This window comes from Brachybacterium sp. AG952, assembly GCF_004362645.1.
Lineage (GTDB): Bacteria > Actinomycetota > Actinomycetes > Actinomycetales > Dermabacteraceae > Brachybacterium > Brachybacterium conglomeratum.
On the sequence record NZ_SNXV01000007.1, the window covers coordinates 112,919 to 161,617 of the forward strand.

At 73.0% G+C, this 48,699-nt stretch carries 46 protein-coding genes and 3 tRNA genes (1 of these 49 running past the window's edge); 18 read left to right on the forward strand and 31 right to left on the reverse strand.

What is annotated here, in order from left to right:
* Positions 1-506, forward strand: partial view of an ABC transporter ATP-binding protein gene (locus DEU31_RS15730; protein WP_133677817.1) — the 3' portion only. It extends 358 nt beyond the left edge of the window; the window shows 506 of its 864 coding nt (coding positions 359-864); its start codon lies beyond the left edge, outside the window; its stop codon occupies positions 504-506.
* A gap of 109 nt (positions 507-615) precedes the next feature.
* Here the strand turns inward: DEU31_RS15730 and purE are convergent, their stop codons facing one another.
* From purE to DEU31_RS15760, 6 genes are all read right to left on the reverse strand, one after another.
* The gene (purE, locus tag DEU31_RS15735; protein ID WP_133677818.1) at positions 616-1,137 is read right to left on the reverse strand and encodes a 5-(carboxyamino)imidazole ribonucleotide mutase; all 522 of its coding nucleotides are present in this window, start codon (positions 1,135-1,137) and stop codon (positions 616-618) included.
* Positions 1,134-2,267: a 5-(carboxyamino)imidazole ribonucleotide synthase gene (locus tag DEU31_RS15740; RefSeq protein ID WP_243733866.1), complete on the reverse strand. Its 1,134-nt coding sequence runs from the start codon at positions 2,265-2,267 to the stop codon at positions 1,134-1,136. Before DEU31_RS15740 ends, purE begins: the two co-directional genes overlap by 4 nt.
* 115 nt (positions 2,268-2,382) lie before the next feature.
* Entirely contained in the window at positions 2,383-3,831 is a 1,449-nt protein-coding gene (locus DEU31_RS15745) for an ATP-binding protein (protein ID WP_133677820.1), read from the reverse strand.
* A 3-nt stretch (positions 3,832-3,834) separates the two neighbouring features.
* Positions 3,835-4,530 carry a response regulator transcription factor gene (locus DEU31_RS15750; RefSeq protein ID WP_029360261.1) on the reverse strand — a complete coding sequence of 232 codons (696 nt, stop codon included), beginning with the start codon at positions 4,528-4,530 and terminating at the stop codon, positions 3,835-3,837.
* 22 nt (positions 4,531-4,552) lie between these two features.
* Positions 4,553-5,764: an adenylate/guanylate cyclase domain-containing protein gene (locus DEU31_RS15755; RefSeq protein WP_243733862.1), complete on the reverse strand. Its 1,212-nt coding sequence runs from the start codon at positions 5,762-5,764 to the stop codon at positions 4,553-4,555.
* A gap of 97 nt (positions 5,765-5,861) precedes the next feature.
* Positions 5,862-6,737, reverse strand: coding sequence for a biotin--[acetyl-CoA-carboxylase] ligase (locus DEU31_RS15760; RefSeq protein ID WP_243733863.1), 876 nt, complete (start codon positions 6,735-6,737; stop codon positions 5,862-5,864).
* Between the two features lie 210 nt (positions 6,738-6,947).
* On the opposite strand from DEU31_RS15760, the gene DEU31_RS15765 reads away from it, so the two are divergent.
* The 5 genes from DEU31_RS15765 (at position 6,948) to DEU31_RS15785 (ending at position 13,272) form a co-directional block, all read left to right on the forward strand.
* A complete protein-coding gene (locus tag DEU31_RS15765) occupies positions 6,948-8,537 on the forward strand; it encodes an acyl-CoA carboxylase subunit beta (protein ID WP_010549839.1) in 1,590 nt (529 codons plus the stop codon).
* Positions 8,534-8,845, forward strand: a complete 312-nt coding sequence (locus tag DEU31_RS15770; RefSeq protein ID WP_133677822.1) for a hypothetical protein — start codon at positions 8,534-8,536, stop codon at positions 8,843-8,845. The genes DEU31_RS15765 and DEU31_RS15770 overlap by 4 nt, the downstream gene beginning before the upstream one ends.
* 84 nt (positions 8,846-8,929) lie before the next feature.
* Positions 8,930-10,615, forward strand: a complete 1,686-nt coding sequence (locus DEU31_RS15775) for a DUF885 domain-containing protein (RefSeq protein ID WP_133677823.1) — start codon at positions 8,930-8,932, stop codon at positions 10,613-10,615.
* 56 nt (positions 10,616-10,671) lie between these two features.
* Positions 10,672-11,436 carry a Maf family protein gene (locus DEU31_RS15780; RefSeq protein ID WP_133677856.1) on the forward strand — a complete coding sequence of 255 codons (765 nt, stop codon included), beginning with the start codon at positions 10,672-10,674 and terminating at the stop codon, positions 11,434-11,436.
* 57 nt (positions 11,437-11,493) lie between these two features.
* On the forward strand, positions 11,494-13,272 hold the full coding sequence (locus DEU31_RS15785; protein ID WP_133677824.1) for a biotin carboxylase N-terminal domain-containing protein: 1,779 nt from the start codon (positions 11,494-11,496) through the stop codon (positions 13,270-13,272).
* Positions 13,273-13,399: 127 nt separating this feature from the next.
* Here the strand turns inward: DEU31_RS15785 and DEU31_RS15790 are convergent, their stop codons facing one another.
* Entirely contained in the window at positions 13,400-14,866 is a 1,467-nt protein-coding gene (locus DEU31_RS15790; protein WP_166649545.1) for an NAD(P)H-quinone dehydrogenase, read from the reverse strand.
* A gap of 98 nt (positions 14,867-14,964) precedes the next feature.
* Here DEU31_RS15790 and DEU31_RS15795 point away from each other — a divergent pair, with 98 nt between their 5' ends.
* Positions 14,965-15,834, forward strand: coding sequence for a purine-nucleoside phosphorylase (locus tag DEU31_RS15795; RefSeq protein ID WP_133677825.1), 870 nt, complete (start codon positions 14,965-14,967; stop codon positions 15,832-15,834).
* Entirely contained in the window at positions 15,831-17,633 is a 1,803-nt protein-coding gene (locus DEU31_RS15800) for a phospho-sugar mutase (protein WP_243733864.1), read from the forward strand. Before DEU31_RS15795 ends, DEU31_RS15800 begins: the two co-directional genes overlap by 4 nt.
* A 108-nt stretch (positions 17,634-17,741) precedes the next feature.
* On the opposite strand, the gene deoC is transcribed toward DEU31_RS15800, so the two are convergent.
* Positions 17,742-18,407: a deoxyribose-phosphate aldolase gene (deoC, locus tag DEU31_RS15805; RefSeq protein WP_126988264.1), complete on the reverse strand. Its 666-nt coding sequence runs from the start codon at positions 18,405-18,407 to the stop codon at positions 17,742-17,744.
* Between the two features lie 139 nt (positions 18,408-18,546).
* Between deoC and DEU31_RS15810 the strand changes: the two genes are divergently transcribed.
* From DEU31_RS15810 to DEU31_RS15825, 4 genes are all read left to right on the forward strand, one after another.
* Positions 18,547-20,001, forward strand: coding sequence for an Nramp family divalent metal transporter (locus tag DEU31_RS15810; RefSeq protein ID WP_133677826.1), 1,455 nt, complete (start codon positions 18,547-18,549; stop codon positions 19,999-20,001).
* A gap of 7 nt (positions 20,002-20,008) precedes the next feature.
* Entirely contained in the window at positions 20,009-20,845 is an 837-nt protein-coding gene (locus tag DEU31_RS15815; RefSeq protein ID WP_166649546.1) for an FCD domain-containing protein, read from the forward strand.
* Between the two features lie 100 nt (positions 20,846-20,945).
* Complete coding sequence (locus DEU31_RS15820) at positions 20,946-21,953, forward strand: alcohol dehydrogenase catalytic domain-containing protein (protein ID WP_133677828.1); 1,008 nt, start codon at positions 20,946-20,948, stop codon at positions 21,951-21,953.
* Between the two features lie 82 nt (positions 21,954-22,035).
* On the forward strand, positions 22,036-23,112 hold the full coding sequence (locus tag DEU31_RS15825; RefSeq protein ID WP_133677829.1) for an NUDIX domain-containing protein: 1,077 nt from the start codon (positions 22,036-22,038) through the stop codon (positions 23,110-23,112).
* A gap of 273 nt (positions 23,113-23,385) precedes the next feature.
* On the opposite strand, the gene DEU31_RS15830 is transcribed toward DEU31_RS15825, so the two are convergent.
* The 8 genes from DEU31_RS15830 to DEU31_RS15865 all read right to left on the reverse strand — a co-directional run bounded on the left by DEU31_RS15830 (position 23,386) and on the right by DEU31_RS15865 (position 33,810).
* Positions 23,386-24,699, reverse strand: coding sequence for a thymidine phosphorylase (locus DEU31_RS15830; RefSeq protein WP_133677830.1), 1,314 nt, complete (start codon positions 24,697-24,699; stop codon positions 23,386-23,388).
* 88 nt (positions 24,700-24,787) lie between these two features.
* Positions 24,788-25,234 (reverse strand): cytidine deaminase, encoded by a 447-nt coding sequence (locus tag DEU31_RS15835; protein WP_126988270.1) that lies wholly within the window; start codon positions 25,232-25,234, stop codon positions 24,788-24,790.
* A gap of 173 nt (positions 25,235-25,407) precedes the next feature.
* On the reverse strand, positions 25,408-26,745 hold the full coding sequence (locus DEU31_RS15840; RefSeq protein ID WP_133677831.1) for an ABC transporter permease: 1,338 nt from the start codon (positions 26,743-26,745) through the stop codon (positions 25,408-25,410).
* Entirely contained in the window at positions 26,742-28,370 is a 1,629-nt protein-coding gene (locus DEU31_RS17340) for an ABC transporter permease (RefSeq protein WP_133677832.1), read from the reverse strand. Before DEU31_RS17340 ends, DEU31_RS15840 begins: the two co-directional genes overlap by 4 nt.
* Positions 28,370-29,941, reverse strand: a complete 1,572-nt coding sequence (locus DEU31_RS15850) for an ABC transporter ATP-binding protein (protein WP_133677833.1) — start codon at positions 29,939-29,941, stop codon at positions 28,370-28,372. Before DEU31_RS15850 ends, DEU31_RS17340 begins: the two co-directional genes overlap by 1 nt.
* A gap of 103 nt (positions 29,942-30,044) precedes the next feature.
* Complete coding sequence (locus tag DEU31_RS15855; protein WP_010549857.1) at positions 30,045-31,160, reverse strand: BMP family ABC transporter substrate-binding protein; 1,116 nt, start codon at positions 31,158-31,160, stop codon at positions 30,045-30,047.
* 189 nt (positions 31,161-31,349) lie between these two features.
* A complete protein-coding gene (locus DEU31_RS15860; RefSeq protein WP_133677834.1) occupies positions 31,350-32,591 on the reverse strand; it encodes a M20 family metallopeptidase in 1,242 nt (413 codons plus the stop codon).
* An 82-nt stretch (positions 32,592-32,673) separates the two neighbouring features.
* A complete protein-coding gene (locus DEU31_RS15865) occupies positions 32,674-33,810 on the reverse strand; it encodes a mannose-1-phosphate guanylyltransferase (RefSeq protein WP_133677835.1) in 1,137 nt (378 codons plus the stop codon).
* Positions 33,811-34,074: 264 nt separating this feature from the next.
* Between DEU31_RS15865 and sdhC the strand changes: the two genes are divergently transcribed.
* The 4 genes from sdhC (at position 34,075) to DEU31_RS15885 (ending at position 37,529) form a co-directional block, all read left to right on the forward strand.
* Entirely contained in the window at positions 34,075-34,452 is a 378-nt protein-coding gene (gene sdhC, locus DEU31_RS15870) for a succinate dehydrogenase, cytochrome b556 subunit (RefSeq protein WP_010549860.1), read from the forward strand.
* Positions 34,453-34,457: 5 nt separating this feature from the next.
* Positions 34,458-34,913 carry a succinate dehydrogenase hydrophobic membrane anchor subunit gene (locus DEU31_RS15875; RefSeq protein WP_010549861.1) on the forward strand — a complete coding sequence of 152 codons (456 nt, stop codon included), beginning with the start codon at positions 34,458-34,460 and terminating at the stop codon, positions 34,911-34,913.
* An 85-nt stretch (positions 34,914-34,998) separates the two neighbouring features.
* Complete coding sequence (gene sdhA / locus DEU31_RS15880) at positions 34,999-36,774, forward strand: succinate dehydrogenase flavoprotein subunit (protein ID WP_010549862.1); 1,776 nt, start codon at positions 34,999-35,001, stop codon at positions 36,772-36,774.
* Positions 36,774-37,529: a succinate dehydrogenase iron-sulfur subunit gene (locus DEU31_RS15885; protein WP_010549863.1), complete on the forward strand. Its 756-nt coding sequence runs from the start codon at positions 36,774-36,776 to the stop codon at positions 37,527-37,529. The genes sdhA and DEU31_RS15885 overlap by 1 nt, the downstream gene beginning before the upstream one ends.
* Positions 37,530-37,598: 69 nt before the next feature.
* On the opposite strand, the gene DEU31_RS15890 is transcribed toward DEU31_RS15885, so the two are convergent.
* The 11 genes from DEU31_RS15890 to DEU31_RS15940 all read right to left on the reverse strand — a co-directional run bounded on the left by DEU31_RS15890 (position 37,599) and on the right by DEU31_RS15940 (position 44,887).
* The gene (locus tag DEU31_RS15890) at positions 37,599-38,465 is read right to left on the reverse strand and encodes an alpha/beta hydrolase (RefSeq protein WP_133677836.1); all 867 of its coding nucleotides are present in this window, start codon (positions 38,463-38,465) and stop codon (positions 37,599-37,601) included.
* A 93-nt stretch (positions 38,466-38,558) separates the two neighbouring features.
* Positions 38,559-39,380 (reverse strand): exodeoxyribonuclease III, encoded by an 822-nt coding sequence (locus DEU31_RS15895; RefSeq protein ID WP_133677837.1) that lies wholly within the window; start codon positions 39,378-39,380, stop codon positions 38,559-38,561.
* 79 nt (positions 39,381-39,459) lie between these two features.
* The gene (locus DEU31_RS15900) at positions 39,460-40,353 is read right to left on the reverse strand and encodes a bifunctional methylenetetrahydrofolate dehydrogenase/methenyltetrahydrofolate cyclohydrolase (RefSeq protein WP_010549866.1); all 894 of its coding nucleotides are present in this window, start codon (positions 40,351-40,353) and stop codon (positions 39,460-39,462) included.
* 172 nt (positions 40,354-40,525) lie between these two features.
* The gene (gene glyA, locus DEU31_RS15905; protein ID WP_010549867.1) at positions 40,526-41,794 is read right to left on the reverse strand and encodes a serine hydroxymethyltransferase; all 1,269 of its coding nucleotides are present in this window, start codon (positions 41,792-41,794) and stop codon (positions 40,526-40,528) included.
* A gap of 136 nt (positions 41,795-41,930) precedes the next feature.
* On the reverse strand, positions 41,931-43,058 hold the full coding sequence (locus DEU31_RS15910; RefSeq protein WP_133677838.1) for a UDP-N-acetylmuramate dehydrogenase: 1,128 nt from the start codon (positions 43,056-43,058) through the stop codon (positions 41,931-41,933).
* Entirely contained in the window at positions 43,055-43,546 is a 492-nt protein-coding gene (locus DEU31_RS15915) for a MaoC/PaaZ C-terminal domain-containing protein (RefSeq protein ID WP_010549869.1), read from the reverse strand. The genes DEU31_RS15910 and DEU31_RS15915 overlap by 4 nt, the downstream gene beginning before the upstream one ends.
* Positions 43,547-43,630: 84 nt before the next feature.
* Positions 43,631-44,080, reverse strand: coding sequence for a MaoC family dehydratase N-terminal domain-containing protein (locus DEU31_RS15920; protein ID WP_029360273.1), 450 nt, complete (start codon positions 44,078-44,080; stop codon positions 43,631-43,633).
* Between the two features lie 169 nt (positions 44,081-44,249).
* Positions 44,250-44,420 carry a 50S ribosomal protein L33 gene (gene rpmG, locus DEU31_RS15925; RefSeq protein WP_029360274.1) on the reverse strand — a complete coding sequence of 57 codons (171 nt, stop codon included), beginning with the start codon at positions 44,418-44,420 and terminating at the stop codon, positions 44,250-44,252.
* Positions 44,421-44,517: 97 nt separating this feature from the next.
* Positions 44,518-44,594 (reverse strand) — tRNA-Met (locus tag DEU31_RS15930).
* Positions 44,595-44,648: 54 nt separating this feature from the next.
* Positions 44,649-44,721, reverse strand: a tRNA-Thr gene (locus DEU31_RS15935).
* Positions 44,722-44,805: 84 nt separating this feature from the next.
* Positions 44,806-44,887: transfer RNA gene (locus DEU31_RS15940), tRNA-Tyr, on the reverse strand.
* 273 nt (positions 44,888-45,160) lie between these two features.
* Here DEU31_RS15940 and DEU31_RS15945 point away from each other — a divergent pair.
* Entirely contained in the window at positions 45,161-45,649 is a 489-nt protein-coding gene (locus DEU31_RS15945) for a YajQ family cyclic di-GMP-binding protein (RefSeq protein WP_010549872.1), read from the forward strand.
* A 709-nt stretch (positions 45,650-46,358) separates the two neighbouring features.
* Positions 46,359-46,670, forward strand: coding sequence for a hypothetical protein (locus DEU31_RS16955; RefSeq protein ID WP_208109999.1), 312 nt, complete (start codon positions 46,359-46,361; stop codon positions 46,668-46,670).
* A gap of 199 nt (positions 46,671-46,869) precedes the next feature.
* Here the strand turns inward: DEU31_RS16955 and DEU31_RS15955 are convergent, their stop codons facing one another.
* The 4 genes from DEU31_RS15955 to DEU31_RS15970 form a co-directional block, all read right to left on the reverse strand.
* The gene (locus DEU31_RS15955; RefSeq protein ID WP_126988287.1) at positions 46,870-47,139 is read right to left on the reverse strand and encodes a hypothetical protein; all 270 of its coding nucleotides are present in this window, start codon (positions 47,137-47,139) and stop codon (positions 46,870-46,872) included.
* A gap of 80 nt (positions 47,140-47,219) precedes the next feature.
* Positions 47,220-47,480, reverse strand: coding sequence for a hypothetical protein (locus DEU31_RS15960; RefSeq protein ID WP_157998631.1), 261 nt, complete (start codon positions 47,478-47,480; stop codon positions 47,220-47,222).
* Positions 47,481-47,959: 479 nt separating this feature from the next.
* Entirely contained in the window at positions 47,960-48,229 is a 270-nt protein-coding gene (locus DEU31_RS15965; protein ID WP_100199635.1) for a hypothetical protein, read from the reverse strand.
* 80 nt (positions 48,230-48,309) lie between these two features.
* Positions 48,310-48,570 carry a hypothetical protein gene (locus DEU31_RS15970; protein WP_157998631.1) on the reverse strand — a complete coding sequence of 87 codons (261 nt, stop codon included), beginning with the start codon at positions 48,568-48,570 and terminating at the stop codon, positions 48,310-48,312.
* Positions 48,571-48,699: the final 129 nt, after the last annotated feature.

Here is a 48,699-nt window from a genome sequence, read left to right on the forward strand (position 1 = left end):
CCGCCGAGCCGGAGCTGCTGGGCGTGAACGCGGCGATGCTCCCCCGGCTCACGGGCGAGCGCAACATCATGATCGGCGGTCTCGCCCTCGGGCTGAGCACCAAGGAGGTCAAGGAGAACATCCCGGGCGTGGCGGACTTCGCCGAGCTCGGCGACTTCCTGTACCTGCCGATGACGTCCTACTCCTCCGGCATGGCCTCGCGCCTGCGGTTCGCGATCTCGACGATCCGCACCCCCGAGATCCTCATGATCGACGAGGCCCTCGCCACCGGCGACGCCTCGTTCCGCAAGAAGAGCACCGCCCGGATCGAGGAGATCCGCGGACAGGCCGGCACCGTGTTCTTCGTGTCGCACTCGCTCGCCTCCGTGCGGGCGATGTGCACGCGCGCGCTCTGGATCGACAAGGGCGTGCTGGTGGCCGACGGCGACGTCGACGAGGTCGCGGACCTGTACCACGCCTACGTCGAGGGCCGCACCGACGCCTCCTCCGGCGCGAAGCTGAAGTAGGGCCGACGGGCACAGCCCCCACGGGGCATCACCTGCGAACGGCGGGCCGGGCGATCTCTCGCCCGGCCCGCCGTTCGTCGTGGGGCCGCCGGTCAGCGGCCCGCGGTGCTCACCTCGAGGCGCGCAGCGCCTCGCCCTTGGCCATCGCCAGGCCGCGCAGCTCCTCCTGGAAGGCGACCATCCGCTCGCGCAGCTGCGCCGCGTGCTCGTCCCCGCCCGCGGCGAGGATCCGCGCGGCGAGCAGCCCGGCGTTGCGGGCCCCGCCGATGGACACGGTCGCGACCGGCACCCCGGCCGGCATCTGCACGATGGAGAGCAGGGAGTCCATGCCGTCGAGGTGCTTCAGTGGCACCGGCACGCCGATCACGGGCAGCGGGGTGAGGGAGGCGAGCATGCCGGGGAGGTGGGCGGCGCCGCCGGCGCCGGCGATCAGCACGCGCAGCCCGCGCTCCGCGGCGCCGCGTCCGTAGGCGACCATGTCCTCGGGCATGCGGTGGGCGGAGACCACGTCGACCTCCACCTCGATCCCGAACTCGGCGAGCGCCTCCTCCGCGGCCCGCATCACGGGGTAGTCGGAGTCGGAGCCCATCACGATCCCGACCAGGGGGCGGGGTGCGGCGTCGGCGGTCATCGGGGGTCTCCCTCGGGGGTGGGGGCGGTGGGCTCGGCGGCCGCGTCGGGGCCGTCGATGATGAGTCGCTCGGCGCGGTGGGCGCGGGCGAGGAGGTCCTCGGCGTCGTCCCCGAGCAGGGTGACGTGGCCGATCTTCCGGCCGGGCCGCACCGACTTGCCGTACAGGTGGACCTTCAGTTGCGGCTCCTCGGCGAGGGCCGCGTCGGTGCCGGGGGCGAGGTCCTCGGCGCTGCCGCCGAGGAGGTTGACCATCACGGCCACGGGGGCGAGCGGCGCGGTCGCGCCGAGCGGCAGGTCGGCGACGGCGCGGAGGTGCTGCTCGAACTGGCCGGTGACGGCGCCGTCCATGGACCAGTGGCCGGTGTTGTGGGGGCGCATGGCGAGCTCGTTGACGAGCACCCGGCCGTCCGCCGTCTCGAAGAGCTCCACGGCGAGCATGCCGGTGACGTCGAGGTCCTCGGCGATCGCGAGGGCGAGGGCCTGGATGCGCTCCTGGGCGGCGTCGTCGAGGCCCGGCGCGGGGGCGACGACCTCGTAGCAGACCCCGTCCTTCTGGAGCGACTGCACCACGGGATAGGCACTCGCCTCTCCCCCGGGCCGGCGCGCGACCTGGGCTGAGAGCTCGCGGGTGAAGGGGACGAGCTCCTCGGCGAGCAGCTCGCCGTGGGTCCCGAGCCAGTCCTCGGCCCCCTCGGCGGCCTCGACGATCCGCACCCCGTGGGCGTCGTAGCCGCCGCGCGGCGTCTTCACCACGAGCCGGCCGCCGGCCTCGGCGAGCGCCTGCTCGAGCGCGGCGAGGCTCCCGATCCGCCACCAGCGGGGGCAGGGGTACCCGAGCGCGGTGAGCCGCTCGCGCATGACGAGCTTGTCCTGGGCGTGGACGAGGGCGCCGGGTCCGGGGCGCACGGCGGCGAGCCCCTCCCCCGCGATCCCCTCGAGGATCGCGGTGGGCACGTGCTCGTGGTCGAAGGTGAGCGCGTCGACGCCGTCGGCGAGGCCGCGCACCGCCTGCTCGTCGTCGTGGCGGCCCAGCCGCACGGTCGCGGCGACGGCGGCGGCGCTCTCGTCCGGAGCGGTCGCGAGCACCTCGAGGTCGAGGCCCAGCTCGATCGCGGGGCCGAGCATCATGCGGGCCAGCTGACCTGCTCCGACCACCCCGATCCGACGGGCGGGAGCTTCCTCGAAAGCGGCGGGCTGAGCGGGGCGGGGCGGGGTCGCAGACACGGCCGCCAGTGTACTGAGGTCAGCCACGGGGCCGGGGGCGGCGCCGCACCACGGACCCCTGCGGGAGGGAGTCGAGGTCGTCGCCGCCGGCGGCATGGCGGCCGCCGGAGACGCCGCTGGGGGTCATGTCCGCGCGCTGGCCGCGGGGACGTCGCCCGCCCTTCTCGCGGCGGCCCGACTCTCCGCCGGACTGCGCCCCGTGATCGTCCCCCGGCTCCTCGCCGGGGGCGGAGATGAGGAAGACGCCGAAGGTGGCGGGGTTCTCGGTGAGCAGCTCGAGGCGGCCGCCGTCGTCCTCGACGAGGGTGCGGGCGAGCGCGAGCCCGACCCCGGTGCCGCCCGAGGAGCGGCCGGAGACCGAGCGCTCGAAGATCCGTGCGCCGAGCTCGGGGTCGATGCCGCCGCCCTCGTCGGTGACCTCCACGACGGTGGAGTGGTCGTTGCGCCGCACCTTCAGGGAGGTGCGCCCGCCGCCGTGGGTGAGCGCGTTCTCGATGAGGGTGGCGATGACCTGGGTGAGCGGCCCGGTCGAGCCCCACACGGCAGCGCTGCGCGGCACCTGGATGTGCAGCTCGCGGCCGGCGCGGCGGTAGGCCGGGGACCACTCCTCGCTCTGCTGGGTGAGCACGGTGCCGAGCTCGACCACGCCGGGGGTGCGTCGCTGGGAGGAGCGGGGAGCGTTGATGAGGTCGTGGACCACCTCGGTGAGGCGGTCGATCTGCTCGAGCGAGATCCGGGCCTCGTCGCGCACCCACTCCTCGGTGCTGGTCGCGAGGATCTCGTCCAGCCGCATCGAGAGCGCGGTCAGCGGGGTGCGCAGCTGGTGGGAGGCGTCGGAGGCGAGGCGGGACTCGGCCTCGAGGCGCTCGTTGAGCATCGCGCCGGAGCGGGCGAGCTCGATCGCGACCTCGTCGATCTCCGCGATGCCGGAGGGCTGCCAGGGGCCGCGGGCGCGGCCGGAGCCCATCTCCTCGGCGCGCCGGGCCAGACGGGCCAGCGGCAGGGAGATCCGCTGCGCCTGCCACAGCGCGACCGAGACGCCGATCGAGAGGGCCGACAGGCCCGCGACGGTGATCAGCACCCAGGCGCTCGCGGTGTGGGCGCGCACATCGGACTGCGGGATGAACACTGTGATCAGCTGCCCCGAGGCACCGGTGGTGTTCGACTTCACCGGGTTCTCGCCGGGAGGATCACCGGCCGTGGTGGTCTCCCCCTCGTAGACGACGGTGACGGCGATGTTGAGGTCGGTCTGCTCGTCGACCCGTCGCTGCAGGAGCGCCTCGTCGATGGTGCCGTTCTCCTGGAGGCGCGTCTCGGTGTCGATCCGCACCCGGTCCACGATCAGGCTGGCCTGGTTGGCGAGGTTCTGGTTCGCCAGCTGCAGCCACGAGATGCCCAGCGGGATGCCCAGCATCAGCACGACGAGGACCACGGTGATGATGGTGGCCTGCAGCACGCGCTGCCGCACGGGTCAGCTCTCCGTGCCGGTCTCGAAGCGGAAGCCGACTCCCCTCACCGTGGTGATCCGCCGGGGGTCCGTGGCGTCGTCACCCAGCTTGCGGCGCAGCCACGAGATGTGCATGTCGAGGGTCTTGGTGGAGCCCCACCACTCCGCGCCCCAGACCTCGCGCATGAGGTCGTCGCGGGTGACGACGCTGCCGGACTCGCGCACGAGCACGGTGAGCAGGTCGTACTCCTTCGCGGAGAGGCTGAGCTCCTCCCCGTCGGCATAGGCGCGACGGGCGGAGACGTCGAGGGTGACGCCGTTGACGTCGTAGTTGTCGCCGGACTCCTCGGTCGCCTGCGAGCGCCGCATGAGGGCGCGGATCCGCGCCTGCAGCTCGCCGAGGCGGAAGGGCTTGGTGACGTAGTCGTCGGCTCCCGCGTCCAGGCCCACCACCGCGTCGACCTCGTCGGCCCGTGCGGTGAGGATCAGGATCGGCGACTCGAGCCCGCCCTTGCGCAGGCGCCGCGCGACCTCGAGCCCATCGAGATCGGGCAGACCCAGATCCAGGATGACCAGGTCGATCGGATCCGGTCCGGCGGCGATCCCGAGCGCGTCCATCCCCCGGGAGGCGCGCGTGACGGTGTATCCCTCCCGGTCCAGGGCCCGGGAGAGCGGTTCAGCGATGGCCGAGTCGTCCTCGACGAGAAGCAGTCGTGTCACGTCAGCCATAGTACGTCCCGCCTCAGAGCCCGAGATCCAGGGGGGCGGAGCCGTCGCGGCTCATCTCCTGCACCGTCACCGTGCCGATGCCGTGGAGGTCGACCTCCTCGCCCTCCCCGAGGACGAAGCCGCCGGGCAGCGCCTTCGCGATCGCGGAGGCGGTGTCGGAGTCCACGAGCACCGCCCCCGGCCGGGCGACGGACTCCATCCGGGCGGCGAGGTTGACGGTGGGCCCGAACACGTCCCCGTAGCGGGAGAACATCGAGCCCCAGGAGAGGCCGACCCGCACGGGCGGCAGGTCGGGATCGGCGCCGATGGTCTCGGAGAGGCTGACCGCGATCTGGGCGCCGTCCTCCGGCGTGTCGGCCAGGAACATGATCTCGTCGCCGACGGTCTTGACCACGCGTCCGCCGCCGACAGAGATGATGTCGCGGCTGAGCGACTCGAAGCGACCCACCATGTCGGCGAGCTGCGTGCCGGGCATGTCCTGGGCCAGGCGCGTGAACTGGACCAGGTCCGCGAAGCCGACGGCCCGGTGCAGGGGGAACAGCTCGTCGGTGTCGCGATGCAGCACCTCGCTGCCGGCGCGGGCGGCGTAGGCGGCGAGCTGGCGCCGGAAGGTGAACATGACCTGGGACTCGAAGGTCTCCAGCAGCTCGGGGATCTCGTCGAGCATCTGCTGGCGGGCCCGGGCGTCGTCGAGCCCGTCGGCGTGCTTGGCCTCGTCTACCAGCGCCTCGGTGATCCACATCGCAAGCCTCCCCATGTGGAAGCCCATGCCGCGGGAGATGCTCGCGAAGGCGCGCTCGGAGAGCACCCCGTCCTCGACGATCGCGGCGAGGTCGCCGATCGCCTGGGCGTCCTCGTCGGTGAACACCACGGTGTCCTCGTCCACGGGTGTGAGGCCGAGGGAGCGCCAGTACACGGAGGTGAGGCGCTCGGCGATCCCGTGCTGCTCGGCGAGGTCCCGGCGCGAGTACTTGCGCGGCCCCTGCAGGAGCACCTTCTCGAGCGCGCCGACGCTGCGACGCACGGAGGAGAAGCGGCGATTGAGGTCGAGGATCTCCTGCTCGTCGAGGGCGGTGAGCTCCGCGTCCTCCGCGGAGAGGTCCGGGAGCTCCTGCGTCTGCGTGGACACCACGTCGACGGTCCCGGCGGGGATGCGGGTCTCGCGGGCGCCGTCCGCACCCTCGAGCGCCTCGCGCTCCCCTCGCTCGTCCATCCCGTCGGTCACAGTGCGGTCCCTCGCTTCCGAATGCCCGGCTTCTCCATGCCTGCTCCTGCTCGTGTGCTCGTGGTCGGTGTGGTGGGGTCGTGCCCCGGCCGCGGGGTCAGGGCGCCGCGGGCCGCAGGTGCCGCACGTCGCCGACGTCGACGGCGATCCGCCCCTCCCCGTCCGCGCGGTCGAGCACGAGTCGCCCGTGCTCGTCGACGTCCAGGACGGTGCCGCGCAGGGCGGGGTCGACGTCCGCTCCCGCTGCGGCCTCCCCCAGGGGGTCGACCCTCACCGTCCGCCCCAGTGTGAGGCAGGTCATAGTGTAGCGGTCCCGGGTGCCGGCCGCGTCACCGTCCCCCTGGGCGGACTCGAGCGCAGCGAGCTCCTCGCCGAGCGCGGCGACCAGCGCCTCCTCGAGCGCCTCCCGCAGCCCCCGGTCCTCCGCCGGGCCGGCATCGGGGCGGAGGCCGGCCTCCCCGCGCAGCCAGGCGGCGCCGGGCACCGGCTCGCCGTCCTCGTCCAGGACCGGGCCGCGGAGGTTCAGTCCGATGCCGAGCAGCAGGTCCTCGTCGCCGCGCGCCTCGACGAGGATCCCGCCGAGCTTGCGGCCGTCGGCGGTGTGGAGGTCATTGGGCCATTTCAGGCCGATCCGCTGCTCGGCGGCCGCGGCGGGGACCGCTCGCTCGAGGGCGGCGACGACGGCGAGCCCCGCGGCCAGCGGGAACCAGCCGCGCCGGGCGGGGCCGAGGGAGGTGCGATGGGCGAAGGTGAGGGCGAGACTCGTCCCGTCCGGACTCGCGAAGGCGCGGCCGAGGCGGCCCCGGCCGGAGGTCTGCCGCGTCGCGGTGACGGCGAAGGGCGGCGCGTGCCCGGCGCGCAGGAGCGCGGAGGCCTCGTCCTGGGTCGAGCGGACCGCGCCGAGGCGGTGGATCCGCGGCGAGGCGGCGCCCGTCCCCTCCGAGGAGGTGTCGGGCAGTGCCGGGACGTCCATGCGCTCCTCCTCCTGCGAGACCTGCGTGACAGATCGCTCCATCCTCGCGCCGCCCACTGCATCGTTCCTGGGAGCGGCGTGGACGGATGCTCCGCGCCGGGCGTGCCGCCCCGGCCGGGGTCGGCCGCCGTCGGACCTGCGTAGCGTAGTATCCCGGTGTTCGAATCCCCCACAGCTTCAGGCGGCCGCAGGGCCGTCGCAGGAGGTCCCGTGACCGACGCCCCGCGGCCGCTCACCACCGCACAGCGACTCGAGGACCTGCGCGAGCGCGATGCCGCGGCGGTCTCCGCCGCGGACGATCTCGCCGTCCAGAAGCAGCATGCGCGGGGCAAGAAGACCGCCCGCGAGCGGATCGCGGACCTCCTGGACGACGGCTCGTTCGTGGAGACCGACCGCTTCGTGCGCCATCAGGCCAGCAGCTTCGGCATCGACGCCAAGCGCCCCGACGGCGACGGCATCGTCACCGGCTACGGCACCATCGACGGCCGCCAGGTGTGCGTGTACTCGCAGGACTTCACCGTCTTCGGTGGCTCGCTCGGCGAGGCCCACGGCCGCAAGATCCAGAAGATCCAGGACCTCGCCCTGCGCACGGGCGTGCCGATCATCGGGATCCTCGACGGAGGCGGCGCCCGCATCCAGGAGGGCGTCGCGTCGCTGGCGATGTTCGCCGGGATCTTCAAGCGCAACACCCGCGCCTCGGGCGTCATCCCGCAGATCTCCCTGATCATGGGTCCGGCCGCAGGCGGCGCCGTGTACTCCCCCGCGCTGACCGACATCATCGTGATGGTCGAGAAGACCTCCCACATGTTCATCACCGGCCCCGACGTCATCCGCACGGTCACCGGCGAGGACGTCGGCTTCGAGGAGCTCGGCGGGGCGCGCACACACTCCAGCCGATCCGGCGTGGCCCATTACATGGCGCCCGACGAGGCCGAGGCGATCGAGTACGTCAAGGACCTGCTCAGCTACCTGCCGGCCAACACCCTCACCACCGCCCCGGCCTTCCCGGTGCAGGTCGAGGAGAGCCCGAACGCCGCGGACGCAGCGCTCGACTCCCTCGTGCCGGACTCCCCCAACCAGCCCTACGACATGCTCACGGTACTGCGCACGGTGCTCGACGACGAGGAGTTCCTCGAGGTCCAGCCGCTGTTCGCGCGCAACGTGGTGGTGGGCTTCGGCCGCGTCGAGGGGCACAGCGTCGGCATCATCGCCAACCAGCCCTCGCACCTGGCCGGCACCCTCGACATCGACGCCTCCGAGAAGGCGGCCCGCTTCGTGCGCCTGTGCGACGCGAACAACATCCCGGTGCTGACCTTCGTGGACGTGCCCGGCTTCCTGCCCGGCACCGACCAGGAGTACGGCGGCATCATCCGTCGCGGCGCGAAGCTGCTGTACGCCTACGCCGAGGCGACGGTGCCGCTGATCACCGTGATCACCCGCAAGGCCTACGGCGGCGCCTACATCGTGATGGGCTCCAAGGAGCTCGGCGCGGACATCAACCTCGCCTGGCCCACCGCGCAGATCGCGGTGATGGGCTCCCAGGGCGCGGTGAACATCCTCCACCGCGGCGACCTGAAGCGGGTCGCCGAGGAGGGCGGCGACGTCGCCGCCGAGCGCCGGCGCTACGAGGCCGAGTACGAGGAGCAGTTCGCGACCCCGTACACCGCGGCCGAGCGCGGCTGGATCGACGGGGTCATCCGCCCGGCCGAGACCCGCGTCGAGATCACCCGGGCGCTGCGCGCGCTGCGCACCAAGCGCGACTCGCTGCCCACCAAGAAGCACGGGAACATCCCGCTGTGAGCGCCGGGACGAGGACCGCCTCGGGCACTGCCGAGGCCGTGCAGGGCGCCGGGGCGTCCGGCGGCGCCGCCGTCGCACCGTCCGACGTGCGCCTGGTCGCGGGCCGGCTCGCGCCCGACGAGCTCGCCGCGATCGCCGTGGTCGTCTCCGCGATGAGCGTCACCAGCCGGCTCGAGGCGGAGGAGCGCTCCCTGGCCGACGGCCTCGGCGGTGCGAGCGCCTGGAGCTCCCCGGTGCACACCCACGTCGGCGGCCACACCGAGCGGATGCGCCCCTCCAGCACCTGCTGGACCTTCACCGACCGCTGACCCGGCGACCCCGCCGGTCGGCCCGGAGCGCCGCCCTGCCGGGCCCGGTCCGGGAGGCCCGCCGCACGACCTAGACTGCGGCACATGTCCTCCCCGACCCCGGCCCGCACCCCCTCCGCCCTGGACGCCCTCGCGGACGGCTATGTCGACCGTCTCGCGGCGGCGGACCCCTTCCTCGCCACCGAGCTCGGCATCGCCGGGCACGACGGCGAGGTGACCGACTACTCCCCCGCCGCGGTCGCCGCACGGGAGGACCTCGCCCGCGAGCTGCTCGCCGCGATCGCCGAGGTGCCCGACGCCGATGACGTCGACGCCGTCACCCGCGCCGCCCTCTCCGAGCGGCTCGGCCTCGGCCTCGAGCGCGCAGAGCAGCGCCTGGACATCGCCGCCGTCAACAACCTCGCCTCGGTGCTGCAGTCCCGCGACGTGCTCGACCAGATGCCCACCGACACCGCCGACGACTGGGAGGTGCTCGCCGAGCGGATGGCCGGCTTCCCCCGTGCGCTCGGCAGCTGGGCCGAGTCCCTGCGCGAGGCCGCGGCCGCCGGCACCGTCTCGGCGCGCCGCCAGCTGCTGCTCGGTGCGGAGCAGGCGCGCGGCTACGCGGCCGACGGCGGCTTCTTCGACGCCTTCGCGGGCGAGGCCGTCGGCACCGAGGCGCAGAAGGCGCAGGTGCGCGCGTCGGCCGAACAGGCCCGCACCGCCTATCGCGAGATCGCGGGCGTGCTCGAGTCGCTGGTGCCGCAGGCGCCGGAGGCCGACGCGGTGGGCCGGGACGCCTACCAGCTCCACTCCCGCACCTTCCTCGGCACCGAGATCGACCTCGAGGAGACCTACGCCTGGGGCGTGGAGGAGCTGCGCGCGATCATCGCCGAGCAGGAGCAGGTCGCCGCGCGGCTGAACGAGCGCTACGCCACCGGCGGCGGCAGCTCCGTCGCCGCCGCGAGGCAGGCGCTCAGCGCCGACCCGGCCCGGCTGCTGCACGGCACCGACGCCCTGCAGGAGTGGATGCAGCAGCTCTCCGACTCCGCGATCCGCGACCTCGCCGGCACCCACTTCGACATCCCCGAGCCGCTGCACCGCCTCGAGTGCCGCATCGCCCGCACCGGCTCCGGCGGCATCTACTACACCGGCCCCAGCGAGGACCTCACCAGGCCCGGCCGCATGTGGTGGGACGTCCCGGCCGGGACCGAGGAGTTCCGCACCTGGGAGCAGACCACGACCGTCTACCACGAGGGCGTGCCCGGCCATCACCTGCAGGTGGGCATCCAGACCCTCCAGGCCGACACCCTGAACCGCTGGCGCGCGATGCTCTGCTGGGTCTCCGGGCACGGCGAGGGCTGGGCGCTGTACGCCGAGCGGCTGATGGAGCAGCTGGGCTACCTCGAGGACGACGGCGACCGGATGGGCATGCTGGACGCCCAGCGCCTGCGCGCCGGGCGCGTGGTGCTCGACATCGGCCTGCACCTGGGCCTTGCGATGCCGACCGGCCTGCCGGGCGCCGACGGCGGCGCCTGGGACGAGCGCACCGCCTGGGAGTTCATGACCGAAAACTGGGGCGTGGAGGAGGCCGAGCGCCGCTTCGAGCTGAACCGCTATCTGGGCTGGCCCGGCCAGGCCCCCTCCTACAAGCTCGGCCAGCGCACCTGGGAGCAGCTGCGCGAGCGCGCCACCGCGGCGGACTCCTCCCCCGCCGCGGTGCGGGACTTCCACCGCCGCGCGCTCGAGCTGGGCAGCCTGCCCCTGTCGGTGCTGGAGGGTGCGCTGTGAGCGCCGCCGCGCACGACCCGTCGGCCGGAGCGGCGAACGCTCCGAGCGCTGACCCGATGCTCGACCCGTCGGCCGGCGTGGAGGAGCACGAGCCGCTGCTCCTGCTCGCCTCCGCCTCCGCCGGACGCCGCGCGACCCTCGCCGCGGCCGGCATCGAGCACCGGACCCTGCCTGTCGACCTCGACGAGGACGGGATCCTCGCCGCGGCCCGCGAGGCCGCCGGCGACGCCCCGCTCGCCCCTGCCGAGGAGGTGCTGCTGCTGGCCCGTGAGAAGGCGCTCGCGGCGACCGCGCGCAGCGAGGGCGGCTACGTGGTGCTCGGCGGCGACTCCATGCTGGAGATCGACGGCGAGGTCGTCGGCAAGCCCCACGAGCCGGCACGGGCCGCGGAGCGCTGGCGCGCGATGCGGGGACGGACCGGGGTGCTGCACTCGGGCCACTGGATCGTCGACGACCGCGATCCGGAGGACGGCGGCACCGGGGCGACCTTCGGCGCGACCGCGTCCTGCGCCCTGACCTTCGCGGACCTCTCCGACGAGGAGATCGACGCCTATGTCGCCACCGGCGAGCCGCTCGGCGTCGCCGGCGGCTTCACGATCGACGGCCGCGGCGGCCCCTTCGTCGAGTCCGTCGAGGGGGACCCGCACGCGGTGGTGGGGCTCTCGTTGCCGCTGCTGCGCCGTCTGCTCGCCGACATCGGCCTGGGGATCCACGAGCTGTGGGCACCGGTCGACGACGGCTCCGCGGAGGGGTCCGCGCCGGAGGACGATCCCGCGCCCGTCCCCGACGTGCCCGACCGGTCACGGCCTGCCGCTCCCTGAGGGTCCGCGGTACTACACTCGACCTCTGCTGCACTCCCCGGAAGGAACCTCCGCCTCATGGCCCCTCGACCCGCCAAGCCCCGCCCCCTGTCCACGGTGCTCATCGCCAACCGTGGGGAGATCGCGGTGCGCGTCGCCCGGGCCTGCAAGGACGCCGGCCTCCGGTCGATCGCCGTGTACGCGGACCCGGACCGCGATGCGCTGCACACCGTGATCGCCGACGAGGCGTACGCGCTCGGCGGCAGCACTGCGGCGAGCTCGTACCTCGTCGTCGACAAGATCCTGGACATCGCCAAGCGCTCCGGCGCCGATGCGATCCACCCCGGCTACGGCTTCCTCTCCGAGCGCGCCGACTTCGCCCAGGCCGTGATCGACGCGGGCCTGACCTGGATCGGCCCGCCGCCCGAGGCGATCGAGAAGCTGGGCGACAAGGTCTCCGCCCGCCACATCGCCCAGAAGGCCGGGGCCCCGCTGGTCGCCGGCACCAAGGACCCGGTCAAGAACTCCGACGAGGTCGTCGACTTCGCCCGTGAGCACGGTCTGCCGATCGCGATCAAGGCGGCCTTCGGCGGCGGCGGGCGCGGCCTGAAGGTCGCCCGCGAGGAGTCCGAGGTGCGCGAGCTGTTCGACTCCGCGGTGCGCGAGGCCGTCGCCGCCTTCGGCCGCGGCGAGTGCTTCGTGGAGCAGTTCCTCGACTCGCCCCGCCACGTCGAGACCCAGTGCCTGGCCGACATGCACGGCAACGTGCAGGTCGTCTCCACCCGTGACTGCTCCCTGCAGCGCCGCCACCAGAAGCTCGTCGAGGAGGCGCCCGCGCCCTTCCTCACCTCCCAGCAGCGCGCCCAGCTGGTCTCCTCCTCCAAGGCGATCCTGCGCGAGGCCGGCTACGTCGGCGCCGGCACCTGCGAGTTCCTCGTCGGCAAGGACGGCACCATCTCCTTCCTTGAGGTCAACACCCGCCTCCAGGTCGAGCACCCCGTGACCGAGGAGGTCGCGGGCGTGGACCTGGTGCGCGAGCAGCTGCGCATCGCCGCCGGGGAGCGGGTCAGCGAGGAGGACCCCGTCACGCGCGGCCACTCCTTCGAGTTCCGCATCAACGGCGAGGACCCCGGCCGCGGCTTCATGCCCGCCCCGGGCCGCATCCAGCGCTACGACGTGCCCTCGGGCCCGGGCGTGCGGATCGAGTCGGGCGTGCGCGCCGGCGACGAGGTCTCCGGCGCCTTCGACTCGATGCTCGCCAAGCTCATCGTCACCGGTGCGACCCGGCAGGAGGCGATCGAGCGCTCCCGCCGCGCCCTGGCCGAGTTCCGCATCGACGGCATCCCCACCGTGCTGCCCTTCCACCGCGCGGTGATGGAGGACCCGGCCTTCACCCCGGAGGACGCCGAGGAGCCCTTCTCGGTGCACACCACCTGGATCGAGACCGAGTTCACCGGCGACCTGCCGGCCGCGCCGCTGCCGGCGCAGCCGGAGGAGCCCGAGGACCGCGAAGCCGTGGTCGTCGAGGTCGACGGGCGCCGCGTCGAGATCAGCCTGCCCGCCTCCCTGCGCGCCCCGCAGGCCGCGGTGCGCCAGCGCCGCAAGCGCCAGCACCGCGGTGCCGGCGAGGGCGCCGCGGGCGGCAACGGCGTGACCGCGCCGATGCAGGGCACGATCGTCAAGGTCGCCGTCGAGGAGGGCCAGACCGTCGCCGACGGCGATGTGCTGGTGGTGCTCGAGGCGATGAAGATGGAGCAGCCCATCACCGCCTCCCGCTCCGGCGTGGTCAAGGGCCTGAACGCCGAGATCGGCGCGACCGTCTCCGCCGGCGCGGTGCTCTGCTCGATCGAGGACTGACCCGGCTCGGGCGCCCCCAGCCCGCCCCCTGCACAATTCTGCGCTCTGTGCGTGACCTCAGCACCGTACAGGCGTCGAGGTCACGCACAGAGCGCTTTCGTGTGCGCGGCGCCCTGCCCTGGTGGGCTCAGGCGCTGCCGCCGGCGAGCACCTTCTGCCGCGCCACCTCGGCGAGTGAGCCGGTCAGCGAGGGATAGACGGTGGAGGTGCCCGCGAGCTGCTCCGCCGTCAGGCGGTGCGCGACGGCGAGCGTGTAGGGGAGGATCAGCTCGCTCGCCCGCGGCGCGACCACCACGGCGCCGAGCACCGTGTGGGAGTCGGGGCGCACCAGCAGCTTCACGAAGCCCTCGTCGATGCCCTGCATCTTCGCGCGCGGGTTCGTCTCCAGGCCCAGCATCAGCACCTCGGCCCGCACCTGGCCGGAGGCGACCTCCTGCTCGCTCACCCCGACCACCGCGATCTCAGGGCTGGTGAAGATCGCAGAGGAGACCTGCGCGGCGATCAGCGGGGAGACCGCCTCCCCGAGGGCGTGGTGCATCGCGATCCGGCCCTGCATCGCCGCGACCGAGGCGAGCGGGTACACGCCGGTGCAGTCGCCCGCGGCGTAGATGCCCCGCACGGAAGTGCGCGAGACCCGGTCGGTCTCGATGTGGCCGCTCTCGCGCACCCGCACCCCCGCGGTGAACAGTCCCAGATCCGAGGTCCAGGGGACCCCGCCCAGGGCCATCAGCGCGTGGCTGCCCTCGACCTCCTCTCCCGAGGTGAGTGTGACGACGACCCCGTCGGCCGTGCGCCGCGCCCCGGCGGCCCGGGAGCGGGAGCGGACGGTGACGCCGCGGCGTGCGAAGGCGTCCTCGAGCACGTCGGCGGCGTCGGCGTCGGTGCCCGGCAGCACCTTCTCGCGCGAGGAGACGAGGGTGACCTCGCTGCCGAGGGCGCGGTAGGCGCTGGCGAACTCGGCGCCGGTCACGCCCGAGCCGACCACGATCAGGTGCTCGGGGAGCTCCTGCAGCGAGTACAGCTGGGTCCAGTTCAGGATCCGCTCGCCGTCGAAGGGCGCTGCCTGGAGCTCCCGGGGGCGGGCGCCGACGGCCAGGAGGATCACGTCGGCCTCGAGCACACGGGTCTCCCCGTCCGTGCCGCTCACCTCGACCCGGTCGGGGCCGTCGAGGCGGCCGCGCCCGTCGAGCACCTCGACCCCGGCCGCGGCGAGGCTCTGGCGGATGTCGGCGGACTGGGCGTCGGCGAGTCGGCGCACGCGCGTGTTGACCGCGTCGAGGTCGACGTCGAGGGTCTCGGCGGTGGGGGCGGCGCCGTCGTCGGCGTCCCGGATCCCGAGCTCCCGGGAGCCGGCGACGAGGTCGAGCACCTCGGCGGTCGCGATGAGGGTCTTGGACGGCACCACGTCGGTGAGCACCGCCGCGCCGCCCACGCCGCGGTCCGCGACCAGGGTGGTGCGGGCACCCTGGCGGGCCGCCGTGAGCGCGGCCTCGTAGCCGCCGGGCCCTCCGCCGATGATCACCACCTGCACGTCGTCGGCGCAGCGGGGCACACGGCGGGGGTCGGCGGGGATGGCGGTGCTGGGATCGTCCACGCCGCCATCATCCCAAGGACCTGTGACGTCGGGGGCGGTTTCCGGGAGGCCGCCCGAGCGGGCTTCGCACCGCCCGCTCCCTGCGCTACCTTCGGTCCATGACTGCATCGAGCACTGATCCGTACCAGCTCGCCCGCGACGCCGCCGCCGCGATCGCCGAGGCCAGCTCCGTTCCCGCCCACGACCTCGCGCTGGTGCTCGGCTCGGGCTGGGCCGGGGCCGCGGACCTCCTCGGCGAGACCGTCTGGCAGGCCGACGCGACCTCCATCCCCGGCTTCCGCCCGCCGGCCGTCGCCGGCCATGTCGGCACGCTGCGCTCGATCCGCGTGGAGGGCACCGGCGCGCGGGCGCTCGTGCTCGGGGCCCGCACCCACTTCTACGAGGGCGCGGGCGTGGACGCGGTCGTGCACGGCGTGCGCACCGCCGCCGCGACGGGCGCGCGCACGATGGTGCTGACCAACGGCTGCGGCGGCATCGACCCGTCCTGGCGTCCGGGCACGCCGGTGCTGATCAGCGACCAGATCAACTTCACCGGTGCGACCCCGCTGGTGGGCGCGAACTTCGTGGACCTCACCGATCTGTACACCCCGGCGCTGCGCGCGATCGCGAAGGAGGTCGACCCCTCCCTCGACGAGGGCGTGTACATGCAGTTCTCCGGCCCCACCTACGAGACGCCGGCCGAGGTGCAGATGGCGAGGACCATCGGCGCGCACCTGGTCGGGATGTCCACCGCGCTCGAGGCGATCGCCGCCCGCGAGGCCGGCCTGGACGTGCTGGGCATCTCGCTGGTGACGAACCTCGCCGCGGGCATCTCCGGGGACGCGCTCAGCCACGAGGAGGTGCTCGAGGCGGGCCGGGAGGCCGGTCCGCGCATCTCGCGCCTGCTCGCCGAGACGGTGCGCCGGATCACCGCGGGAGCGGCCGACGGCGCGGGCGCCCCGGCCGGGGCCGACGGCGGCGCGGCATGAGCCCCGAGCCCGCTCCTGCCCCCGGCGACGCCGACGACGTGACGACCGCCGGCGAGGCGGGCGCCGCCGGTCCGGCCGGCGACGCCCCCGGCCCGGACGCCGAGCTGCGCGCCCGGGTCGCCGCCTGGATCGCCGACGACCCCGATCCCGTCACCCGGGCGGCGCTCGAGAACCTCCTGGAGCAGGCGGATGCCGACGATGCCGCGGCCGCCGAGGAGATCCGCGACGCCTTCTCCGGCGATCTGGAGTTCGGCACGGCCGGGCTGCGCGGCCGCATGGCCCCGGGCCCGCACCGGATGAACCTCGCCGTGGTCTCCCGCGCCGCGCGCGGCCTGGCCGACCACCTCACCGGCGACCTCGGCCTCGAGCAGCCGCTGGTGGTGATCGGATTCGACGCCCGCCACCGCTCCGAGGACTTCGCCCGCGCCTCCGCCGCGATCATGACGGCGGCCGGCTGCCGCGTGCATCTGCTGGAGCGGCACGGCCCGACCCCGCTGATCGCCTTCGCCGTCCGCCACCTCGGCGCCGACGCGGGGATCGTGGTCACCGCCTCCCACAACCCGCCGGCGGACAACGGCTACAAGGTCTACCTCGGCGGCCGCGCCTCCGCCCCCGACGGGCAGGGCGTGCAGATCGTGCCGCCCTCGGACGCGCAGATCGCCGACCGCATAGCCGCCGTCGGCCCCGCGCGGGAGATCCCCCGCGCCGAGGGCTGGGAGGTGCTCGGCGAGCAGCTGCGCGAGGACTATCTCGCCGCGATCTGCGCGCTGCCGGACCCGGAGGGGCCGCGGCAGGTGCGGATCGTGCACACCGCGATGCACGGGGTGGGCACCGAGACGGCGCTCGCGGCCCTGCACCGCACCGGCTTCGCCGAGGTGCACCCGGTCGCGAAGCAGGCCGATCCGGATCCCGACTTCCCCACCGTCGCCTTCCCGAACCCGGAGGAGCCCGGCGCGATCGACCTCGCCCTCGAGCTCGCCCGCACCCTCGAGGCCGACGTGGTCGTCGCCAACGACCCCGATGCGGACCGGTGCGCCGCCGCGGTGCTCGACCCGCACCTCGGCGACTGGCGGATGCTCACGGGCGACGAGCTCGGCGTGCTGCTGGGCGACCACCTGATCCGCCGCCACGGCTATGCGGGCACGATCGCGAACTCCGTCGTCTCCAGCCGCTGGCTGGGCCGGATCGCGCAGGCGGCGGGGCTCGAGGCCGCGACGACGCTGACGGGCTTCAAGTGGATCGCCCGCGCCCCGGGGATCGTCTTCGGCTACGAGGAGGCGATCGGCTACTGCGTGCTGCCCGAGGTGGTGCGCGACAAGGACGGCCTCTCCGCCGCGCTGATGGTCGCCGAGATGGCGGCGCTCGCCCGCGCCGAGGGCACCACGCTCGTCGGACGCCTGGACGAGCTCGCCCGGGAGCACGGCCTGTTCGCCACCTCGCAGCTCTCGCTACGGGTCACGGAGCTGTCCGAGCGCGACGTGATGATGGCGCGGCTGCGTGCGGAGGCTCCGGTCGCCCTCGCGGGCGCCGAGGTCACGACGGTGCAGGACCTCGCCGAGGGCTCCGCGGAGACCACCGGCCTGCCGGCGACCGACGGGGTGCTGCTCGCCACCGCCGACGACGCCCGCGTGATCGTGCGCCCCTCCGGCACGGAGCCCAAGCTCAAGTGCTACATCGAGGTGCGCGAGGATGTCCCCGCCGCAGCCGACGAGGCCGCGCTCGGCGCGGTGCGCCGCGCCGCCGCCGAGCACCTGGAGCGGATCACCGAGGACATGCGCACCGCGCTCACCGGCGCCTGAGCGGCGCGACCCGTCGGCGGACGGCACGAGGCCCGGCAGGGAGGATCCTCCCTGCCGGGCCTCGTGCGATGAGGGGTGTGGCGTCCCCGCGCGGGGACGACGCGATGCTCAGTAGCCGGAGCCGGTGCCGCCCTCGAGGATGGCCTTCGAGGAGGACAGGCCCAGCCGGCTCGCGCCCGCGGCGACCATGGCCTCGGCAGCCTCGCGGGTGCGGATCCCGCCCGAGGCCTTCACGCCCAGGCGGTCGCCGACGGTCTCGCGCATGAGCGTCACGGCGTGCTCGGAGGCGCCGCCGGCGGGGTGGAAGCCGGTGGAGGTCTTCACGAAGTCGGCGCCGGCGCGCTCGGCGGCCTGGCACACGGCGACGATCTGCTCGTCGTCCAGGGCGGCGGACTCGATGATGACCTTGAGCAGCACCGGGGCCTTCGCGACGTCGCGGACGGCGCGGATCTCGTGCTCCACCTGGTCGTACTGCCCGGCGCGGGCGAGGCCGACGTTGATCACCATGTCGATCTCGTCGGCGCCCTTGTCCACGGACTCGCGCGCCTCGAAGGCCTTCACCTCGGCGCTGTGCTGGCCGGAGGGGAAGCCGCAGACGGTCGCGACCTTCACGGAGGTCTCGACCGGGAGCATCGAGGGCGAGACGCAGATCGACCAGGTGCCGAGGGCCTCGGCCTCGCGGGCGAGCGCGTCGACGTCGGCGCGGGCGGCCTCGGGCTTGAGCAGGGTGTGGTCGATGAGCTGGGCGAGCTGAGCGTTCTCGAGTGCGGTCATGTCCGGAATCCTCCCACGAGCGCGCTCGTGTTCGACACCTCGCCACCACCTATCCACCTATCTGATAGGTTGCCCGGCATCCGGCGCGACGCGGCTCCTCCGCTCCTCGCGCCCAGACCGTGTGAAGGAGAACCCGTCGATGACGACGTCCCCCAGCTCGACGCCGAGCGGATCCCCCGCCTCCCCCGAGCCGAACCCCGACCTCCCCACCCGCACCGTGCTCGCCAAGGGCGTGGACCCCTACGTGGTCGACGGCTCCCAGATCGCCGATCCGCCCACCACCCTGCGCGGCCGGCTGAAGTTCCTCGGCCCCGGCATGATCACCTCCGCCGCCGTCGTCGGCTCCGGCGAGCTGCTGACCGCGACCGCCCTCGGCGCCACCGTCGGCTTCATGCTGCTGTGGCTGGTGCTGGTCTCCACCTTCCTGAAGGTGTGGGTCCAGATCGAGCTGGCCCGCTGGTCCATCTCCACCGGCCGCACCGCGGTCGACGGCTACGACGACGTGCCCCCGCGGCTGGGCAGGCGCGGCTGGATCTCCTGGCTGCAGCTGCTGATGATCCTGCAGTTCTTCATCGGGCAGGCCGGCGTGATCAGCGCCTCCGCCTTCGCCTTCTCGAGCCTGATGCCGATCGGCGGCGAGCCCTACTCGCTGCTGTCCATCGGCGTCTGGGTCGCGCTGCTGGTGATCGTCGCGATCGCCATCCACTCGCTGAACCGCTACGCCGTGGTCGAACGGATCTCCACCGTGCTGGTGCTGCTGGTGACGCTCTTCGCGATCGTGATGGTGTTCCTCCTGCAGGGCACCGAGTTCGCGTGGAGCGCCGGCGACCTCGCCGGCGGCATGCGCTTCCAGCTCGCGGCCGGGGCGATCGGCGTCGCGATCGCGATGTTCGGCATGACCGGCGTCGGCGCGGGCGAGACCACCGCCTACACCTACTGGGTCGTCGAGAAGGGCTACGCCGCCTGGACCGGCCCCAACGACGGCTCCGAGGGCTGGGTCTCCCGGGCCAGGGGCTGGATCTCCGTGATGAAGGTCGACGCGTGGGTCTCGTGGGTCATCTACACCGCCTCCACCGCCGCGTTCTTTATCCTCGGCGCCGCCGTGCTGCACCCGCAGGGCCTGGTGCCCGAGGGCAACGAGGTGATGGTGACCATCTCCTCGATCTTCGACTCCGCCGTGGGCACCTGGGGCGGCGTGCTCTTCCTCATCGGCGCGGGGCTCGCGCTGTTCAAGACGATCCTGGCCAATGTCCCCAGCCTCAGCCGCATCTCCGGCCAGACCCTCGCCGTCTTCGGCGCGTACGACTGGAACGACCAGGTCGCGCGCGACCGCTGGCAGCGCGTCATCATGATCGTCCTGCCGATCGGCTGGGGCCTGCTGGGCACGATCGCCTCCTCCCCGCTGCTGCTGGTGATCATCGCCGGCATCCTCAACGCCGTGTACCTCATCGGCGCGGCGATCGCGACGGTGTTCCTGGCCCGCACGCAGACCGACCCGCGGATCCGCGACGGCCGCCCCACCGAGATCATGCTGTGGATCTCCGCCGCGGCGATCATCGCCGTGGGAGTGATCGGGCTCGTCAATGCCTTCTGAGCAGACCATGTCCTCTGAGCAGGCCCCGCCTTCCGAGCAGACCCGCGCCGCGGGCCTCGGCGACACCGCCTGGCGCTACCTCACCTCGCCCGTCGACCCGTCGGACCAGGCGCTGAGCCGCGAGACCCTCGTGGGCCGGGCGCGGCAGGCCGTGCTCGACCTGATCGACGACGAGGGCCTGGACGCCGGGGACCCGCTCCCCTCGGCCGGGGCGCTCGCGGAACGCTTCGCGGTCTCCAAGGCCGTGGTGCGCGAGGCGCTGAGCGCCCTGGACGCGCTCGGGATCGTGGAGATCTCCAACGGCCGCGCCGCCCGGGTGCGCCCGACCGACAGCTCGCTGGTGCGCTTCTCGCTCTCGCGCACGATCCGCACCGCCCCCGGCGAGGGCTTCGCCACCCTCATGGATCTGCGCTCCCCGCTGGAGGTGCGCGCCGCCGCCCTCGCCGCCCGCCGGATCGGCGCGGCGGGCCCGTCGGCCGACGGGGCGGGCGCGCTGCGCCGGCTGCTGGAGGAGATGGGCGAGGCGCTCGGCGACTCCGAGGCCTACCCCCGCCTGGACATGCGACTGCACGCCGAGATCGCCCGTCTCGCCGACAGCCCCGCCCTGCACGGCGTGCTCGACGCGGTCAGCGCCCCGCTGTTCCGCGCAATGCGCGAGCTGCGCGTGACCCGCGAGGCGCGCGGGCTCGTCGGCGCCGAGCACGCCGAGCACGTCCGCATCGTCGAGGCGATCCTCGCCGGCGACGAGGAGGCGGCGAGCGCCGTCATGGCGGAGCACATGCGCGCCGTCGAGGCCGTGGACCGCTCCCCCGCCGCCCAGGGATCCTCGCCGGGCCCGGCCTGACCGGACGCGACGAGTCACCCGCCCCTCCCCCTCCGACCCCGTCACCCCCGGACGCCCACGGCGAGTGCCGCCGCGAGCGTCCGCATCGAAAGGACTGACCATGCGCTCTCTCGAGATCCATGCCCCCGGCGACCTCCGCCTCGTCGAGAAGGAGCCGACCGCCCCGGGCCCCGGCCAGGTGCGCCTCGCCGTCGAGTACGGCGGCATCTGCGGCTCCGATCTCGGCTACTGGAGGACCGGCGTCTCCGGCACCGCGGTGATGAAGCGTCCCTTCGTGCTGGGCCACGAGATCTCCGGCCGCATCGAGGAGCTCGGCGAGGGCGTCACCGGCCTCGCTGTCGGCCAGGGCGTCACCGTGCACCCCGCCCGCACCCACTCCCCGCTGCCGGCGGAGCTGGTGCGCCGGGAGAACCTCCACCCGGACCTGACCTACCTCGGCTCCGCCGCGCAGGACCCGCACACCGACGGCGCCTTCGCCCAGTCTCTCACCGTGGACGCGGACCAGATCGTGCCGCTGCCGGAGGGGCTGTCGACCCGCCGCGCCGTGCTCGCCGAGCCGCTGGGCGTGGCGATGCACGCCGTGGCCCGCGCCGGAGAGCTCACCGGCAAGCACGTGCTGGTCAGCGGCTGCGGTCCCGTGGGTCTGCTGGTCGTGCTCGCGGCCCGCGCCGCGGGCGCCGCGCACATCACCGCCGTCGACCTCGCCGAGGCCGCCCGCGAGCGCGCCCTCGCGCTCGGGGCCGACGAGGCGCTGGAGTCCACCGACGGCATGGACCAGGCGATCTCCGTGGCCTTCGAGGCCTCCGGCGCGCCCGCCTCCCTCGACGGGATCCTGCGCAGCATCGCCCGTGCCGCGATCGTGGTGCAGGTCGGGAACCTGCCCCCGACCCCGGTCAGCGTGACCCTCGGCCCGGTGGTCTCCAAGGAGCTCGAGTACCGCGGCACCTACCGGTTCGTCGCCGAGATCGAGCAGGCGGTCCAGCTGCTCGCGCGCACCGAGGTCGCCGAGCAGGTGATCAGCGACGAGTTCGCGCTCGAGGACGCGCAGGCCGCCTTCGAGGCCGCCGCCGGCCGCGGCTCGAGCAAGGTCGTGCTCACCTTCGCCTGACGGCCGCGCCGCGCCGTCCGCGGGCCCGTCGACACCTCGTCGGCGGGCCCGCGGCGCTCGAGCGGCCGTAGAATCGTCCTCCATGACCGGCCCTTCCGCGCTCCCCCGTCCCCCGCGCCGCATCGTCATCGTCGCCGGCCCCTCGGGGAGCGGCAAGGGCGTGATGTCCCACCGCGCGGGCCTGCCCACGGTGCCGCTGGACGAGTTCTACCGCGACCACGACGATCCCTCCCTCCCCCACCGCTTCGGAATCGTGGACTGGGACGATCCGGCCTCCTGGAACGCGGGGGCCGCGCTCGAGGCGCTCGTCGCCCTCGCCCATGACGGGGTCGCCGAGGTGCCCGTCTACTCGATCCCGCTCTCCCGCCGCACCGGCACCGCGACGCTGCGCGCCGAGGACGCCGAGCTGCTGATCGCCGAGGGGATCTTCGCCGCGCAGCTCATCGCGCCGCTGCGGGAGCTGGGGCTGCTGGCCGACGCGATCGTGCTGCAGCGCCCCACCCCGGTGGTGTTCGCGCTGCGACTGGCCCGGGACCTGCGCGAGGGCCGCAAGCCGCCGCTGACGCTGCTGCGGCGGGGCTGGGGGCTGGCCCGTGACCAGCGCGGGGACCTCGAGCGCTGGAAGGCGGCCGGGATGCGCCCGGTGGGCCTGCACGAGGGCACGCGCCTGCTGCGACGCCTCACCGCCCTCGCCGCGGCCGAGCGGCACCACCGACCGGCCGCGGACGGCGCCGGGACGGTCCTCGAGATCACCGCGGTCGCCTTCCTGCGCGAGGGCGAGGACGGGGCCGAGCTGCTCGCGGTGCGCAAGCGCGGCACCGGCTCCTACATGCAGGTGGGCGGCAAGCTCGAGCCGGGCGAGTCGGCGCTCGAGGCGGCGGTGCGCGAGGTGGAGGAGGAGCTCGGCGTGCGGCTCGATCCGGCAGGTCTCTCCCCGCTCGGCGACTTCGAGGCCGTCGCCGCCAACGAGCCGAGCACGCGCGTGCGCTCGACCGTCTTCGTCTGCCGGCAGTCCCTCCCGGAGCCGCTCGAGGTGCGGGCCGAGCTCGCCGACCACCGCTGGTTCCCGCTGTCCGGGACCCCGGCGGGCGTGCGGCTCGCCCCGCTCATGACCGAGCACATCCTCCCGGCGCTGCAGGCCGGCGCCGCTCGATCCTGAGCTCCCCGGGCTCGCAGGCCGCCCCCGCGTCCCGCCCTCCGCTCCCACGTCACGGCACAGCACGCACGCGACACGCCCCGCGGGGCGCCGAGATCACTGATTCCATGGGTTCCTGCCGGATTGCGGTGCTCTCGACGCACGCTCCACGGCGTGTCGCGCCCAGCGACCGGACCAGGGCGCGCAGAGCGCACCAGCCCGGTCGGGCCGACGGACCTGCAGCAGGGCCGAGCGTCCGCACGGACCGAGCCCGCGCCCACCCTGCCCGAGACCGGGTCAGGCGATCCGGTCCAGCACGATCCGGTGCTCGGGGACCTCGGTGCCGGGCGCGGCGAGGGTCCAGGAGCCCTCGAGCGACTCGAGGGCGCGGCCCATCCGCTCCGGGGTGTCGGTGTGGAGGCGGGCGAGCACGTCCCCGGCCCGGACCTCCTCGCCCAGGTGCTTCTCGATCTCGACGCCGGCGGCGGCCTGCACGGCCTCGCCGGGCCGGGAGCGGCCCGCGCCCAGACGCCAGGCCGCCACGCCCACGCCCATCGCGTCCAGGCCCGTGACCATGCCGTCCTCCGTGGCGCGCAGCTCCTCGACGTGCTTCGCGGTGGGCAGCGGGGCGTCCACGTCGCCGCCCTGGGCGGCGATCATCGCGCGCCAGGTGTCCATGGCGCGGCCGTCCGTCAGCGCGGCCTCGACGTCGGCATCGCGCACCCCGGCGGCCTCGAGCATCTCGCGGGCCAGCGCGACGGTCAGCTCGACCACGTCGGCCGGGCCGCCGCCGGCGAGCACCTCGAGCGACTCGCGCACCTCGAGACCGTTGCCGGCGGTGCGGCCCAGCGGTGCGGACATGTCGGTGAGCAGGGCGACGGTGCGCACGCCCGCATCGGTGCCGAGGTCGACCATGGTGCGGGCGAGCTCGCGGGCGTCGGCCTCGTCCTTCATGAAGGCGCCGGCGCCGGTCTTCACGTCCAGGGTGAGCGCGGCGGTGCCCTCGGCGATCTTCTTGGACATGATCGAGGAGGCGATCAGCGGGATCGCCTCGACGGTGCCGGTGACGTCGCGCAGGGCGTAGAGCTTCTTGTCCGCGGGCGCCAGGCCCGAGCCGGCCGCGCAGATGACGGCGCCGACTTCCGCCAGCTGGCGCATCATCTCGTCGTTGCTGAGCGAGGCGCGCCAGCCGGGGATCGCCTCGAGCTTGTCGAGGGTGCCGCCGGTGTGTCCGAGCCCGCGCCCGGACAGCTGCGGCACGGCGACGCCGAAGGAGGCGACCAGCGGGGCGAGCGGCAGGGTGATCTTGTCGCCGACGCCGCCGGTGGAGTGCTTGTCGGTGGTGGCCTTGTCGAGGGAGGAGAAGTCCATCCGCTCACCGCTGGCGATCATGGCGGCGGTCCAGCGGGCGATCTCCTCGCGCCCCATGCCGTTGAGGAACACGGCCATGGCGAGGGCGGCCATCTGCTCCTCGGCGACGACGCCGCGGGTGTACGCGTCGATGACCCAGTCGATCTGCTCGGGGCTGAGCCGCTGCCGGTCGCGCTTGGTGCGGATGACGTCGACGGCGTCGAAGGGCTCGACGGCGGGGCGGGAGGTCTGGTCGGTCATGGCGTGCTCCTGGGGTGGTGGAGGGCGGCAGGGATCAGCGAGCGGGGCGAGCGGCCGGGATCGGCGCGGCCGGGTTCGGAGGGCGAGGTCAGAGGGCGAGGTCGGAGGGGCCGAAGGCCTGCGGCAGCACCTCGGCCATCGCGCGCGGCCCCTCGGGGGTGAGGATCACGAGGTCGGCGCCGGCGTGCTCGGACAGCAGCTGGCGGCAGCGCCCGCAGGGCATGACCACCGCGCGCTCGTCGCGGGCGAGGGACTCGTCGCCGCCGACGCACACGAACCGGTGCAGCTTCCCGCCCCCGCCGGCGATGAGGTCGCTGATCAGCCCGCACTCGGCGCACAGCGTCACGCCGTAGCCGGCGTTCTCCACGTTGCAGCCGTGCAGCAGGCGACCGTCCTCGGCGAGCGCGGCGGCGCCCACCCGGAAGCGGGAGTACGGGGTGTAGGCGCGCTCGGCGATCGCACGGGCCTCGGCCAGGAGGGTCTCGAACTCGGCAGGTGCGGTCGGCGCCGGGGGCGCGGGGTCGTTCGCGGTCATGTGCTCGATGCTCTCACTGCGGGGGCTCGGGAGGGGAGGAACGCGCCGTCCCGGGAGGGCGGAGCGCGACATGCGGCGCCGCGCCCCGGGACGACGGGACGTGATGCGCGACGCCGCGCCCCGAGGACGACGGGACGCGGCGGCGCGGTGCCGCCCGGCGGGGCGGCGGGAGGTCACTGCTTGACGTAGGGCTGCCCGTCGGCCGCGGGGACCCGCACCCTGCCCACCACGCCCGCGACCGCGAACAGCGCGACCACGTACGGGAGCATGAGCAGGAAGTCGCCGGGGATGGAGACCCCGCCCTCGGCGGCGGACATGGTGCCCAGGCGCAGCTGGAGCGAGTCCGCGAAGGCGAAGGTCAGCGCCGCCAGCAGCGCGCCGACGGGGTGGTAGCGGCCCAGGATCATCGCGGCCAGCGCGATGTAGCCCTTGCCCGCGCTCATCTCCTCACCGAAGGCGACGCCGGTGCCGATGGTGAGGGTCGCACCGCCCAGGCCCGCCACGGCGGCGCCGAGCAGCACGTTCTTCCAGCGGGTGAGGTTCACGGCGATGCCGACGGTGTCCGCGGCCTTGGGGTGCTCGCCGACGGCGCGCACGCGCAGGCCCCAGCGGGTGCGGAAGAGCGCGAAGGTCAGCCCCGCGACGATGATCCACATGAGGTAGACGAGGATGTTCTGCTCGAACAGGACCCGCCCGATCACGGGGATGTCGGCCAGGACCGGGATCCGCAGGGTGGGCAGTCGCAGGGGCGCGTTGAACAGCCCGGGGTTGTCCCGCATCACGGTGCCGAAGAAGAACGAGGTCACGCCGATGGCGAGCACGTTCAGAACGACGCCGACGATGATCTGCTGGACCTGGTAGCCGACGGCGAAGAGCGCCAGCAGCGCACCCATGATCAGGGCGACCAGCGGGGCGGCGAGCAGTCCCAGCCACACGTTCCCGGTGAGGGAGCCCACCAGCGTCGCGCCGAAGGCGCCGAACAGCAGCTGTCCCTCGATCGCGATGTTGATGACGCCGGCGCGCTCGGAGAGCACTCCGGACAGCGCCCCGAAGGCGAGCGGCACGGCCAGCACGATCGTGCCCTGCAGCAGCGTGGTCACATCGAGGGAGCGCTGGGAGATCACCCAGGTCATGAAGGCGAGGACCCAGGCGACGGCGAACACGGCGATCAGCGCGATGCGCACGCCGCGGGAGGGCCGGGCCCGGCGCGTCTGGAGGACCCAGAGCCCGGCCGACGCGGCGAGCGCGAGGACCGACAGGGCGATCGCCCCGCCCTGCGAGGGCAGGGTGACGCGCTCGGGGACGAGGCCGAGGGGGTTCAGGTCGGTCTCGCGGGCGAGCGCGAACACCGACTCGGCGCCGGGCAGGCCGCGCAGCCCGAAGAACACCAGCGCGATCAGGCCGAGCCCAGTGGTGGTCGCGGGCAGGTGCCACCAGCTGGCGGGGCGGGAGTCGTCCAGGCGCTTCTCGACGACGGAGTCGTCGGCGACGACCACGGGGGCGGTGCTCATCGGTGGTCCTCCTGCGCATCGGTGGTGTCCTCGCCGCGCTCGGGCGCGGGGGCGGTCCCGTCGGACGGATCCTGTCGGGCGTGCGTGCCGGTCCCGGAGGCGCCGGCCGGCGGCGCGTCGCCGGGCGGCGCTCCCCCGTCGACGGGCGCGTCGGCGCGGTGGGCGCCGCCGGAGGAGCTGCCGTCGGACCCGCCCGCGGCGGGCCCGTCGGCCGTCGTGCCCGAGGTGGCGGAGGCGGTCGAGGCACCGGCCGCGGCGCCGACCGTCGCAGGGACCTCGACGGCGCGGGGGCGGCGGGTGCGGCGTGCCCCGGCGCCGGGGTGGTCGATGCGGCGCAGGCCGATCAGGGTGCGCACCAGCGGCGGCGCGGCGATGAAGAGCACCACGAGCACCTGGATGACCTGCACGAGGTCCAGCGGCACGCCCTGGTTCGTCTCCATGAAGCGCCCGCCCGTGGACAGGGCCGCGAAGAGCAGGCCGGCCAGCACGATGCCGACGGGGCCGGAGCGGCCCAGCAGCGCGACCGTGATCGCGTCGAAGCCGATGTTGCCGGCGACGCCCTCGGTGAGGCGGCGCTCGGTGCCCAGCACGTGCACGGCCCCGGCGAGGCCCACCAGGGCGCCCGCGACGGCGAGGACCAGGAAGGCGGTGCGGGCCGGGGAGATGCCGGCGACGCGGGCGGCGCGCGGGTTCGAGCCGACGGCCCGGAAGTGGAAGCCGAGGGTGGAGCGGCTCATCAGCCACCACAGCAGCACGGCGGCGCCCGCGGCGAGGAACAGGCCGGCGTGGAGGCGGAACCCGCTGCCGAGCAGCAGCGGCAGGGTCGCGTTCTCCCCCACCGACGGGGAGGTGGGCTGGGACTGGTTCGCGCCGGTGAACGCGGTGGTCTTCAGCGCGAAGAACAGCAGGTAGGTCGCGATCCAGTTCAGCATGATGGTGCTGATGACCTCGTTGGCGCCGAAGCGGGCCTTGAGGAAGCCGGCGATCCCGCCCCACACGGCCCCGGCGAGCACGCCCGCGAGCAGCGCGACCAGCAGGTGCAGCACGACGGGGAGCTGGACCGCGAAGCCGACGTAGCCCGCGGCCATCGCGCCGACGATCAGCTGGCCGGTGCCGCCGATGTTGAACAGGCCCGCCCGGAAGCTCACGGCCATGCCGGCCGCGGCGATGATCAGCGGGGTCGCGACGGTGAGGGTCTCGGTGAGGGGGCGCAGTCCGGCGGCGAGCGCGGGGAAGAGCACGTAGGTGCCGGAGCCGCCGGCCTCGCGCACGTCCTCCGCGACGCGGGAGAAGCCCGGCCCGTCGAAGACGGCGCCGCGGAACATCGCGCCGTAGGCGTGGGTGACGGACTGCCAGATCGCGGTGAGCGCGTCGGAGGGGCGGGCGAAGAAGTAGCCGAGGGTGGTGCGGACCTCCTCGTCGGCGATGACGATCAGCACCGAGCCGATGAGGAAGGCGAACACGAAGCTCATCACGACCACCAGCAGGTCGCTGCGCGCGATCGACTGGAGGGTGCGGGCCAGCGCCGTCTCGGCGCGCTCCTCGGACGGGGGCGGGGCGTCGGCTGCGCCCGCGCCGACGCCGGGCGCGGAGCCGGCGGCGCCGGTCTCGGAGAGGGTGCTCATCACGCGATGTCTCCTTCGTCGGCGAGCTGGGAGTCGGTGGTGCGGGCGCCGGCGGCGACGGCCTCGCGGGCGGCCTCGGCGGTGTAGCCGGCCATCATCAGGCCCAGCACGTCGCGATCCTCGTCGCCGGGGACGAAGCCGAGGATGCGGCCGCGGTACATCACGGCGATGCGGTCGGCGAGCTGGGTGACCTCGTCGAGCTCGGTCGAGACGATCACGACGGGGGTGCCCTTGTCGCGCTCGTCGAGGATGCGGCGGTGGAGGAACTCGATCGAGCCGACGTCCACGCCGCGGGTGGGCTGGGAGGCGATCAGGAGCGCCAGCTCGCGGTTCAGCGCGCGGGCCATGACGATCTTCTGCTGGTTGCCGCCGGACAGCGTGGACGCGGCCGATGCCGCCGATCCGGTGCGGATGTCGAACTCCGGGATCAGCTTCTTCGCGTTCTCGGCGATGGCCTTCAGCGACATCGACACCGCCGTGCCGAAGGGAGTGCGGTCGTGCTGGTCCAGCACGAGGTTCTCGGCGACGGAGAAGTCCGCGATCAGCGCATCGTGGGTGCGGTCCTCGGGGACGAAGCCGACGCCGGCGTCGAGGATCTGCTTGGTGGAGCGGCCCACCAGCTCGCTCCCCTCGAGGCGGGCGGAGCCGGCGACGGTGTCCTGCAGGCCCAGCAGCGCCTCGGTGAGCTCGGTCTGGCCGTTGCCCTGGACCCCGGCGATGCCGAGGACCTCACCGTGTCGCACCTCGAAGGAGACACCGTCGAGGGTGCGGGTGCCGGCCTCGTCGGTGACGCGGAGGTCCTCCACCTCGAGGGCGATCTCGCCGGGCGCGGCGGGCGCCTTCTCCTGGGCGAGGGAGACCTGGCGGCCGACCATCAGGGAGGCGAGCTCGGCCTGGTCGGCCGATGGATCGGCCTCGCCGACCACCTTCCCGCGGCGGATCACGGTGATCCGGTCGGAGACGGCCTTGACCTCGCGGAGCTTGTGGGTGATGAAGACGATCGAGGTGCCCTCGTCGCGCAGCTGGCGCATGATCGTCATCAGCTCGTCGGTCTCGTGCGGGGTGAGCACGGCGGTGGGCTCGTCCAGCACGAGCACCTCGGCGCGGCGGCTGAGGGCCTTGATGATCTCGACGCGCTGCTGGGCGCCGACGGGGAGGTCCTCGACCAGCGCGTCGGGGTCGAGGTCGAAGCCGAACCGGGCGGAGATCTCGCGCACGAGCTTGCGGGCGGCGGCGAGGTCCAGGAGGCCGCCGCGGGTGGGCTCGTTGCCCAGCACCATGTTCTCGGCGACGGTGAAGACGGGCACGAGCATGAAGTGCTGGTGGACCATGCCGATGCCGGCCGCCATCGCGTCGCCCGGGTCGGAGAAGCTGACGGGGCGATCGTCGAGGAGGATCTGGCCGCCGTCGGGGCGGTACAGCCCGTACAGCACGTTCATCAGGGTGGACTTGCCCGCGCCGTTCTCCCCCAGCAGGGAGTGGATCTCCCCCGGTTCGACGACCAGGTCGATCGCATCGTTGGCCACGAAGGACCCGAAGGTCTTCGTGATGCCGCGCAGTTCGAGCTTCACAGCACTCGCTTCCGTCGGTGCCGGCCGAGCTGCTCGGCCGTGCGGTGTGGGACATGGGACGCGGTCCCCGCCCTCGGGGCGGGGACCGCGCTCATGACGGGGCTCAGGCGCCCGCGGGCGAGGCCTCGGACTCGACGACGACCGTGCCGTCGATGATCTCCTGCGTGAGGGCGTCGATCTCCTCGCTGAGCTCGGCGGGGACATCATCCTCGAAGTCGTGGAAGGGTGCCAGGCCCACGCCGCCGTTCTCGAGGGTGCCGACGTACGGGGTCGCGTCGTACTCGCCGCTGGCCGCACCGGTGATGACGTCCTCGACGCCCACGGTCATCTCCTTCATGACGGAGGTGAGGATCGTGGACTGCGCCTCGGGGTCGGCGGAATTGGTCTCGTAGCCGTCGGCGTCGACCCAGATCACCTTGCGGTCCTCGCCCTCCTTGGCGGAGGCGAGGGTGCCGGCGCCGACGGGACCGGCGACCGGCATGACGATGTCGGCGCCCGCGTTGTAGAACTCGTCCGAGACGGCCTTGCCCTTGGACTGGTCCTCGAAGGTGCCGACGATGGAGCCCTGCTGGGACTCCTTGTTCCAGCCGAGCACCTCGACCTCGGTGCCGTGGGTCTCGTTGTAGTGGGCGACGCCGTCGGCGTAGCCGTCCATGAAGATGGTGACGGTGGGGATGTCCATGCCGCCGTAGGTGGCGACCTTGCCGGTCTCGGTCATGCCGGCGGCGAGGTAGCCGGCGAGGAACGCGGCCTGGGCGGTGTCGAACTCGAGGGGCTTGACGTTCTCGAGCTCGATCGGGTTGCCGTCGGCGTCCTGGGCGGTGGAGTCGACGATGGCGAAGTCGGTGCCCTCGTTGGCCTGGGCGGCGGTGCCGGTGGCGGGGGCGAGCAGGAAGCCGACCGTGATGATCAGGTCGCAGCCCTCGGTGACCATGTTGTTGATGTTCGGGGCGAAGTCGGAGTCGGTGGTGGACTCGGCGGTCTGCTTCTGGATGCCGAGGTTCTTCTCGGCGTTCAGCAGGCCGTTGTAGCTGGACTCGTTGAAGGACTTGTCGTCCCAGCCGCCGGAGTCCGAGACCATGCAGGCCTTGTAGTCGCTCGCGGCGCCGCCGCCGGCGTCGCTGCCGCCGCCGGCCGTCTCCTCCGGGGCGCTGCCGCAGGCGGCGAGGGTGAGAGCCCCGGCGCCGGCGAGGGCGAGGGCACGCGTGATGCTCTTCATGGGTGGTTCCTCCGGTGGGAGTGCGAGGGGCCGGGAGCGCCCCGAGGGTCCGGGCGACGTCGCTGTCGCGGTGCGATTGGACGATAGCCCTGCCGGACGCATGGTGAGCACGGGTTGAGCGTTCAGCCCCGAACCGTTATGAAATCGACGCGGAGGTGGCGCCGGGGTGAACTCCGGCGGCCTCCGGGGTCAGGCGATCTGCAGGTCCCGCTGCACGCACGCGGCGGCGAGCACGCTCGCCCCGATGCCGATCGCACGCTCGTCGATCATGAGGTCGCCCATGTGGAGGTCGTAGGTGCGCCCGCCGGGGGTGCGGGTGCCGAGGCGGGCGAGCGCCCCGGGCACCTTCTCGAGGTACCAGGCGAAGTCCTCGCCGCCGAGGGACTGGGCCGTGGGGTCGAGGTTCTCCCGCCCGAGCACCCCGCGCACCGCGGCGGCGAGCACCTCGACGCTCGCGGGGCTGTTGGAGACCGGCGGCACCCCGCGGTCGTGGGTGACCCGCGCCTCGACTCCCCAGGGGCGCACGAGATCGGCCAGGACCTCCTCGAGCAGCTGCTCGGCCCGGTCCCAGGCCTCGTGGTCCAGGCAGCGCAGGGTGCCCTCGAGGGTGCCGGCGCTGGGGATCGCGTTGAAGGCGGAGCCGGCGTGGATCGAGCCCCAGGTGAGGTTCACGCCGGAGCGCGGGTCCATGCGCCGCGTCAGCGCGGCCGGCAGCTGCGTCGCGATCGAGCCGAGCGCGTAGACGAGGTCCTGGGTGAGATGGGGGCGGGAGGTGTGTCCGCCCGCGCCGCGCACCTGGATCCGCACCGGATCGGTGGCCGAGGTGATCGGGCCGGACTTCAGGCCCACGTGGCCCACGTCGACGCCGGGGTCGCAGTGCAGGGCGAGGATCGAGTCGACGCCGTCCAGGACGTCCTGCCCGATCAGCTCGAGCGCGCCGCAGGGATGCATCTCCTCGGCGGGCTGGAACACCAGGCGCACGCCGCGGCGCAGCGCGCCCTCCTCGGCCACCCGCACCAGCGCGGTCGCCGCGCCGAGCACGGCGCTCATGTGCACGTCGTGGCCGCAGGCGTGGGAGACGCCCTCGACGACGGAGCGGTAGGGGACGGTGCTGAGCTCGGGGATCCCGAGCGCGTCCATGTCCGCCCGCAGCCCCATCAGCGGGAGCGACGGGTCTGCGCCGGGGATGTCGCAGATCAGGCCGGTGGCGGCCATGCGCTTCGGCGCGAGCCCGAGGGCGGTGAGCTGCTCGGCGATGAAGTCGGTGGTGGCGTGCTCCTGGTGGGAGAGCTCGGGGTGGCGGTGGAGGTGGCGGCGCACCTCGCGCAGGGCGTCGCCGCGCTCGGCGACGGTGCGGGCGATCCGCCCCTCCGGTCCGAGCATCGCCCGCTGCTGCGAGGTCCCGACCAGCGTCTGCTGCGACTGCTCCACGCGTCCGCTCCTGTCCTGTCCTGTCATCGACCGCACTGGCCGCCGTTCGCCTCCTGCGGCGATGCGGGTCCGGCGGTGCGGGTCAGCGCAGCCGGCCCAGCCCCTGCTCGTCAAGCCGGCCGACGAGCTGCTGGAGGGCCTGCGCCTTCTCGTCGGCGAGCACCAGCAGCGCGTCCTCGGTGTCGACGATGCTGACGCCCTCGAGCCCGACCAGGGCGATGTGGCGATCCGTGGAACCGTACACCGTGGCCCGGGAGGAGAGCGCATCGACGCTCGCGCTTCCCACCACGTGGACCTCGGTGCCGTCCTCGCCGCAGCGCACCTCGCCCTCGCGCTCGCGGAGCTGGCGGGCGAGCGCCGCGAAGTCGCCGACATCGTCCCAGTCGAACTCCGCCGGGACCACCGCGACCCGCCCCTGCGCGGCGAGCGGCTCGGCGAGGGCGTGGTCGATCGCGATCGCGGTCATCGTGGGCCAGACGCGCTCGAGCACCTCCTGCTCCTCGGCGCCGCCGTGCGCGGCCGCGATCTCGCGCGCGCCGGCGGCGAGGCCGGGGATCTGGACGGCGAGCTCGTCGAGCAGCACCGAGGCGCGCACCACGAACATGCCGGCGTTCCAGCGCAGTCCCGCGGCGACGAAGGCCTCGGCCCGCTCGCGGTCGGGCTTCTCGACGAAGCGCACGACGGGCTCGGCGCCGACGGCGCGCAGGCGTGCGGAGAGCGCGGGGTCCGCTCCCCCGTCGCCCACGGACTCGATGTAGCCGAAGCCGGTCGACGGCGAGGTGGGGGCGATGCCGAGGGTGACCAGGAGTCCGAGCTCGGCGGCGTCCCGCGCGGCGGTGACGGCGCGGGCGAAGGCGGCCTCGTCCTCGATGAGGTGGTCGGCGGCGAAGGAGCCGATCACGGCGTCCGGCGACTCGCGCTCCACGTGCGCGGCCGCGAGCGCGATCGCGGGCATGGAGTTGCGGGCCGAGGGCTCCGCGAGGACGCGCACGTCCCCGTCGAGCTGCTCGCGCACCGCTGCGGCGTGGGCGCGGCCGGTGACGACGATCGGGGGCCGGTCCGCGAGGGGCGCGAGGCGGTCGAGGGTGAGCTGGAGCAGGGAGCGGCCCTGCCCGGTGAGGTCCAGCAGGAACTTCGGGCGGTCGCGGCGTGAGAGCGGCCACAGTCTGGTGCCGGACCCTCCAGCGGGCACCACGGGGACGAAGGGGGCATCAGGCATGAGCCCAGCGTATCCAGCCTTCGACGGACCCCTCCGGTCCGTTCGCCGACGCGGCCGGGGCGGGCCTGCCCGCCTCCTGCCTGGTGCTACGCTGAACCTGCCCCTGTCGGGGGCGATGATGATGTCGCCGTGTCGCGAAACGGCCGCCCGAGGGCGCCGAGCGCTGCAACGGCCGCGGGGGCCTCGGTCCCCGGGGTCCCGCGCCGCGCGCCGCGGAGCACCGTCGAGCTCCCGGCGACATACCGACGCTTCTGGAGGAACTCCGTGGCTTCCGCCCAATCCGGGACGCTCTATCGCGGACGCGAGGGCATGTGGTCCTGGGTCGCCCACCGCATCTCAGGAATGGCGATCTTCCTGTTCCTGCTCGTGCACGTCCTGGACACCGCGCTCGTGCGCGTCTCGCCCGAGGCGTACAACGAGGTCATCGGCCACTACAAGACCGTCGTCTTCGGCCTCGGCGAGGTCGGCCTGGTCGGCGCCGTGCTCTTCCACGCGCTCAACGGCCTGCGCATCATCCTCGTGGACTTCTGGTCCAAGGGGACCGTGCACCAGCGCAAGCTCTTCTGGGGCGTCGTGATCGTGTGGGCCGTCCTGATGGCCGGCTTCCTCCCCCGCCACCTCATGCACATGTTCGGAGCGTGATCCCCATGTCGACCTCCACCACCTCGATCCCGGATCCCTCCACCCGCTACCGCCGCACCGGGCAGCGCGGCCTGAACGCCGAGATGCTCTCGTGGATGTTCATGCGCGGCTCCGGCGCGCTGCTGGTCATCCTCGTCTTCGGCCACCTCTTCGTGAACCTGTGGCTCGGCGACGGCGTCAAGGGCATCGACTTCGCCTTCGTCGGCGGCAAGTGGTCCTCCCCCTTCTGGCAGGTCTGGGACCTGCTGATGCTGTGGCTGGGCCTCATCCACGGCGGCAACGGCGTGCGCACGATCATCAACGACTACGCCCGCGGCGACCGCACCCGCATGGTCCTGAAGGCCCTGCTGTACTTCGCGGTCGTCGTCACGATCGTGCTGGGCACCCTGGTGATCTTCACCTTCGATCCCTGCCCCGTCGGCGCCGAGCCGAGCCTGCTGCCCTCCTTCTGCGAGGGCTGACGCCCCCGGGGCGGCCGGACCCCCGGCCGCCCCTCCCCTTCCTCACGCACTTCACGGTCTTCCCGGAACGGAGCAGTCACCCGACATGCAGACCCATAACTACGACGTGGTGATCGTCGGCGCCGGCGGCGCCGGGATGCGCGCGGCGCTGGAGTCCTCCAAGCGCGCCCGCACCGCGGTCGTCACCAAGCTCTATCCCACGCGCTCCCACACCGGCGCGGCGCAGGGCGGCATGTGCGCGGCCCTCGCCAACGTCGAGGAGGACAACTGGGAGTGGCACACCTACGACACCGTCAAGGGCGGCGACTACCTGGTGGACCAGGACGCCGCCGAGGTGATGGCCAAGGAGGCCATCGACGCGGTGCTCGACCTGGAGAAGATGGGCCTGCCCTTCAACCGCACCCCTGAGGGGCGCATCGACCAGCGCCGCTTCGGCGGGCACACCCGTGAGCACGGAGAGGCGCCCGTGCGCCGCGCCTGCTACGCCGCGGACCGCACCGGCCACATGATCCTGCAGACCCTCTACCAGAACTGCGTGAAGCAGCAGGTGGAGTTCTTCAACGAGTACTACGTGCTCGACGTGCTGATGACCGGCGACCCGCGCTCCGACGAGGGCGTGCGTGCCTCCGGCGTGGTCACCTACGAGCTCGCCACCGGCGAGATCCACGTCTTCCGCGCGAAGTCGGTCGTGTTCGCCTCCGGCGGCTTCGGCAAGATCTTCAAGACCACCTCGAACGCCCACACCCTCACCGGCGACGGCCCCGCGATGGCGTTCCGCCGCGGCATCCCGCTGGAGGACATGGAGTTCTTCCAGTTCCACCCGACGGGCCTGGCGGGCCTCGGCATCCTGCTGTCGGAGGCGGCGCGCGGCGAGGGCGGCATCCTGCGCAACAGCGAGATGGAGCGCTTCATGGAGCGCTACGCCCCGACGCTGAAGGACCTCGCCCCCCGTGACGTGGTCGCCCGCGCGATGGCCAACGAGGTGCGCGAGGGCCGCGGCGCCGGCCCGAACAAGGACTACGTCTACCTCGACCTCACCCACCTCGAGCCCGCGCACATCGACGCGAAGCTCCCGGACATCACCGAGTTCGCGCGCACCTACCTGGGCGTGGAGCCGTACACCGAGCCGGTGCCGGTCTTCCCGACCGCGCACTACGGCATGGGCGGCATCCCCACGAACATCCGTGGCGAGGTCCTCGCCAACGCGACCGACGTGATCCCCGGCCTGTACGCGGCCGGCGAGACCGCCTGCGTGTCCGTGCACGGCGGCAACCGCCTGGGCACCAACTCGCTGCTGGACATCAACGTGTTCGGGCGCCGCGCCGGCATCGCCGCCGCGGAGCACGCCGCGGAGGTCGACCTGCCCGAGCTGCCCGAGGGCGTCGAGACCCCCACCGTCGAGCTGCTCGAGCGCCTGCGCGACCGGCCCGCGACCGAGGACCGCATCGCGAACATCCGCACCGATCTGCAGGAGCTCATGGACGCCAACGTCCAGGTGTTCCGCACCGAGGAGACCTGCCGCACGGCGCTGGCCGGCATCAAGGACCTCAAGAAGCGCTACGAGACGGTCGCGATCCAGGACAAGGGCCGCCGCTACAACCTCGACCTGATGGAGGCCGTGGAGCTCGGCTTCCTGCTCGACCTGGCCGAGATCGTGGCGCTCGGCGCGCTGCACCGCAAGGAGTCCCGCGGCGGCCACTTCCGCGAGGACTTCGAGAAGCGCGACGACGTCAACTACCTCGAGCACACCATGGCCTACCGCACCCTGCCGGGTGAGGAGGGCGTCGAGGGCACCCCGATCCGTCTGGGCACCAAGCCCGTCGTGATCACCCGCTACGAGCCGAAGGAGCGCACGTTCTGATGACTGCCGTCGCCGAGAAGCCCCAGGCCGATGCCGGGGAGATCCCCTCGTTCGAGGTGACGCTGCGCATCGCACGCTTCACCCCGGAGGACGACAAGGGAGTCCACTGGGAGGACTTCACCGTCACGATGCACGGCACCGACCGTGTGCTCGACGCCCTGCACGAGATCAAGTGGCACGTGGACGGCTCGCTGACCTTCCGCCGCTCCTGCGCCCACGGCGTCTGCGGCTCGGACGCGATGCGGATCAACGGCCGCAACCGTCTGGCCTGCAAGACCCTGCTCAAGGACCTCGACATCTCGAAGCCCATCACGGTCGAGCCGATCAAGGGCCTGCCGGTGGAGAAGGACCTCATCGTGGACATGGAGCCGTTCTTCGACTCCTACAAGGAGGTCATGCCGTTCCTGGTCGCGGGCGGTCAGGAGCCCAGCCGCGAGCGGCTGCAGTCCGCGGAGCAGCGCGAGCGCTTCGACGACACCACCAAGTGCATCCTCTGCGCCGCGTGCACCTCGTCCTGCCCCGTGTTCTGGACCGACGGGCAGTACTTCGGCCCGGCCGCGATCGTGAACGCGCACCGCTTCATCTTCGACTCGCGCGACGACGCGGGCGAGCAGCGCCTGGAGATCCTGAACTCCAAGGAGGGCGTGTGGCGCTGCCGCACCACCTTCAACTGCACCGAGGCGTGCCCGCGCGGCATCCAGGTGACCAAGGCGATCGCCGAGGTGAAGCAGGCCGTGATACGCGGCCGCGTCTGATCCCGCGCTCAGCACGACGACAGGGGCTCCTCCGCCGCGGCGGAGGAGCCCCTGTCGTCATCGGGGCGGTCAGCCGCGGGCGGCGAGCACCTCGCGCAGGCGCGTCGCGAAAGCGGCGGGGTCGCCCGGATGGGACGGGTCGCCGACGGCGAAGCCGCCGTGGTCGCCCGGGAAGACGAGCGGCTCGGTGCCGAGCGCCTCGGCGAGGGCGCGCGTGGTGCGGGCGGTGATCGCCTCCCCCGTCTGCTCCCCCACGGCGAGGACCAGACGGTCCCCCGCGGCGCGCAGCGCCTCGAGGTCCGGCTGGTAGGAGGTCACGGGCGCGCTCGTCCCGGACAGCAGCGGATCCTCCCGCGTGCCGTCGTCCTGGTCGGGCAGGCCGAACTGGGCGGGACCGGGCAGGGGCCGGGCGAGGAACTCCTCGGTGAACTCGCCCTGCCACATGCTCATGGCGAGGAAGGCGGCGAGCCCCGCGCCCCAGCCGCGCTCCTGATAGGCGCGGCCGACGGCGTCGTTCGCGCGCTCGGCGAGCTCCGCGTCGGGCAGCACGCCCATGACGGGCGGCTCATGGGCGACGACCCGGCTGACGTCCTCGGGATGCGCCGCGAGCAGGGCGAGCGCGGCGACGGCGCCGCCGCTGCTGGCGAACATCTGCACCGGCGCGCCGAGATCGGTGACCAGGGCGTGGAGGTCCTCCGCCTGCAGGGACGGGTCGTTCAGGGCGCTGCCGTCGCTGCGGGTGCTCCGGCCGAGTCCGCGCGGGTCGTACGCGACGACGGTGCGGTGCGGGAGCTCGGCGATCAGCTCGGCGAAGCCGTCGGCGGTCATGGGCTGGCCGATGACCAGCAGCACCTCCCTGCCGTCGGCCGGGGGCAGCGGACCGTGCACGTCGTGGACGATCTCGGCGTCGGGCAGGGACAGGGTGCGGGTCTCCATGGGCACAGCGTAGGACCGTGCCCGGACGTGGTGAAGGGCGCTCGACGACGGAGTCGGTCCGTCGAGGCCGCGCCGACGGCGCCCGGCGCGGGCTCAGGAGTAGGTGACCACCAGCGGCGCGTGGTCGGACCAGCGGGTGTCGTAGCTGGGGGCGCGATCGACCTGCGCCGCCGTCGCCTTCTCGCCGAGCGCCGGGGTGGTCAGCTGGTAGTCGATGCGCCAGCCGGAGTCGTTGTCGAAGGCCTTTCCCCGCTGGGACCACCAGGTGTACGGGCCGGGCACATCGCCGGCGAGACGGCGCTGGACGTCCACCCAGTCGCCCTCGACCAGCAGGCGGTCGAGATATGCGCGCTCCTCGGGCAGGAAGCCGGCTGACTTCAGGTTGCCCTTCCAGTTCTTGATGTCATTGTTGGCGTGGGCGATGTTGAGGTCGCCGGTGAGGACCACGTGACGGCCGTCGGCGCGCAGCGCGTCCAGGCGCTCCATCGCCACGTCGAGGAAGGCGTACTTGTCGATCATGGTCTGCGGCTTCTCGGTGTTGCCGGAGTGCATGTAGCAGGAGATGACCGTGAGGTCGGCCCCGTCGGCCAGCGGGTCCTCGAGGTCGGCCTCGAGCCAACGACCGGTGTGGGTGGGCTCGGTCAGCCCCGGCAGTCCGCGACGCACGCCCTCGAGGTCGATCCGCTCCAGGGAGGTGCGGGCGGCGATCGCGACGCCGTTGCGGCCCTTCAGCTCGGAGGCCTCGCCGACGATGGTCCAGCCCTCCCCCACCAGCTCGGCGAGAAGCTCCTCGGGCGCCCGCACCTCCTGCAGGGTGATGACGTCGGCCGCGGTGGTCGCGAGCCAGTCGGCCATGCCCTTGCGGGCCGCGGCCCGCAGGCCGTTGACGTTGACGGTGGCGAGGGTGAAAGTCATGCCCACCAGTATGTCAGCGGGGCCCGACGGCCGCGACGCGTGCCGCGGGGCGGGCGTCTCTGCCCGCCCCGCCGGGGTCTCAGGCCTCGATGCCGGCCGCGTGCTCGGCCGCCTCGACGACGTTGTTGACCAGCAGCGCGCGGGTCATGGGGCCGACGCCGCCGGGGTTGGGGCTGATCCACGAGGCGACCTCGGCGACGGCCGGGTCCACGTCGCCCACGAGCTTCGCCTTCCCGCCCTCGGGGTCCTCCTGGCGGGAGACGCCGACGTCGAGCACGATCGCGCCGGGCTTGACGTCCTCGGGCCGGACCAGGTGGGCGACGCCCGCGGCGGCGACGATCACGTCGGCGCGGCGCAGGTGCGCGGGGAGGTCCGTCGTGCCGGTGTGGGTGAGGGTGACGGTCGCGTTGATGGCGCGGCGGGTCATCAGCGCGCCGATCGAGCGGCCGACGGTGACGCCGCGGCCGATCACGACCACGTCCTTGCCCTTGAGGTCGAGGTCGTGCCGCATGAGCAGCTCGATCACGGCCCGGGGCGTGCAGGGCAGCGGGGTATGGATCGGCGAGTAGGCGTTCAGGACCAGGCGGCCGAGGTTCGTGGGGTGGAGGCCGTCGGCGTCCTTGGCGGGGTCGATCCGCTCGAGGATCGCGTCGGTGTCGATGTGCTTCGGCAGCGGCAGCTGGACGATGTAGCCGGTGCAGGCGGGGTCGGCGTTGAGCTCGTCGACGACCGCCTCGACCTCCTCCTGGGTGGCGTCGGCCGGGAGGTGCTTCTGGATCGAGTTCAGGCCGATCTGCTCGCTGTCGCGGTGCTTGCCGCGCACATAGGCGGCGCTGCCCGGGTCGTCGCCGACCAGCACGGTCGCGAGCCCGGGACGCGGGTGACCGGCGTCGACCAGGCGGGTGACGCGTTCGGCGAGCTCCTGCTTGATCGCCTTCGCGGTGGCCTTGCCGTCGAGGATCTGGGCGGTCATGACGCTCTCCTTCGATGAGGGGTCTCGGTGAGGTGGTCGGCGGGGTGGGCCCGGGAGGTCCGGCCGAGGGACCGGTGCCCCGGTCGAGCGCGGTCCCGCCCCGGGCGCCGGCGGGCCGATGCGGGACGGGCGGGGTCCGGACACCGCGGCCTCCGGACCCCGCCCGCGGGGATCAGTACTGCTGCAGCTCGGGGTAGAGCGGCTTGGACTCGGCGAGCTTCGCGGTGCGGGCCCTGAGGGACTCGACGTCGGCCCCGCCGGTCAGCGCCAGCGCGATCACGTCGGCGACCTCGGTGAACTCCGCCGCGCCGAAGCCGCGGGTGGCGAGCGCCGGGGTGCCGATGCGCAGGCCCGAGGTGACCCGCGGCGGGCGCGGGTCGTTGGGGACCGCGTTGCGGTTCACGGTGATGCCGGCCTCGTGCAGGCGGTCCTCCGCCTGCTGGCCGTCCAGTTCGGAGTCGACGAGGTCCACGAGCACCAGGTGCACGTCGGTGCCGCCGGAGATGACCTTGACGCCGGCGGCCTTCGTGTCCTCCTGCTGGAGGCGGTCGGCGAGGATCTGCGCGCCCTCGAGGGTACGGGCCTGGCGGTCCTTGAAGTCCTCCGACGCGGCGATCTTCAGCGCCACGGCCTTCGCGGCGACGACGTGCATGAGCGGGCCGCCCTGCTGGCCGGGGAACACGGCCGAGTCGATCTTCTTCGCCCACTTCTCCTTGCACAGGATCATGCCGGAGCGGGGGCCGCCGATGGTCTTGTGGATGGTGGTGGAGACGACGTCCGCGTAGGGGACCGGGCTGGGGTGCAGGCCCGCGGCGACCAGACCCGCGAAGTGCGCCATGTCGACCCACAGCGCGGCGCCGACCTCGTCGGCGATCTCGCGGAAGCGGGGGAAGTCGAGCTGGCGGGTGTAGGCGGACCAGCCGGCGACGATGACCTTGGGCTGCTCGGCGATCGCGAGCTCGCGCACCTTGTCCATGTCGATCAGGCCGGTGCCCGGCTCGGTCTCGTACGCGACGATGTCGTAGAGACGGCCGGAGAAGTTGATCTTCATGCCGTGGGTGAGGTGGCCGCCGTGGGCGAGGGAAAGGCCCATGAGCTTGTCGCCCGGGCGGGCGAGGGCGTGCATCACCGCGGCGTTCGCGGTCGCGCCCGAGTGCGGCTGGACGTTCGCGTGCTCGGCGCCGAACAGGGCCTTCGCGCGGTCGATCGCGATCTGCTCCGCGACGTCGACCTCCTCGCAGCCTCCGTAGTAGCGCTTGCCGGGGTAGCCCTCGGCGTACTTGTTGGTGAGGACCGAGCCCTGCACCTGCAGGACCGAGCGGGGGACGAAGTTCTCCGAGGCGATCATCTCGAGCGTGCCCTGCTGACGGGCCAGCTCGCGGTCGAGCACCTGGGCGATCTCGGGATCGATGTCGGCGACAGACTTGTCGAGGACGTTCACGGGGCCTCCTGTGACGGGGTGAGGGGGCGGCGAGCAGCCGTCACGCCATCCTAGGCCGGGAGCGTCGGCGAGGGCCCTCGCATCCAGGGATCGGCGCCCGTCCGCGGGAACGGGCGCCGACGGGTGTCGTGCGAGCTCAGAGGTCGACGCCGAGCCGCACGGGTTCGGGCTCGAGGCGGATCCCGAAGCGGTCCTCCACCCGGTCCTGGACGTCGCGGGCGAGGGCGACGAGGTCCTCGCTGGAGGCGCCGCCGCGGTTGGTCAGCGCGAGGGAGTGCTTGGTGGAGACCGAGGCCCGCTCCCCCACCGCATGGCCGCGCTCGATCCCGGAGTGGCTGATGAGCCAGGCGGCGCTGGTCTTGACCCTGCCCTCGCCCGCGTCGTAGCGCGGCGCCTGCTCGGGCAGAGCCGCCGCCTCGTCCGCGGAGAGGATCGGGTTGGTGAAGAAGGAGCCGGCGCTCCAGGTGTCGTGATCGGCGGCGTCCAGGACCATGCCCTTGCTGCCGCGCACGCGCAGCACCGCCTCGCGCACCTGGCTCATCGGCACCCGGTCCCCCACCTCGACGCCGAGCTCCGCGGCGAGCTGTGCGTAGCGGATCGGGGCGGAGAGGGAGCCGATGGTGTGCTGGAAGGTCACCGACAGCACCACGTAGCGGCCGGTCGCCGAGGGGACGGGTCCGCTGTACCGGGTGCGCTTGAAGACGCTGTCGCGATAGGCGAAGCCGCAGTCGGCGGCGAAGAAGGTGCGCACCGCTCCCTTCTCGCGGTCCCAGGTGCGCACGCGGGAGATCGTCGAGGCGACCTCCTGGCCGTAGGCGCCGACGTTCTGGATCGGGGTCGCGCCGACGGTGCCGGGGATGCCGGAGAGCGCCTCGATGCCGACCATCTCGCGGGCGATCGCGTAGCGCACGGCCCGGTCCCAGTTCACGCCCGCGAAGTACTCGACGATCGCCCCGCCGCAGGTGGGATCCAGCGGGGTGAGCTCGGCCGGGTCCACGGGGATCCCGTCGGGCTCGCCGGAGGCGCCGACCTCGCAGGTCGCGTCCAGCAGCGGCGGGTCCTCGGGGTCGCGGAGCAGCACGACGGTGCCCTCGAAGGGCTCGTCGGAGGCGACGAGGTTCGAGCCGCCGCCGAGGACGAGCAGCGGTTCCCCCGCCTCGTCCGCGGCGGAGACCGCGGCGATCACCTCGTCGGCCGTGCGGGCCTCGACGAGGTTCCGGATCTCCCCGCCGATGCGGAGGGTGGTCAGGTCGGCGAGCCTCATGCCGCTCCTGCCGCGTCGGCCTCGGCGTCCTGCGTGCGGCGCGGCAGCGCGAGGGTCGCGCGGGCCCGCCCCAGCACCTTCTCCCCGTCGACGACGGCGGCGAGGTCGACGCGTGCGGTGCCCGCGGACTCGTCGATCGCGCCGACGGTCGCGACGACCTCGAGCGCGACCTCGCCGGTGGCGGGCACGGGCACCATGCCGGTGAAGCGGGTGGAGTAGGCGGTGACCAGGGTCGGGTCGCCGACGGCCTCGAGCAGGCCGGTGATGGCCGTGCCCATGGTGAGCATGCCGTGGGCGATGACGCCGGGCAGCCCGGCCTGCTCGGCGACGGCGTCGTTGTAGTGGATCGGGTTGAAGTCGCCGGAGGCGCCGGCGTAGCGGACCAGCGCGTCGCGGTCGAGGGTGTGGACGGTGCGGGAGAGCTCGTCGCCGACGGACAGGGCGGCGAGGTCGAGCGGGCGGGCGTCGGGGGTGGGGCTGGTGGTCATCGGTGCTCCTGGTGTGGCATCTGCGGCGGGGCCGCGAGGGGCGAGGGAGACGGCGCCGGGGCGCCGCGGGGCGAGGCGGCGGGCTCAGTCCCCGCGCACGACGAGCATGCTGCGCACGGCGGCGACCTCGGCGCCGTCCTCGTCGGCGAGGTCGACGCGGGTAGTGACCATGGCGTGCCCTCCGGCGGCGCGGACCGACTCGACGGTGAGGGTCGGCACGAGGCGGTCGCCGGCGACGACGGGACGGTGCAGGGTGAAGGACTCCTCGCCGTGGACCACGCGGGAGAAGTCGATGCCGGCGGCGGGGTCCTCGACGTACAGCGCCTCGGTGGCCTGGGCGAGGGAGACGAGGAACGTGGGCGGCGCCACGACGTCGGCGTGCCCGGCGGCGCGGGCGGCCTCGGGATCGGTGTGCAGCGGGGAGCGGGCGCCGGTGGCTCGGGCGAACTCGACGATCTTCGCGGCCGAGACGGTGTGCACGGGGCCCGCCGGGTAGGTGCGGCCGGCGAAGGCGGGATCGGGGCTGGTGGTCACTGTGTCTCCCGAGGTCGGGTCGGCGCGGGGGCCGACGGATGCGGTCCCCCCGATCATCTCACCGCCCCCGCTCCCCTGCGGTGCGGCCCGCGCGAGGCACGGGGGCCGGACATGACGAAGGCCACCCGGCGGTGCCGGGTGGCCTTCGTGGATGCTGCGGCGGGACCGCTCAGCGGGTCTCGCGGTGCGCCGTCTGCTTGCCGCAGGTCGGGCAGAACTTCGAGAGCTCCAGCCGATCCGGGGTGTTGCGACGGTTCTTCTTGGTGATGTAGTTGCGCGCCTTGCAGTCGACACACGCCATGGTGATCTTGGGACGCACGTCAGAGCTCTTGCTCGCCACGGTTCGCCTCTTTCGTCCGGGTGACGCACCCGGCGGTGCGCCTCGTGGGTCCCCGTGCTCGGGGGATGTGGAATCTGCACTCCGGTGGGGACCGGTGTGGTACCGAGGGCGGGGATCGAACCCGCGACCTCACGATTATGAGTCGTGCGCTCTAACCGTCTGAGCTACCCCGGCGTGACCGATGAAACGGCCCGATCTCGAATGAGACCGGGCCGTCGCATCCATCAGAGCCCTGAAAGGGAATCGAACCCTTGACCTTCTCCTTACCATGGAGACGCTCTGCCGACTGAGCTATCAGGGCAACCCGGTGAACCTTACCCGCCTCATTGCCTGGAGGCAATTCGAGGGGCGGTCCCCGTGCTTCGGATCACAGGGATCCTCCGCGTGGCAGATGAGGGATTCGAACCCCCGTAGGCAATGCCAGCTGATTTACAGTCAGCTCCCTTTGGCCGCTCGGGTAATCTGCCGCGACCCTCTCCCGCCACCCGCCGGACTCTCGTCCCGCGGCCGCCGGAAGCGGACTCGAAACAGCATAGCGGGGTCCCGGCCGCGGCGCGAACCCAGAAGGGGCTCTCGGGGCATGAGAGGCGTCACAGCCGTCCCGCCGCTGGTCGCAGCCCCTCTGCGGCGGCCCCTCGGAGACCGGGGAGCGCTCCCGGACCCGGCATGGGACGATCACTGGACAGACCCGCCCGTTCGACGTGGTGGCGGCCCTCGCGGGCCGCCCGGAGGAGGACCCGATGGCCGATTCATCGTTCGACATCGTCAGCAAGCTCGACCGCCAGGAGGTCGACAACGCCGTGAACCAGGCCGTGAAGGAGGTCGGCCAGCGCTACGACTTCCGGAACACCGGCGCCTCGATCACCCTCGGCGGCGACGAGATCGTGATGACCGCCAACGCCGAGGAGCGCGTGCTCGCGGTGCTGGACGTGCTGCAGTCCAAGCTGATCCGCCGCGGGATCTCGCTCAAGGCCCTCGACGTGGGCGAGCCCAAGCAGTCCGGCAAGGAGGTGCGCCTGGCGGCCTCGCTCAAGGAGGGCATCTCCACCGAGGACGCGAAGAAGATCTCGAAGATCATCCGGGACGAGGGCCCCAAGAGCATCAAGGCACGGATCGAGGGCGACGAGCTGCGCGTCTCCTCCAAGAGCCGCGACGACCTGCAGTCCGTGATCGCGCTGCTGAAGGGCAAGGACCTCGAGGTCGCCCTCCAGTTCGTGAACTACCGCTGACGTCGACTGCCGCTGACGTCCGGTCCCCCGACAGCCGCTGAGCCCGGCCTCGCCGCACCCCCGCTCCCGCGCCGTCGGGACGGGGGTGCGGCGAGGCCAGGCACTGGCGGTTCCTCCCTCCCCCGCACCGCGCTGGATATGTTCGGATCTCCGCGCGCGGAGGCTGCGCGGCGCGGATCCGTCGAGGGAACGGGTGCGATGACCAGCGGCACGATCCTGGTGATCGGGGCGACCGGAGGGGTCGGTCGCCACGTGGTGAGGTGCGCGGTCGAGGCAGGACTGCACCCGCGGGCCCTCGTGCGCAGCACGGAGCGGGCCGCCCGGCTGCTCCCCGTGGAGACGGAGCTCCTCGCCGGCGAGGCGACGATGCCCGTGGACATGGCGCGCGCCCTCGAGGGAGCCGACGGAGTGATCCTCGCCCACGGCTCGCACGGCGCGCCGGGCGAGGCGGAGGCCGTGGACTACGGGATCGTCCGCGTGCTCGTCGAGTGCCTCCTCGCCTCCGGGCACCCGGTGCGGGTGACCCTCATGTCGGCGCTCGGAGTGACGGTGCACGATTCGCAGCACGACCGCGTCACGGGCCTGGCCACGTGGAAGCATCGCGCGGAGCGCCTGCTGCGCGTCAGCGGTCTGCCGTGCACGATCGTGCGCCCGGGCTGGTTCGACGACGAGGCGCAGGACGAGCACCGGCTGGTCGCCCGCCAGGGCGATGGTCGGCGCGGCGGCTCCCCGGCCGACGGGGGCGATCTCCCGCGAGCAGCTCGCCCGGGTGCTGCTCGCGGCGCACACCACGGCCGACGCGACCGGGCTGACCCTCGAGGTGGTCGCCGAGCGCGGCCCGGAGCAGTCGCAGCTGGACTCGCTCTTCGCAGGGCTCCGCGCCGACGTCCCCGGGGAGGTGGACGGAGCCCTCGACCCGGACACGCTGCCGCTCGGCGCCGAGCCGGACCGGGTGCTCGAGGATCTGCGTCGCGTCGCGGCCGCGGCGGACGCGCGCGAGGCCGGCGCGGTCACGGCCTGAGTCGCAAACCCGGAGACGGCGGCGCGACCGCCGAGCAGCGAACACCGCGCACCGCGCACCGAGACCGAGGACCGAGGACCGAGGACCGAGGACCGAGGACCGAGGAGCAGGGTCCCGATCGGCGCGTTCCCGGGCATCACGAAGGCCCCGCCCCCACCACGACGGGGGACGAGGCCTGCGCGACGAAGAACCGCTCAGCTCACTGCTGGTTCGAGGTGGTGTCCTGCTCCTCGGCGTGGTTCGTCAGCTCATCACCCTTGGCCGTGAACGCCTCGACCAGGCTGTTCACCGGACCGTTCACGAACGAGTTCCACGCCTCGACATACGCGTCGTAGTCCGGACCGACCCACTCCACCGACGTCACCAGACGCGTCACCTCGTCGACCTTCTCGACAACCTGCTCGCCCGCCTTGAGGACCTCCTGAGCGACCTCGCGCCCCTCCTCCGGATTCATACCCTTGAAAGCCATCACAAACCCCTTTCGCCCCGAACCCGGAGCAGATCACTGCTGAAGAAAGAAAAACCTAGAAGCCGAGAGAACCCAGCAGATCAGGAAGAAGCCTCACGCTGCTGCTGAGCGTTCTTCTTCGCACGCTCAGCGAACTCGCCCAGCTGCGTCACGACATCCTGGACCAGACCGCCCAGAGTCCCCTCGAACTCCGACACGTACTTGTCGCGGTCCTCACCGGTCCAGTCGAAATCCGTCACACGACCCTGCACCGTCGTGTAGATGGTGTTGACATCCTCGCCGGACGTCTCCGCCGTGGTGCCCATCTGCTCCACAGCCTCAGGGTTCATACCCTTCTTCATGGTGTCCTCCACATCGTCGAAAGAATCAGATCCCCACCCACCGAACCGGACCTCCGCGACCCCCAAGGCCACTTCCTCGATCCCTGTCCCCCAGGTGATGACACCACCCTAGAACCACCCACCACACCTTGGCGATGGGGACAACTCCCCATCCCCCTCCCCATCCGCCCGGACCCGCATCCTTGCAGGTCAGCGTCGAACTGCGGTCGGATCGGGCTGTGGACAGCTCCGGCAGCTCCCCTGCTGCGCCGCTGGATCACCTCGTACGGGACGCCGGGAGCCGGCCCCGTCGACCCCGTCGTCACCGGCGCCCGGGGCGCGGTCGCCGCACGACCCCACGCGCTGGACACCGGGGACCGATCGGCGCACGGGCCCACACCCCGGGCGCCGGGGCCCGACCGTCGCGTTCCCGGGCATCACGAAGGCCCCGCCCCCACCACGACGGGGGACGAGGCCTGCGCGACGAAGAACCGCTCAGCTCACTGCTGGTTCGAGGTGGTGTCCTGCTCCTCGGCGTGGTTCGTCAGCTCATCACCCTTGGCCGTGAACGCCTCGACCAGGCTGTTCACCGGACCGTTCACGAACGAGTTCCACGCCTCGACATACGCGTCGTAGTCCGGACCGACCCACTCCACCGACGTCACCAGACGCGTCACCTCGTCGATCTTCTCGACAACCTGCTCGCCCGCCTTGAGGACCTCCTGAGCGACCTCGCGCCCCTCCTCCGGATTCATACCCTTGAAAGCCATCACAAACCCCTTTCGCCCCGAACCCGGAGCAGATCACTGCTGAAGAAAGAAAAACCTAGAAGCCGAGAGAACCCAGCAGATCAGGAAGAAGCCTCACGCTGCTGCTGAGCGTTCTTCTTCGCACGCTCAGCGAACTCGCCCAGCTGCGTCACGACATCCTGGACCAGACCGCCCAGAGTCCCCTCGAACTCCGACACGTACTTGTCGCGGTCCTCACCGGTCCAGTCGAAATCCGTCACACGACCCTGCACCGTCGTGTAGATGGTGTTGACATCCTCGCCGGACGTCTCCGCCGTGGTGCCCATCTGCTCCACAGCCTCAGGGTTCATACCCTTCTTCATGGTGTCCTCCACATCGTCGAAAGAATCAGATCCCCACCCACCGAACCGGACCTCCGCGACCCCCAAGGCCACTTCCTCGATCCCTGTCCCCCAGGTGATGACACCACCCTAGAACCACCCACCACACCT

Coding starts and splice junctions, on each gene's coding strand:
- purE (WP_133677818.1), bottom strand. CDS start 1,137: ATGACCGCCGACGCCGCACCCCGCCCCCTGGTCGGGATCGTGATGGGC.
- DEU31_RS15740 (WP_243733866.1), bottom strand. CDS start 2,267: ATGATGCTCGGCCCCGCGATCGAGCTGGGCCTCGACCTCGAGGTGCTC.
- DEU31_RS15760 (WP_243733863.1), bottom strand. CDS start 6,737: ATGGACGTCCCGGCACTGCCCGACACCTCCTCGGAGGGGACGGGCGCC.
- DEU31_RS15775 (WP_133677823.1), top strand. CDS start 8,930: ATGTCCTCCCCGACCCCGGCCCGCACCCCCTCCGCCCTGGACGCCCTC.
- DEU31_RS15780 (WP_133677856.1), top strand. CDS start 10,672: ATGCTCGACCCGTCGGCCGGCGTGGAGGAGCACGAGCCGCTGCTCCTG.
- DEU31_RS15785 (WP_133677824.1), top strand. CDS start 11,494: ATGGCCCCTCGACCCGCCAAGCCCCGCCCCCTGTCCACGGTGCTCATC.
- DEU31_RS15795 (WP_133677825.1), top strand. CDS start 14,965: ATGACTGCATCGAGCACTGATCCGTACCAGCTCGCCCGCGACGCCGCC.
- DEU31_RS15800 (WP_243733864.1), top strand. CDS start 15,831: ATGAGCCCCGAGCCCGCTCCTGCCCCCGGCGACGCCGACGACGTGACG.
- deoC (WP_126988264.1), bottom strand. CDS start 18,407: ATGACCGCACTCGAGAACGCTCAGCTCGCCCAGCTCATCGACCACACC.
- DEU31_RS15810 (WP_133677826.1), top strand. CDS start 18,547: ATGACGACGTCCCCCAGCTCGACGCCGAGCGGATCCCCCGCCTCCCCC.
- DEU31_RS15815 (WP_166649546.1), top strand. CDS start 20,009: ATGTCCTCTGAGCAGGCCCCGCCTTCCGAGCAGACCCGCGCCGCGGGC.
- DEU31_RS15820 (WP_133677828.1), top strand. CDS start 20,946: ATGCGCTCTCTCGAGATCCATGCCCCCGGCGACCTCCGCCTCGTCGAG.
- DEU31_RS15825 (WP_133677829.1), top strand. CDS start 22,036: ATGACCGGCCCTTCCGCGCTCCCCCGTCCCCCGCGCCGCATCGTCATC.
- DEU31_RS15830 (WP_133677830.1), bottom strand. CDS start 24,699: ATGACCGACCAGACCTCCCGCCCCGCCGTCGAGCCCTTCGACGCCGTC.
- DEU31_RS15835 (WP_126988270.1), bottom strand. CDS start 25,234: ATGACCGCGAACGACCCCGCGCCCCCGGCGCCGACCGCACCTGCCGAG.
- DEU31_RS15840 (WP_133677831.1), bottom strand. CDS start 26,745: ATGAGCACCGCCCCCGTGGTCGTCGCCGACGACTCCGTCGTCGAGAAG.
- DEU31_RS17340 (WP_133677832.1), bottom strand. CDS start 28,370: ATGAGCACCCTCTCCGAGACCGGCGCCGCCGGCTCCGCGCCCGGCGTC.
- DEU31_RS15855 (WP_010549857.1), bottom strand. CDS start 31,160: ATGAAGAGCATCACGCGTGCCCTCGCCCTCGCCGGCGCCGGGGCTCTC.
- DEU31_RS15865 (WP_133677835.1), bottom strand. CDS start 33,810: ATGCCTGATGCCCCCTTCGTCCCCGTGGTGCCCGCTGGAGGGTCCGGC.
- DEU31_RS15875 (WP_010549861.1), top strand. CDS start 34,458: ATGTCGACCTCCACCACCTCGATCCCGGATCCCTCCACCCGCTACCGC.
- sdhA (WP_010549862.1), top strand. CDS start 34,999: ATGCAGACCCATAACTACGACGTGGTGATCGTCGGCGCCGGCGGCGCC.
- DEU31_RS15885 (WP_010549863.1), top strand. CDS start 36,774: ATGACTGCCGTCGCCGAGAAGCCCCAGGCCGATGCCGGGGAGATCCCC.
- DEU31_RS15890 (WP_133677836.1), bottom strand. CDS start 38,465: ATGGAGACCCGCACCCTGTCCCTGCCCGACGCCGAGATCGTCCACGAC.
- DEU31_RS15895 (WP_133677837.1), bottom strand. CDS start 39,380: ATGACTTTCACCCTCGCCACCGTCAACGTCAACGGCCTGCGGGCCGCG.
- DEU31_RS15900 (WP_010549866.1), bottom strand. CDS start 40,353: ATGACCGCCCAGATCCTCGACGGCAAGGCCACCGCGAAGGCGATCAAG.
- DEU31_RS15910 (WP_133677838.1), bottom strand. CDS start 43,058: ATGAGGCTCGCCGACCTGACCACCCTCCGCATCGGCGGGGAGATCCGG.
- DEU31_RS15915 (WP_010549869.1), bottom strand. CDS start 43,546: ATGACCACCAGCCCCACCCCCGACGCCCGCCCGCTCGACCTCGCCGCC.
- DEU31_RS15945 (WP_010549872.1), top strand. CDS start 45,161: ATGGCCGATTCATCGTTCGACATCGTCAGCAAGCTCGACCGCCAGGAG.
- DEU31_RS16955 (WP_208109999.1), top strand. CDS start 46,359: ATGGTCGGCGCGGCGGCTCCCCGGCCGACGGGGGCGATCTCCCGCGAG.
- DEU31_RS15955 (WP_126988287.1), bottom strand. CDS start 47,139: ATGGCTTTCAAGGGTATGAATCCGGAGGAGGGGCGCGAGGTCGCTCAG.
- DEU31_RS15960 (WP_157998631.1), bottom strand. CDS start 47,480: ATGAAGAAGGGTATGAACCCTGAGGCTGTGGAGCAGATGGGCACCACG.
- DEU31_RS15965 (WP_100199635.1), bottom strand. CDS start 48,229: ATGGCTTTCAAGGGTATGAATCCGGAGGAGGGGCGCGAGGTCGCTCAG.
- DEU31_RS15970 (WP_157998631.1), bottom strand. CDS start 48,570: ATGAAGAAGGGTATGAACCCTGAGGCTGTGGAGCAGATGGGCACCACG.